The following is a 57,671-nucleotide window of genomic DNA, read 5'->3' on the forward strand; positions in this document are numbered from 1 at the left end:
AACGGTCGTCTCGGTCGGACCATAATTATTAACTAACTTGGCCCCTGAAACGAATTGACCAACATCGTTAGTCAGGCGATCACCGCCAACCAGAACATATTCGAGATCGCTATCGGACTGCACTTGATCTTTGGCGGCATTAAATAGCGCGGTCGCCATAAATTTTACGCTTGCCTTTTCATTGACAAGCCAGTGAACCGTCTTAACGACATCATTGGTGGCACTTTTTGATAATAGAATTGCCATAGATCCGCTGGCAATTGCAGGCCACAACTCCCAACCGCTAGCATCAAAAGATAGATTGGCCGCTACAGTACATCTACACCCAAGAACAAGATCAAATCTATCGACATGCCAACAGATAAGATTATTCAATCCCCGATGTTCGACCATGACGCCTTTTGGCGTTCCGGTGGATCCGGAGGTGTAGATGACGTAGGCGAGGTGGCCGGCGGTGAGGCCGAGCTCGGCCGGATCGGGATCGCCCTCGGGCAGCCCGGCCTCGCCGGGCAGCGGCCGGTCGAGCGCCAGCACCGTGTGCCCGGAACAGGCCTCGCCCAGAACCGCGCGCCCGACGCCGTCCGTCAGCAGTAGCCGCGGACCCGCATCCGCCAGGATCCGGCCCAGGCGCTCCGACGGGTAGGCCGGATCGAGCGGCACGTAGGCCCCGCCCGCCTTCAGGATCGCCAGAAGCCCGACCACCATCGCCGGGCTGCGCTCCAGGCAGATCGCCACCCGTTCGTCGGGTCGGACCCCCAGGCCGATCAGGTGATGCGCCAGGCGGTTCGCACGCCGGTTCAACTCGCCGTAGCTGAGGCTGACCTCGTCCTGCACCAGGGCGGTCGCGTCCGGGCTGCGGCGCACCTGCTCCTCGAACAGCTGGTGGACGCACAGCTCCGAGGGATAGGCCGCCTCGGTGCGGTTCCAGGTCTCGAGCAGAAGCTCGCGCTCCGCCCGGGGCAGCACGTCGAGCCGACGGACCGGCGTGGTGGGGGCGTGCTCCAGCGCCTCGACGAGGCTCTCCAGCGATCGCCGCATGAGCGCGCAGACCCGGTCGGGGGAGAGCGGCTGAACGACCTGTGCCGTCAGGCCGAGGGCGTGGCCGTAATCCTCGACCGACAAGATAAAGGGGTAGTTCGTGCGCTCCTCGCCGCCGAGCCACTCGATCCCCGCCAGGGCGTGGGATCGGTCCTCGACGGCAGGCGCGGCGACGTTGTGCCGGTAGTTGAGCAGGGCGCTGAACAGCGGGGTCGGCGCGGCCACGGCGCTGCAGCGCTGGGCCAGGGCGAGCGAGCCGTGCTCGTGGCGCAGCAGGTCGGCGAGCCGGGCATGGGTCTGGCGCACGCTTGTCTCGACATCGACGTCACCGAGATCAAGCCGCAACGGCAGCGTGTTGATGAACAGGCCCATGGCCTGATCGGCGCCGTCGCCGGCCCGCATGCGCCCGAACAGGACCGTGCCGAACACGACCTGCTCACGGCCGCTGGTTCGAGCGATCACCTGTCCCCAGGCGAGGTGACACAGGCTGGCCAGGCTGACGCCGAGCCGCCGGGCCTGGGCGCGGAGCTGGTCGTTGAGCCCTGGAGGCAGGTCCCACCGCGCCTCCTGCACGGCGGTGCCGTCGCGGCGCACATCCAGCAGGCCGAACGGGGCGGTCGGCTCATCGATGTCGGCCAGCATGCTGCGGAAGAAGCGCTCGTGCTCCTCCTGCGGGATGCCCAGGCGCGCTTGCGCGATCAGGTCGCGATAGGGACGGGGCGGGGCCAACTCCGCGCCGCGGCCGGAGAGAAACGCCTCGACCTCCAAACGAAAGATAAACATTGATGATGCGTCATCGACTAAGTGATGCTGCAGTTCATGCAGCAGCCAGCGCTCAGTGCCGGGCTCGCGCGCGATGGCATAGCGCAGCAGGGGGGCCTGGGTCAGATCGATCCGGAAGTGGCGCGGATCGAAGCGGCGCGCCATCTGCTCGGGGCCGGGACCGCCATGGGGATCGAGCTCGACCTCCGTGACGACGAGCGGCGCCTTGCGCCAGACCACCTGAGCCGGAACGGACAGCTGATCCCACACGAAGGCGGTGCGCAGGATGTCGTGGCGATCGACCACCCGTTGCACGGCCGCAAGATACCGATCGAGAAGCGCGCGATCGGGGAAGGCCATCTGGCTGGCCTGGAGATAGGGATCGCCGTCGCTGGCCAGCAGGTGATGGAACAGTATCCCGTCCTGCAGAGGGGACAGGCTGTAGATGTCCTGGACGTTCCCCACGCCCCCGGGAACACCCGCGACGATGCGCTCGATATCCGCCTGCGTCAGCTCGATCAGCGGCAGCATGCCCGGCGTGATCACTCGGGCATGATGCGGTACTGCTAAAGTCTCTCTGTCTGCGACTTCATCTCTATAATCGTCTTCTTTGAGTGAATTATTGCTTTTCAAATAATCAATGATTTCATTTTTATTCGAAGAAATAAACAAAATATCATTTTTAGAAATTGCTCTTGATTTACCCGAGATTAAAATCTTATCATCTCTCACCGAAATACTATTGCCTGCGGAGGTGATATAGTTGATAAAATCTCTTATATTCATATTTCCACCGTGATAATTTCATCCAATGTTTGCGAAAACTCAAAGAGTTTTGGGCAAACAAACAGATCCCGGACTTCTGCGGCGTAGCCGAGCTGACGCAGGCGGCTGAGCAGGCGAACGGCCAGGAGGGAGTGGCCGCCGAGTTCGAAGAAGCTGTCGTGGCGGCCGACCCGCTCGACCCCGAGCAGTTCCTGCCAGAGGCCGGCCAGGACGGCCTCGATCCCCTCCCGCGGCGGCTCGTAGGCCTGGCGGGCGTAGGCGTCGACGTCCGGATCCGGCAGCGCGCGGCGGTCCAGCTTGCCGTTGGGGGTGAGCGGCAGGGCGTCGAGGCGCACGAAGGCGGCCGGGACCATGTAGTCGGGCAGGCGGGCGCTCAGATGGGCGCGCAGCGATCCGGCGAGATCCTCCTCCGGCGCGGCCACCACGTAGGCGACCAGGCGCTGGGCCGAGCCCTCGCCCCGGGCGACGACGGCGGCCTCGCGCACGGCGGCGTGTTCGGCCAGGCGCGCCTCGATCTCGCCCGGCTCGATGCGGAAGCCGCGGATCTTGACCTGATCGTCGTTGCGACCGAGGAACTCGATGTTGCCGTCGGGCAGGTAGCGGGCCAGATCGCCGGTCCGGTACATCCGCGCGCCCGGTGCGGGGCTGAACGGGTCCTTCAGGAAGCGCTCGGCGGTCAGGTCGGGGCGGTTGAGGTAGCCCCGGGCCACGCCCGCGCCGCCGATGTACAACTCGCCCACGGCGCCCAGCGGCACCGGCGCGCCAGACCCGTCCAAAAGATAGAGACGAAGATCCGGTAATTTCTTGCCGATCGGACTTGCATTAAGATAAGTATCTTTTCTATTTATTAATCGACATGTTACATGTACAGTCGTCTCAGTTATTCCATACATATTATATATTTCAGGACCACATTCCGGATGTGCCTTATACCATTCCCTAAGATTGGACGTTTCAAAAGCCTCTCCCCCAAATATTATTTTCTTCAGGCTTGTCTGACATTTATTTGCGAGGTGCTCTGCCAAAAATACTTTAAAATAAGTCGGTGTTTGATTTAGTACCGTTATATTCTGGTCGCACACTAATCGATAGAATATACTAGGCGAACGAATGGCGTCAGCAGAAGCAATTACTAATTTTCCACCATAACGCAGCGCCCCCCAAATCTCCCACACAGAAAAATCAAAACTGAAAGAGTGAAATAAACACCAAACATCATTTGATCCGAATGAATAAATATCATCAGTAGAAGAAAACAATCGCTCAACTTGAGCATGTTCGATCATGACACCTTTTGGCGTTCCGGTGGATCCGGAGGTGTAGATGACGTAGGCGAGATGGCCGGCGGTGAGGCCGAGCTCGGCCGGATCGGGATCGCCCTCGGGCAGCCCGGCCTCGCCGGGCAGCGGCCGGTCGAGCGCCAGCACCGTGTGCCCGGAACAGGCCTCGCCCAGAACCGCGCGCCCGACGCCGTCCGTCAGCAGTAGCCGCGGACCCGCATCCGCCAGGATCCGGCCCAGGCGCTCCGACGGGTAGGCCGGATCGAGCGGCACGTAGGCCCCGCCCGCCTTCAGGATCGCCAGAAGCCCGACCACCATCGCCGGGCTGCGCTCCAGGCAGATCGCCACCCGTTCGTCGGGTCGGACCCCCAGGCCGATCAGGTGATGCGCCAGGCGGTTCGCACGCCGGTTCAACTCGCCGTAGCTGAGGCTGACCTCGTCCTGCACCAGGGCGGTCGCGTCCGGGCTGCGGCGCACCTGCTCCTCGAACAGCTGGTGGACGCACAGCTCCGAGGGATAGGCCGCCTCGGTGCGGTTCCAGGTCTCGAGCAGAAGCTCGCGCTCCGCCCGGGGCAGCACGTCGAGCCGACGGACCGGAAGGGCCGGCTCGGCGACCATGGCTTCGAGCACGGTGAGCAGATAGCCCAGATGCCGCTCGACCGTTGCGGCATCGAACAGCGCCGTCGCGTAGCCAAGGGCGCCGCCGATGCCGTCCTCGCTCTCGGACAGAGACAACTCGAGGTCGAACTTGGCCACATCGTACGGAAGCCCAGCCGGCTCGGCCTCCAGCCCCGGCAGGACCAGCCTGGCCTCCTCGGTGTTCTGCCAAGCGAACATGACCTGGAACAGCGGCGTGTGATCCAGACGCCGCGGCGGCTGGACGATCTCGACCACCTGCTCGAAGGGCAGATCCTGGTTGTCCTGCGCGTCCAGGGCGGCCCGACGCACCCGAGCCAGCACTTCGCCCACAGCCGGCTCACCCGACAGGTCGAGCCGCAGGGCCAGCGTGTTCACGAAGAAGCCGATCAGCCCCTCCGTCTCCGTCCGGCCACGGTTGGCCGTCGGCGTGCCGATGACGAGGTCGTCCTGACCGGACAGCCGAGCGAGCACCGCGGCCCAAGCCGCGAGCACGGTCATGAACAAGGTCACGCCGTGTTGCCGGCTCAGATCCTTGAGCGCCCGGGACAGGCTGGCCTCGATGCGCACCGGGAGCGAGCCGCCGGCGAAGGATTGCTGGGCCGGACGCGGACGGTCGGTCGGCAGGGCGAGCAGGACCGGCGCATCCGCCAGAACCCGGCGCCAGTATCCAGCCTGGGCCTCGAGGCGCTCGCCGCTGAGCCAGCGGCGCTGCCAAGCCGCGTAGTCCGGGTACTGAAGCGCCAGAGGTGCCAGAGGGTCCGGGCGCCCCTGGCTGAAGGCGGCGTACAGAGACCCGAGTTCCCTGAGCAGCACGGCGGCAGACCAGCCGTCGGAGACGATGTGGTGCTGGGTCAGCACGAAGACATGGTCGGCCTCTCCCAGACGGATCAGGCAGCCGCGGATCAAGGGCCCTCGGGCCAGATCGAACGGGGATTGGACCTCCTGGGCACACAGCCGCTCAAGCTGCACCTCTGCATCGGCGGCACCGTACAGGTCGTGCCGGGCGAGGGGCAGGCCGGTTCCGGACGGAAGCAGTTCGACCCGAGGCAGGCCCTCGGGGGCGCTGAACAGACTGCGCAGGGCCTCGTGACGGTCCAGGATCCGATCCAGGCTTCGTTGCAGAGCCGGGACGTCGAGCTCTCCGCGCAGGCGCAGGGCCAGAGGCACGTGGTAGGTCGCGCTCACGCCATCGAGCTGCGCCAGGAACCACAGGCGCTGCTGGGCGAAGGACGGCGCCAGAGGCGCGTCACGGGAGACCGGCTCGATCGACGGCAGCGCCTGGGGCCCTGAACGGACAAGGGCGCCGTCGATGGTCGCCGCCAAGCCGGCCAGATCCGGGCTGCCGAACAGGGCCGCCAGAGGCAGCTGCACGCCCAGGGCCTGCGGCAGGCGGCTGAGCAGGCGAACGGCCAGGAGGGAGTGGCCGCCGAGTTCGAAGAAGCTGTCGTGGCGGCCGACCCGCTCGACCCCGAGCAGTTCCTGCCAGAGGCCGGCCAGGACGGCCTCGATCCCCTCCCGCGGCGGCTCGTAGGCCTGGCGGGCGTAGGCGTCGACGTCCGGATCCGGCAGCGCGCGGCGGTCCAGCTTGCCGTTGGGGGTGAGCGGCAGGGCGTCGAGGCGCACGAAGGCGGCCGGGACCATGTAGTCGGGCAGGCGGGCGCTCAGATGGGCGCGCAGCGATCCGGCGAGATCCTCCTCCGGCGCGGCCACCACGTAGGCGACCAGGCGCTGGGCCGAGCCCTCGCCCCGGGCGACGACGGCGGCCTCGCGCACGGCGGCGTGTTCGGCCAGGCGCGCCTCGATCTCGCCCGGCTCGATGCGGAAGCCGCGGATCTTGACCTGATCGTCGTTGCGACCGAGGAACTCGATGTTGCCGTCGGGCAGGTAGCGGGCCAGATCGCCGGTCCGGTACATCCGCGCGCCCGGTGCGGGGCTGAACGGGTCCTTCAGGAAGCGCTCGGCGGTCAGGTCGGGGCGGTTGAGGTAGCCCCGGGCCACGCCCGCGCCGCCGATGTACAACTCGCCCACGGCGCCCAGCGGCACCGGCGCGCCGGACCCGTCCAGGATGTAGATCCGCGTGTTGGCGATCGGACGACCGATCGGCACAACATCATCAAGCAGAGATATTTCATGAGCAATATCATAAATGACACAACCAACCACCGTTTCGGTTGGCCCGTATTCGTTAACTATTCTGCTTCTTTTAAAAGACCGACGAATTAGTTCTATTGTACTTTTTGTTAATCTCTCGCCACCAATGACAAATAGAGTGTGATAAGATATTCCGTTTTTTTGAAAATTCTCAGCTAGAGACGCGTCTATGAAAGAAGGCGTCAGTTTCAGCATCACATCGTTTGCATTTAAATTGCATCTTATACTGTATGCTTGATTTTGATCAGATACCAATCGAATGAAGCCGCCAGAGAGTAGAGGACAAAATAGACTTGTTATAGTACCATCAAATGAAATAGATGACGAAACCACGGAATTCCTTGGTTCGTATGCATATACTGCCCACGTTAAATAATTATTCAATCCCCGATGTTCGATCATGACACCTTTTGGCGTTCCGGTGGATCCGGAGGTGTAGATGACGTAGGCGAGATGGCCGGCGGTGAGGCCGAGCTCGGCCGGATCGGGATCGCCCTCGGGCAGCCCGGCCTCGCCGGGCAGCGGCCGGTCGAGCGCCAGCACCGTGTGCCCGGAACAGGCCTCGCCCAGAACCGCGCGCCCGACGCCGTCCGTCAGCAGTAGCCGCGGACCCGCATCCGCCAGGATCCGGCCCAGGCGCTCCGACGGGTAGGCCGGATCGAGCGGCACGTAGGCCCCGCCCGCCTTCAGGATCGCCAGAAGCCCGACCACCATCGCCGGGCTGCGCTCCAGGCAGATCGCCACCCGTTCGTCGGGTCGGACCCCCAGGCCGATCAGGTGATGCGCCAGGCGGTTCGCACGCCGGTTCAACTCGCCGTAGCTGAGGCTGACCTCGTCCTGCACCAGGGCGGTCGCGTCCGGGCTGCGGCGCACCTGCTCCTCGAACAGCTGGTGGACGCACAGCTCCGAGGGATAGGCCGCCTCGGTGCGGTTCCAGGTCTCGAGCAGAAGCTCGCGCTCCGCCCGGGGCAGCACGTCGAGCCGACGGACCGGAAGGGCCGGCTCGGCGACCATGGCTTCGAGCACGGTGAGCAGATAGCCCAGATGCCGCTCGACCGTTGCGGCATCGAACAGCGCCGTCGCGTAGCCAAGGGCGCCGCCGATGCCGTCCTCGCTCTCGGACAGAGACAACTCGAGGTCGAACTTGGCCACATCGTACGGAAGCCCAGCCGGCTCGGCCTCCAGCCCCGGCAGGACCAGCCTGGCCTCCTCGGTGTTCTGCCAAGCGAACATGACCTGGAACAGCGGCGTGTGATCCAGACGCCGCGGCGGCTGGACGATCTCGACCACCTGCTCGAAGGGCAGATCCTGGTTGTCCTGCGCGTCCAGGGCGGCCCGACGCACCCGAGCCAGCACTTCGCCCACAGCCGGCTCACCCGACAGGTCGAGCCGCAGGGCCAGCGTGTTCACGAAGAAGCCGATCAGCCCCTCCGTCTCCGTCCGGCCACGGTTGGCCGTCGGCGTGCCGATGACGAGGTCGTCCTGACCGGACAGCCGAGCGAGCACCGCGGCCCAAGCCGCGAGCACGGTCATGAACAAGGTCACGCCGTGTTGCCGGCTCAGATCCTTGAGCGCCCGGGACAGGCTGGCCTCGATGCGCACCGGGAGCGAGCCGCCGGCGAAGGATTGCTGGGCCGGACGCGGACGGTCGGTCGGCAGGGCGAGCAGGACCGGCGCATCCGCCAGAACCCGGCGCCAGTATCCAGCCTGGGCCTCGAGGCGCTCGCCGCTGAGCCAGCGGCGCTGCCAAGCCGCGTAGTCCGGGTACTGAAGCGCCAGAGGTGCCAGAGGGTCCGGGCGCCCCTGGCTGAAGGCGGCGTACAGAGACCCGAGTTCCCTGAGCAGCACGGCGGCAGACCAGCCGTCGGAGACGATGTGGTGCTGGGTCAGCACGAAGACATGGTCGGCCTCTCCCAGACGGATCAGGCAGCCGCGGATCAAGGGCCCTCGGGCCAGATCGAACGGGGATTGGACCTCCTGGGCACACAGCCGCTCAAGCTGCACCTCTGCATCGGCGGCACCGTACAGGTCGTGCCGGGCGAGGGGCAGGCCGGTTCCGGACGGAAGCAGTTCGACCCGAGGCAGGCCCTCGGGGGCGCTGAACAGACTGCGCAGGGCCTCGTGACGGTCCAGGATCCGATCCAGGCTTCGTTGCAGAGCCGGGACGTCGAGCTCTCCGCGCAGGCGCAGGGCCAGAGGCACGTGGTAGGTCGCGCTCACGCCATCGAGCTGCGCCAGGAACCACAGGCGCTGCTGGGCGAAGGACGGCGCCAGAGGCGCGTCACGGGAGACCGGCTCGATCGACGGCAGCGCCTGGGGCCCTGAACGGACAAGGGCGCCGTCGATGGTCGCCGCCAAGCCGGCCAGATCCGGGCTGCCGAACAGGGCCGCCAGAGGCAGCTGCACGCCCAGGGCCTGCGGCAGGCGGCTGAGCAGGCGAACGGCCAGGAGGGAGTGGCCGCCGAGTTCGAAGAAGCTGTCGTGGCGGCCGACCCGCTCGACCCCGAGCAGTTCCTGCCAGAGGCCGGCCAGGACGGCCTCGATCCCCTCCCGCGGCGGCTCGTAGGCCTGGCGGGCGTAGGCGTCGACGTCCGGATCCGGCAGCGCGCGGCGGTCCAGCTTGCCGTTGGGGGTGAGCGGCAGGGCGTCGAGGCGCACGAAGGCGGCCGGGACCATGTAGTCGGGCAGGCGGGCGCTCAGATGGGCGCGCAGCGATCCGGCGAGATCCTCCTCCGGCGCGGCCACCACGTAGGCGACCAGGCGCTGGGCCGAGCCCTCGCCCCGGGCGACGACGGCGGCCTCGCGCACGGCGGCGTGTTCGGCCAGGCGCGCCTCGATCTCGCCCGGCTCGATGCGGAAGCCGCGGATCTTGACCTGATCGTCGTTGCGACCGAGGAACTCGATGTTGCCGTCGGGCAGGTAGCGGGCCAGATCGCCGGTCCGGTACATCCGCGCGCCCGGTGCGGGGCTGAACGGGTCCTTCAGGAAGCGCTCGGCGGTCAGGTCGGGGCGGTTGAGGTAGCCCCGGGCCACGCCCGCGCCGCCGATGTACAGCTCGCCCACGGCGCCCAGCGGCACCGGCGCGCCGGACCCGTCCAGGATGTAGATCCGCGTGTTGGCGATCGGACGACCGATCGGCACAATTCCATTCTGATTGTCGGCAGAATAAATACCATCGACGGCAACGTCAGTGATCTCGGTCGGACCGTAGCTGTTTACGATAGAAACTTCCTTGCCGATCCCGGCCCATACAGGAAGCTGATCGATCTTGATCTGTTCACCACCGAGAACAACGAAACGCAACTTCCGCGGAGGCGTCGGGGCTTCGCCTGATGCGACGTAAAACTGCGAGGGTGCGCAGTTTAGAACTGCAGAGTGCGTATCGTGTACAAGATTGATGAGTGAGCTTCCCGCAAACGAGCTTGGAGGCGCCAGCACCACGACGGCGCTTGAGATCAAAGGAGAAAATATGTTCTTCAAGGTCAAATCAAAGGAAAACGACGAAACTAAGAGAACTCTATCCCCGGGCCGGAGAAAAACACGGGCATAATGCAGATACAGATTTGTACAGCCTGTGTGATGCGCCATGACACCTTTTGGCGTTCCGGTGGATCCGGAGGTGTAGATGACGTAGGCGAGATGGCCGGCGGTGAGGCCGAGCTCGGCCGGATCGGGATCGCCCTCGGGCAGCCCGGCCTCGCCGGGCAGCGGCCGGTCGAGCGCCAGCACCGTGTGCCCGGAACAGGCCTCGCCCAGAACCGCGCGCCCGACGCCGTCCGTCAGCAGTAGCCGCGGACCCGCATCCGCCAGGATCCGGCCCAGGCGCTCCGACGGGTAGGCCGGATCGAGCGGCACGTAGGCCCCGCCCGCCTTCAGGATCGCCAGAAGCCCGACCACCATCGCCGGGCTGCGCTCCAGGCAGATCGCCACCCGTTCGTCGGGTCGGACCCCCAGGCCGATCAGGTGATGCGCCAGGCGGTTCGCACGCCGGTTCAACTCGCCGTAGCTGAGGCTGACCTCGTCCTGCACCAGGGCGGTCGCGTCCGGGTTGCGGCGCACCTGCTCCTCGAACAGCTGGTGGACGCACAGCTCCGAGGGATAGGCCGCCTCGGTGCGGTTCCAGGTCTCGAGCAGAAGCTCGCGCTCCGCCCGGGGCAGCACGTCGAGCCGACGGACCGGCGTGGTGGGGGCGTGCTCCAGCGCCTCGACGAGGCTCTCCAGCGATCGCCGCATGAGCGCGCAGACCCGGTCGGGGGAGAGCGGCTGAACGACCTGTGCCGTCAGGCCGAGGGCGTGGCCGTAATCCTCGACCGACAAGATAAAGGGGTAGTTCGTGCGCTCCTCGCCGCCGAGCCACTCGATCCCCGCCAGGGCGTGGGATCGGTCCTCGACGGCAGGCGCGGCGACGTTGTGCCGGTAGTTGAGCAGGGCGCTGAACAGCGGGGTCGGCGCGGCCACGGCGCTGCAGCGCTGGGCCAGGGCGAGCGAGCCGTGCTCGTGGCGCAGCAGGTCGGCGAGCCGGGCATGGGTCTGGCGCACGCTTGTCTCGACATCGACGTCACCGAGATCAAGCCGCAACGGCAGCGTGTTGATGAACAGGCCCATGGCCTGATCGGCGCCGTCGCCGGCCCGCATGCGCCCGAACAGGACCGTGCCGAACACGACCTGCTCACGGCCGCTGGTTCGAGCGATCACCTGTCCCCAGGCGAGGTGACACAGGCTGGCCAGGCTGACGCCGAGCCGCCGGGCCTGGGCGCGGAGCTGGTCGTTGAGCCCTGGAGGCAGGTCCCACCGCGCCTCCTGCACGGCGGTGCCGTCGCGGCGCACATCCAGCAGGCCGAACGGGGCGGTCGGCTCATCGATGTCGGCCAGCATGCTGCGGAAGAAGCGCTCGTGCTCCTCCTGCGGGATGCCCAGGCGCGCTTGCGCGATCAGGTCGCGATAGGGACGGGGCGGGGCCAACTCCGCGCCGCGGCCGGAGAGAAACGCCTCGACCTCCGCCCGGCTCACCTCCAAGGTGGAGTGATCGACAATGAGGTGATGCTGAAGTTCGTGCACCAGCCAGCGCTCAGTGCCGGGCTCGCGCGCGATGGCATAGCGCAGCAGGGGGGCCTGGGTCAGATCGATCCGGAAGTGGCGCGGATCGAAGCGGCGCGCCATCTGCTCGGGGCCGGGACCGCCATGGGGATCGAGCTCGACCTCCGTGACGACGAGCGGCGCCTTGCGCCAGACCACCTGAGCCGGAACGGACAGCTGATCCCACACGAAGGCGGTGCGCAGGATGTCGTGGCGATCGACCACCCGTTGCATGGCCGCAAGATACCGATCGAGAAGCGCGCGATCGGGGAAGGCCATCTGGCTGGCCTGGAGATAGGGATCGCCGTCGCTGGCCAGCAGGTGATGGAACAGTATCCCGTCCTGCAGAGGGGACAGGCTGTAGATGTCCTGGACGTTCCCCACGCCCCCGGGAACACCCGCGACGATGCGCTCGATATCCGCCTGCGTCAGCTCGATCAGCGGCAGCATGCCCGGCGTGATCACACGGGTTCCTGCCGCGATCACGTAATCTGGGAGTGCGACCTTCCCGTCCTGATACTGAACGGCGGCAAAGGCCTCCAGGGTAGGGCTGGCGAACAGATCCCGGACTTCTGCGGCGTAGCCGAGCTGACGCAGGCGGCTGAGCAGGCGAACGGCCAGGAGGGAGTGGCCGCCGAGTTCGAAGAAGCTGTCGTGGCGGCCGACCCGCTCGACCCCGAGCAGTTCCTGCCAGAGGCCGGCCAGGACGGCCTCGATCCCCTCCCGCGGCGGCTCGTAGGCCTGGCGGGCGTAGGCGTCGACGTCCGGATCCGGCAGCGCGCGGCGGTCCAGCTTGCCGTTGGGGGTGAGCGGCAGGGCGTCGAGGCGCACGAAGGCGGCCGGGACCATGTAGTCGGGCAGGCGGGCGCTCAGATGGGCGCGCAGCGATCCGGCGAGATCCTCCTCCGGCGCGGCCACCACGTAGGCGACCAGGCGCTGGGCCGAGCCCTCGCCCCGGGCGACGACGGCGGCCTCGCGCACGGCGGCGTGTTCGGCCAGGCGCGCCTCGATCTCGCCCGGCTCGATGCGGAAGCCGCGGATCTTGACCTGATCGTCGTTGCGACCGAGGAACTCGATGTTGCCGTCGGGCAGGTAGCGGGCCAGATCGCCGGTCCGGTACATCCGCGCGCCCGGTGCGGGGCTGAACGGGTCCTTCAGGAAGCGCTCGGCGGTCAGGTCGGGGCGGTTGAGGTAGCCCCGGGCCACGCCCGCGCCGCCGATGTACAACTCGCCCACGGCGCCCAGCGGCACCGGCGCGCCGGACCCGTCCAGGATGTAGATCCGCGTGTTGGCGATCGGACGACCGATCGGCACAACATCGCCCGCATAACCAGCCGGACATTGCCACGACGTGACATCGATCGCCGCCTCGGTCGGACCATAGAGGTTGTGCAACTCGGCCCGCGGCAACAAATGGCAGAACTTGCGAAGGCTGGCAGCCTGCAGCGCCTCACCGCTGCAGATGACCCGCAACAACGACGCACAGCTGGCCGCCCCCTCTGTCTCGAGGAAGACCGATAGCATCGAGGGCACGAAGTGGATTGTCGTCACCCCCCGCCGGTTGATCGATCTGATGAGCGCGGCAGGATCTTTATGCTCTTCTGGGAGAGCGAGTACGAGCGTCGCCCCCGCAAGAAGCGTCCAGAAGAATTCCCAGGCAGAGACGTCGAAGCTGAAGGGCGTCTTCTGCAACACCACGTCCTGCTGGCTGAGACGGTAGGTTTGCTGCATCCAAGTTAGACGGTTGACGATGGCTCTATGCTCGTTGAGCGCACCTTTTGGCGTTCCGGTGGACCCGGAGGTGTAGATGACGTAGGCGAGATGGCCGGCGGTGAGGCCGAGCTCGGCCGGATCGGGATCGCCCTCGGGCAGCCCGGCCTCGCCGGGCAGCGGCCGGTCGAGCGCCAGCACCGTGTGCCCGGAACAGGCCTCGCCCAGAACCGCGCGCCCGACGCCGTCCGTCAGCAGTAGCCGCGGACCCGCATCCGCCAGGATCCGGCCCAGGCGCTCCGACGGGTAGGCCGGATCGAGCGGCACGTAGGCCCCGCCCGCCTTCAGGATCGCCAGAAGCCCGACCACCATCGCCGGGCTGCGCTCCAGGTAGATCGCCACCCGTTCGTCGGGTCGGACCCCCAGGCCGATCAGGTGATGCGCCAGGCGGTTCGCACGCCGGTTCAACTCGCCGTAGCTGAGGCTGACCTCGTCCTGCACCAGGGCGGTCGCGTCCGGGTTGCGGCGCACCTGCTCCTCGAACAGCTGGTGGACGCACAGCTCCGAGGGATAGGCCGCCTCGGTGCGGTTCCAGGTCTCGAGCAGAAGCTCGCGCTCCGCCCGGGGCAGCACGTCGAGCCGACGGACCGGCGTGGTGGGGGCGTGCTCCAGCGCCTCGACGAGGCTCTCCAGCGATCGCCGCATGAGCGCGCAGACCCGGTCGGGGGAGAGCGGCTGAACGACCTGTGCCGTCAGGCCGAGGGCGTGGCCGTAATCCTCGACCGACAAGATAAAGGGGTAGTTCGTGCGCTCCTCGCCGCCGAGCCACTCGATCCCCGCCAGGGCGTGGGATCGGTCCTCGACGGCAGGCGCGGCGACGTTGTGCCGGTAGTTGAGCAGGGCGCTGAACAGCGGGGTCGGCGCGGCCACGGCGCTGCAGCGCTGGGCCAGGGCGAGCGAGCCGTGCTCGTGGCGCAGCAGGTCGGCGAGCCGGGCATGGGTCTGGCGCACGCTTGTCTCGACATCGACGTCACCGAGATCAAGCCGCAACGGCAGCGTGTTGATGAACAGGCCCATGGCCTGATCGGCGCCGTCGCCGGCCCGCATGCGCCCGAACAGGACCGTGCCGAACACGACCTGCTCACGGCCGCTGGTTCGAGCGATCACCTGTCCCCAGGCGAGGTGACACAGGCTGGCCAGGCTGACGCCGAGCCGCCGGGCCTGGGCGCGGAGCTGGTCGTTGAGCCCTGGAGGCAGGTCCCACCGCGCCTCCTGCACGGCGGTGCCGTCGCGGCGCACATCCAGCAGGCCGAACGGGGCGGTCGGCTCATCGATGTCGGCCAGCATGCTGCGGAAGAAGCGCTCGTGCTCCTCCTGCGGGATGCCCAGGCGCGCTTGCGCGATCAGGTCGCGATAGGGACGGGGCGGGGCCAACTCCGCGCCGCGGCCGGAGAGAAACGCCTCGACCTCCGCCCGGCTCACCTCCAAGGTGGAGTGATCGACAATGAGGTGATGCTGAAGTTCGTGCACCAGCCAGCGCTCAGTGCCGGGCTCGCGCGCGATGGCATAGCGCAGCAGGGGGGCCTGGGTCAGATCGATCCGGAAGTGGCGCGGATCGAAGCGGCGCGCCATCTGCTCGGGGCCGGGACCGCCATGGGGATCGAGCTCGACCTCCGTGACGACGAGCGGCGCCTTGCGCCAGACCACCTGAGCCGGAACGGACAGCTGATCCCACACGAAGGCGGTGCGCAGGATGTCGTGGCGATCGACCACCCGTTGCATGGCCGCAAGATACCGATCGAGAAGCGCGCGATCGGGGAAGGCCATCTGGCTGGCCTGGAGATAGGGATCGCCGTCGCTGGCCAGCAGGTGATGGAACAGTATCCCGTCCTGCAGAGGGGACAGGCTGTAGATGTCCTGGACGTTCCCCACGCCCCCGGGAACACCCGCGACGATGCGCTCGATATCCGCCTGCGTCAGCTCGATCAGCGGCAGCATGCCCGGCGTGATCACACGGGTTCCTGCCGCGATCACGTAATCTGGGAGTGCGACCTTCCCGTCCTGATACTGAACGGCGGCAAAGGCCTCCAGGGTAGGGCTGGCGAACAGATCCCGGACTTCTGCGGCGTAGCCGAGCTGACGCAGGCGGCTGAGCAGGCGAACGGCCAGGAGGGAGTGGCCGCCGAGTTCGAAGAAGCTGTCGTGGCGGCCGACCCGCTCGACCCCGAGCAGTTCCTGCCAGAGGCCGGCCAGGACGGCCTCGATCCCCTCCCGCGGCGGCTCGTAGGCCTGGCGGGCGTAGGCGTCGACGTCCGGATCCGGCAGCGCGCGGCGGTCCAGCTTGCCGTTGGGGGTGAGCGGCAGGGCGTCGAGGCGCACGAAGGCGGCCGGGACCATGTAGTCGGGCAGGCGGGCGCTCAGATGGGCGCGCAGCGATCCGGCGAGATCCTCCTCCGGCGCGGCCACCACGTAGGCGACCAGGCGCTGGGCCGAGCCCTCGCCCCGGGCGACGACGGCGGCCTCGCGCACGGCGGCGTGTTCGGCCAGGCGCGCCTCGATCTCGCCCGGCTCGATGCGGAAGCCGCGGATCTTGACCTGATCGTCGTTGCGACCGAGGAACTCGATGTTGCCGTCGGGCAGGTAGCGGGCCAGATCGCCGGTCCGGTACATCCGCGCGCCCGGTGCGGGGCTGAACGGGTCCTTCAGGAAGCGCTCGGCGGTCAGGTCGGGGCGGTTGAGGTAGCCCCGGGCCACGCCCGCGCCGCCGATGTACAACTCGCCCACGGCGCCCAGCGGCACCGGCGCGCCGGACCCATCCAGGATGTAGATCCGCGTGTTGGCGATCGGACGACCGATCGGCACAACATCGCCCGCATAACCAGCCGGGCGCGGCCAGACCGAAGCGCAAACGGTCGATTCCGTCGGGCCATACGCGTTGAAGACCGATACGCTGCGCGGCAGTCTGTCGATCAGGTCGCGAGCGAGTGCCTCTCCTGCGATAACCAGAGCGTGCAGCGCCTCGAGCTTGCCTGCCGTGTCCACGGATCTCAAAGTGGCCGGCGTCAACGTCGCGTGCGTAATCCCTTCAGATATTACGTAATCCGACAATCCAGTCGTTCGCTCGATCTCGACCGGCACATGTAGAGATGCCCCGGACAGCAGGGCCATCACGATCTCAGATATGCTCGCGTCGAAGTTGAACGATGCAAAAAGCATCACCCGACTGGAAGCCTGAACATCGAATATCGAGATCTGCGACCGCGCGAGGTTATTCAATCCCCGATGTTCGACCATGACGCCTTTTGGCGTTCCGGTGGATCCGGAGGTGTAGATGACGTAGGCGAGATGGCCGGCGGTGAGGCCGAGCTCGGCCGGATCGGGATCGCCCTCGGGCAGCCCGGCCTCGCCGGGCAGCGGCCGGTCGAGCGCCAGCACCGTGTGCCCGGAACAGGCCTCGCCCAGAACCGCGCGCCCGACGCCGTCCGTCAGCAGTAGCCGCGGACCCGCATCCGCCAGGATCCGGCCCAGGCGCTCCGACGGGTAGGCCGGATCGAGCGGCACGTAGGCCCCGCCCGCCTTCAGGATCGCCAGAAGCCCGACCACCATCGCCGGGCTGCGCTCCAGGCAGATCGCCACCCGTTCGTCGGGTCGGACCCCCAGGCCGATCAGGTGATGCGCCAGGCGGTTCGCACGCCGGTTCAACTCGCCGTAGCTGAGGCTGACCTCGTCCTGCACCAGGGCGGTCGCGTCCGGGCTGCGGCGCACCTGCTCCTCGAACAGCTGGTGGACGCACAGCTCCGAGGGATAGGCCGCCTCGGTGCGGTTCCAGGTCTCGAGCAGAAGCTCGCGCTCCGCCCGGGGCAGCACGTCGAGCCGACGGACCGGCGTGGTGGGGGCGTGCTCCAGCGCCTCGACGAGGCTCTCCAGCGATCGCCGCATGAGCGCGCAGACCCGGTCGGGGGAGAGCGGCTGAACGACCTGTGCCGTCAGGCCGAGGGCGTGGCCGTAATCCTCGACCGCCAGGATAAAGGGGTAGTTCGTGCGCTCCTCGCCGCCGAGCCACTCGATCCCCGCCAGGGCGTGGGATCGGTCCTCGACGGCAGGCGCGGCGACGTTGTGCCGGTAGTTGAGCAGGGCGCTGAACAGCGGGGTCGGCGCGGCCACGGCGCTGCAGCGCTGGGCCAGGGCGAGCGAGCCGTGCTCGTGGCGCAGCAGGTCGGCGAGCCGGGCATGGGTCTGGCGCACGCTTGTCTCGACATCGACGTCACCGAGATCAAGCCGCAACGGCAGCGTGTTGATGAACAGGCCCATGGCCTGATCGGCGCCGTCGCCGGCCCGCATGCGCCCGAACAGGACCGTGCCGAACACGACCTGCTCACGGCCGCTGGTTCGAGCGATCACCTGTCCCCAGGCGAGGTGACACAGGCTGGCCAGGCTGACGCCGAGCCGCCGGGCCTGGGCGCGGAGCTGGTCGTTGAGCCCTGGAGGCAGGTCCCACCGCGCCTCCTGCACGGCGGTGCCGTCGCGGCGCACATCCAGCAGGCCGAACGGGGCGGTCGGCTCATCGATGTCGGCCAGCATGCTGCGGAAGAAGCGCTCGTGCTCCTCCTGCGGGATGCCCAGGCGCGCTTGCGCGATCAGGTCGCGATAGGGACGGGGCGGGGCCAACTCCGCGCCGCGGCCGGAGAGAAACGCCTCGACCTCCGCCCGGCTCACCTCCAAGGTGGAGTGATCGACAATGAGGTGATGCTGAAGTTCGTGCACCAGCCAGCGCTCAGTGCCGGGCTCGCGCGCGATGGCATAGCGCAGCAGGGGGGCCTGGGTCAGATCGATCCGGAAGTGGCGCGGATCGAAGCGGCGCGCCATCTGCTCGGGGCCGGGACCGCCATGGGGATCGAGCTCGACCTCCGTGACGACGAGCGGCGCCTTGCGCCAGACCACCTGAGCCGGAACGGACAGCTGATCCCACACGAAGGCGGTGCGCAGGATGTCGTGGCGATCGACCACCCGTTGCATGGCCGCAAGATACCGATCGAGAAGCGCGCGATCGGGGAAGGCCATCTGGCTGGCCTGGAGATAGGGATCGCCGTCGCTGGCCAGCAGGTGATGGAACAGTATCCCGTCCTGCAGAGGGGACAGGCTGTAGATGTCCTGGACGTTCCCCACGCCCCCGGGAACACCCGCGACGATGCGCTCGATATCCGCCTGCGTCAGCTCGATCAGCGGCAGCATGCCCGGCGTGATCACACGGGTTCCTGCCGCGATCACGTAATCTGGGAGTGCGACCTTCCCGTCCTGATACTGAACGGCGGCAAAGGCCTCCAGGGTAGGGCTGGCGAACAGATCCCGGACTTCTGCGGCGTAGCCGAGCTGACGCAGGCGGCTGAGCAGGCGAACGGCCAGGAGGGAGTGGCCGCCGAGTTCGAAGAAGCTGTCGTGGCGGCCGACCCGCTCGACCCCGAGCAGTTCCTGCCAGAGGCCGGCCAGGACGGCCTCGATCCCCTCCCGCGGCGGCTCGTAGGCCTGGCGGGCGTAGGCGTCGACGTCCGGATCCGGCAGCGCGCGGCGGTCCAGCTTGCCGTTGGGGGTGAGCGGCAGGGCGTCGAGGCGCACGAAGGCGGCCGGGACCATGTAGTCGGGCAGGCGGGCGCTCAGATGGGCGCGCAGCGATCCGGCGAGATCCTCCTCCGGCGCGGCCACCACGTAGGCGACCAGGCGCTGGGCCGAGCCCTCGCCCCGGGCGACGACGGCGGCCTCGCGCACGGCGGCGTGTTCGGCCAGGCGCGCCTCGATCTCGCCCGGCTCGATGCGGAAGCCGCGGATCTTGACCTGATCGTCGTTGCGACCGAGGAACTCGATGTTGCCGTCGGGCAGGTAGCGGGCCAGATCGCCGGTCCGGTACATCCGCGCGCCCGGTGCGGGGCTGAACGGGTCCTTCAGGAAGCGCTCGGCGGTCAGGTCGGGGCGGTTGAGGTAGCCCCGGGCCACGCCCGCGCCGCCGATGTACAACTCGCCCACGGCGCCCAGCGGCACCGGCGCGCCGGACCCATCCAGGATGTAGATCCGCGTGTTGGCGATCGGACGACCGATCGGCACAACATCGCCCGCATAACCAGCCGGGCGCGGCCAGACCGAAGCGCAAACGGTCGATTCCGTCGGGCCATACGCGTTGAAGACCGATACGCTGCGCGGCAGTCTGTCGATCAGGTCGCGAGCGAGTGCCTCTCCTGCGATAACCAGAGCGTGCAGCGCCTCGAGCTTGCCTGCCGTGTCCACGGATCTCAAAGTGGCCGGCGTCAACGTCGCGTGCGTAATCCCTTCAGATATTACGTAATCCGACAATCCAGTCGTTCGCTCGATCTCGACCGGCACATGTAGAGATGCCCCGGACAGCAGGGCCATCACGATCTCAGATATGCTCGCGTCGAAGTTGAACGATGCAAAAAGCATCACCCGACTGGAAGCCTGAACATCGAATATCGAGATCTGCGACCGCGCGAGGTTATTCAATCCCCGATGTTCGACCATGACGCCTTTTGGCGTTCCGGTGGATCCGGAGGTGTAGATGACGTAGGCGAGATGGCCGGCGGTGAGGCCGAGCTCGGCCGGATCGGGATCGCCCTCGGGCAGCCCGGCCTCGCCGGGCAGCGGCCGGTCGAGCGCCAGCACCGTGTGCCCGGAACAGGCCTCGCCCAGAACCGCGCGCCCGACGCCGTCCGTCAGCAGTAGCCGCGGACCCGCATCCGCCAGGATCCGGCCCAGGCGCTCCGACGGGTAGGCCGGATCGAGCGGCACGTAGGCCCCGCCCGCCTTCAGGATCGCCAGAAGCCCGACCACCATCGCCGGGCTGCGCTCCAGGCAGATCGCCACCCGTTCGTCGGGTCGGACCCCCAGGCCGATCAGGTGATGCGCCAGGCGGTTCGCACGCCGGTTCAACTCGCCGTAGCTGAGGCTGACCTCGTCCTGCACCAGGGCGGTCGCGTCCGGGCTGCGGCGCACCTGCTCCTCGAACAGCTGGTGGACGCACAGCTCCGAGGGATAGGCCGCCTCGGTGCGGTTCCAGGTCTCGAGCAGAAGCTCGCGCTCCGCCCGGGGCAGCACGTCGAGCCGACGGACCGGAAGGGCCGGCTCGGCGACCATGGCTTCGAGCACGGTGAGCAGATAGCCCAGATGCCGCTCGACCGTTGCGGCATCGAACAGCGCCGTCGCGTAGCCAAGGGCGCCGCCGATGCCGTCCTCGCTCTCGGACAGAGACAACTCGAGGTCGAACTTGGCCACATCGTACGGAAGCCCAGCCGGCTCGGCCTCCAGCCCCGGCAGGACCAGCCTGGCCTCCTCGGTGTTCTGCCAAGCGAACATGACCTGGAACAGCGGCGTGTGATCCAGACGCCGCGGCGGCTGGACGATCTCGACCACCTGCTCGAAGGGCAGATCCTGGTTGTCCTGCGCGTCCAGGGCGGCCCGACGCACCCGAGCCAGCACTTCGCCCACAGCCGGCTCACCCGACAGGTCGAGCCGCAGGGCCAGCGTGTTCACGAAGAAGCCGATCAGCCCCTCCGTCTCCGTCCGGCCACGGTTGGCCGTCGGCGTGCCGATGACGAGGTCGTCCTGACCGGACAGCCGAGCGAGCACCGCGGCCCAAGCCGCGAGCACGGTCATGAACAAGGTCACGCCGTGTTGCCGGCTCAGATCCTTGAGCGCCCGGGACAGGCTGGCCTCGATGCGCACCGGGAGCGAGCCGCCGGCGAAGGATTGCTGGGCCGGACGCGGACGGTCGGTCGGCAGGGCGAGCAGGACCGGCGCATCCGCCAGAACCCGGCGCCAGTATCCAGCCTGGGCCTCGAGGCGCTCGCCGCTGAGCCAGCGGCGCTGCCAAGCCGCGTAGTCCGGGTACTGAAGCGCCAGAGGTGCCAGAGGGTCCGGGCGCCCCTGGCTGAAGGCGGCGTACAGAGACCCGAGTTCCCTGAGCAGCACGGCGGCAGACCAGCCGTCGGAGACGATGTGGTGCTGGGTCAGCACGAAGACATGGTCGGCCTCTCCCAGACGGATCAGGCAGCCGCGGATCAAGGGCCCTCGGGCCAGATCGAACGGGGATTGGACCTCCTGGGCACACAGCCGCTCAAGCTGCACCTCTGCATCGGCGGCACCGTACAGGTCGTGCCGGGCGAGGGGCAGGCCGGTTCCGGACGGAAGCAGTTCGACCCGAGGCAGGCCCTCGGGGGCGCTGAACAGACTGCGCAGGGCCTCGTGACGGTCCAGGATCCGATCCAGGCTTCGTTGCAGAGCCGGGACGTCGAGCTCTCCGCGCAGGCGCAGGGCCAGAGGCACGTGGTAGGTCGCGCTCACGCCATCGAGCTGCGCCAGGAACCACAGGCGCTGCTGGGCGAAGGACGGCGCCAGAGGCGCGTCACGGGAGACCGGCTCGATCGACGGCAGCGCCTGGGGCCCTGAACGGACAAGGGCGCCGTCGATGGTCGCCGCCAAGCCGGCCAGATCCGGGCTGCCGAACAGGGCCGCCAGAGGCAGCTGCACGCCCAGGGCCTGCGGCAGGCGGCTGAGCAGGCGAACGGCCAGGAGGGAGTGGCCGCCGAGTTCGAAGAAGCTGTCGTGGCGGCCGACCCGCTCGACCCCGAGCAGTTCCTGCCAGAGGCCGGCCAGGACGGCCTCGATCCCCTCCCGCGGCGGCTCGTAGGCCTGGCGGGCGTAGGCGTCGACGTCCGGATCCGGCAGCGCGCGGCGGTCCAGCTTGCCGTTGGGGGTGAGCGGCAGGGCGTCGAGGCGCACGAAGGCGGCCGGGACCATGTAGTCGGGCAGGCGGGCGCTCAGATGGGCGCGCAGCGATCCGGCGAGATCCTCCTCCGGCGCGGCCACCACGTAGGCGACCAGGCGCTGGGCCGAGCCCTCGCCCCGGGCGACGACGGCGGCCTCGCGCACGGCGGCGTGTTCGGCCAGGCGCGCCTCGATCTCGCCCGGCTCGATGCGGAAGCCGCGGATCTTGACCTGATCGTCGTTGCGACCGAGGAACTCGATGTTGCCGTCGGGCAGGTAGCGGGCCAGATCGCCGGTCCGGTACATCCGCGCGCCCGGTGCGGGGCTGAACGGGTCCTTCAGGAAGCGCTCGGCGGTCAGGTCGGGGCGGTTGAGGTAGCCCCGGGCCACGCCCGCGCCGCCGATGTACAGCTCGCCCACGGCGCCCAGCGGCACCGGCGCGCCGGACCCGTCCAGGATGTAGATCCGCGTGTTGGCGATCGGACGACCGATCGGCACAACATCGCCCGCATAACCAGCCGGGCGCGGCCAGACCGAAGCGCAAACGGTCGATTCCGTCGGGCCATACGCGTTGAAGACCGATACGCTGCGCGGCAGTCTGTCGATCAGGTCGCGAGCGAGTGCCTCTCCTGCGATAACCAGAGCGTGCAGCGCCTCGAGCTTGCCTGCCGTGTCCACGGATCTCAAAGTGGCCGGCGTCAACGTCGCGTGCGTAATCCCTTCAGATATTACGTAATCCGACAATCCAGTCGTTCGCTCGATCTCGACCGGCACATGTAGAGATGCCCCGGACAGCAGGGCCATCACGATCTCAGATATGCTCGCGTCGAAGTTGAACGATGCAAAAAGCATCACCCGACTGGAAGCCTGAACATCGAATATCGAGATCTGCGACCGCGCGAGGTTATTCAATCCCCGATGTTCGACCATGACGCCTTTTGGCGTTCCGGTGGATCCGGAGGTGTAGATGACGTAGGCGAGATGGCCGGCGGTGAGGCCGAGCTCGGCCGGATCGGGATCGCCCTCGGGCAGCCCGGCCTCGCCGGGCAGCGGCCGGTCGAGCGCCAGCACCGTGTGCCCGGAACAGGCCTCGCCCAGAACCGCGCGCCCGACGCCGTCCGTCAGCAGTAGCCGCGGACCCGCATCCGCCAGGATCCGGCCCAGGCGCTCCGACGGGTAGGCCGGATCGAGCGGCACGTAGGCCCCGCCCGCCTTCAGGATCGCCAGAAGCCCGACCACCATCGCCGGGCTGCGCTCCAGGCAGATCGCCACCCGTTCGTCGGGTCGGACCCCCAGGCCGATCAGGTGATGCGCCAGGCGGTTCGCACGCCGGTTCAACTCGCCGTAGCTGAGGCTGACCTCGTCCTGCACCAGGGCGGTCGCGTCCGGGCTGCGGCGCACCTGCTCCTCGAACAGCTGGTGGACGCACAGCTCCGAGGGATAGGCCGCCTCGGTGCGGTTCCAGGTCTCGAGCAGAAGCTCGCGCTCCGCCCGGGGCAGCACGTCGAGCCGACGGACCGGAAGGGCCGGCTCGGCGACCATGGCTTCGAGCACGGTGAGCAGATAGCCCAGATGCCGCTCGACCGTTGCGGCATCGAACAGCGCCGTCGCGTAGCCAAGGGCGCCGCCGATGCCGTCCTCGCTCTCGGACAGAGACAACTCGAGGTCGAACTTGGCCACATCGTACGGAAGCCCAGCCGGCTCGGCCTCCAGCCCCGGCAGGACCAGCCTGGCCTCCTCGGTGTTCTGCCAAGCGAACATGACCTGGAACAGCGGCGTGTGATCCAGACGCCGCGGCGGCTGGACGATCTCGACCACCTGCTCGAAGGGCAGATCCTGGTTGTCCTGCGCGTCCAGGGCGGCCCGACGCACCCGAGCCAGCACTTCGCCCACAGCCGGCTCACCCGACAGGTCGAGCCGCAGGGCCAGCGTGTTCACGAAGAAGCCGATCAGCCCCTCCGTCTCCGTCCGGCCACGGTTGGCCGTCGGCGTGCCGATGACGAGGTCGTCCTGACCGGACAGCCGAGCGAGCACCGCGGCCCAAGCCGCGAGCACGGTCATGAACAAGGTCACGCCGTGTTGCCGGCTCAGATCCTTGAGCGCCCGGGACAGGCTGGCCTCGATGCGCACCGGGAGCGAGCCGCCGGCGAAGGATTGCTGGGCCGGACGCGGACGGTCGGTCGGCAGGGCGAGCAGGACCGGCGCATCCGCCAGAACCCGGCGCCAGTATCCAGCCTGGGCCTCGAGGCGCTCGCCGCTGAGCCAGCGGCGCTGCCAAGCCGCGTAGTCCGGGTACTGAAGCGCCAGAGGTGCCAGAGGGTCCGGGCGCCCCTGGCTGAAGGCGGCGTACAGAGACCCGAGTTCCCTGAGCAGCACGGCGGCAGACCAGCCGTCGGAGACGATGTGGTGCTGGGTCAGCACGAAGACATGGTCGGCCTCTCCCAGACGGATCAGGCAGCCGCGGATCAAGGGCCCTCGGGCCAGATCGAACGGGGATTGGACCTCCTGGGCACACAGCCGCTCAAGCTGCACCTCTGCATCGGCGGCACCGTACAGGTCGTGCCGGGCGAGGGGCAGGCCGGTTCCGGACGGAAGCAGTTCGACCCGAGGCAGGCCCTCGGGGGCGCTGAACAGACTGCGCAGGGCCTCGTGACGGTCCAGGATCCGATCCAGGCTTCGTTGCAGAGCCGGGACGTCGAGCTCTCCGCGCAGGCGCAGGGCCAGAGGCACGTGGTAGGTCGCGCTCACGCCATCGAGCTGCGCCAGGAACCACAGGCGCTGCTGGGCGAAGGACGGCGCCAGAGGCGCGTCACGGGAGACCGGCTCGATCGACGGCAGCGCCTGGGGCCCTGAACGGACAAGGGCGCCGTCGATGGTCGCCGCCAAGCCGGCCAGATCCGGGCTGCCGAACAGGGCCGCCAGAGGCAGCTGCACGCCCAGGGCCTGCGGCAGGCGGCTGAGCAGGCGAACGGCCAGGAGGGAGTGGCCGCCGAGTTCGAAGAAGCTGTCGTGGCGGCCGACCCGCTCGACCCCGAGCAGTTCCTGCCAGAGGCCGGCCAGGACGGCCTCGATCCCCTCCCGCGGCGGCTCGTAGGCCTGGCGGGCGTAGGCGTCGACGTCCGGATCCGGCAGCGCGCGGCGGTCCAGCTTGCCGTTGGGGGTGAGCGGCAGGGCGTCGAGGCGCACGAAGGCGGCCGGGACCATGTAGTCGGGCAGGCGGGCGCTCAGATGGGCGCGCAGCGATCCGGCGAGATCCTCCTCCGGCGCGGCCACCACGTAGGCGACCAGGCGCTGGGCCGAGCCCTCGCCCCGGGCGACGACGGCGGCCTCGCGCACGGCGGCGTGTTCGGCCAGGCGCGCCTCGATCTCGCCCGGCTCGATGCGGAAGCCGCGGATCTTGACCTGATCGTCGTTGCGACCGAGGAACTCGATGTTGCCGTCGGGCAGGTAGCGGGCCAGATCGCCGGTCCGGTACATCCGCGCGCCCGGTGCGGGGCTGAACGGGTCCTTCAGGAAGCGCTCGGCGGTCAGGTCGGGGCGGTTGAGGTAGCCCCGGGCCACGCCCGCGCCGCCGATGTACAACTCGCCCACGGCGCCCAGCGGCACCGGCGCGCCGGACCCATCCAGGATGTAGATCCGCGTGTTGGCGATCGGACGACCGATCGGCACAACATCGCCCGCATAACCAGCCGGGCGCGGCCAGACCGAAGCGCAAACGGTCGATTCCGTCGGGCCATACGCGTTGAAGACCGATACGCTGCGCGGCAGTCTGTCGATCAGGTCGCGAGCGAGTGCCTCTCCTGCGATAACCAGAGCGTGCAGCGCCTCGAGCTTGCCTGCCGTGTCCACGGATCTCAAAGTGGCCGGCGTCAACGTCGCGTGCGTAATCCCTTCAGATATTACGTAATCCGACAATCCAGTCGTTCGCTCGATCTCGACCGGCACATGTAGAGATGCCCCGGACAGCAGGGCCATCACGATCTCAGATATGCTCGCGTCGAAGTTGAACGATGCAAAAAGCATCACCCGACTGGAAGCCTGAACATCGAATATCGAGATCTGCGACCGCGCGAGGTTATTCAATCCCCGATGTTCGACCATGACGCCTTTTGGCGTTCCGGTGGATCCGGAGGTGTAGATGACGTAGGCGAGATGGCCGGCGGTGAGGCCGAGCTCGGCCGGATCGGGATCGCCCTCGGGCAGCCCGGCCTCGCCGGGCAGCGGCCGGTCGAGCGCCAGCACCGTGTGCCCGGAACAGGCCTCGCCCAGAACCGCGCGCCCGACGCCGTCCGTCAGCAGTAGCCGCGGACCCGCATCCGCCAGGATCCGGCCCAGGCGCTCCGACGGGTAGGCCGGATCGAGCGGCACGTAGGCCCCGCCCGCCTTCAGGATCGCCAGAAGCCCGACCACCATCGCCGGGCTGCGCTCCAGGCAGATCGCCACCCGTTCGTCGGGTCGGACCCCCAGGCCGATCAGGTGATGCGCCAGGCGGTTCGCACGCCGGTTCAACTCGCCGTAGCTGAGGCTGACCTCGTCCTGCACCAGGGCGGTCGCGTCCGGGCTGCGGCGCACCTGCTCCTCGAACAGCTGGTGGACGCACAGCTCCGAGGGATAGGCCGCCTCGGTGCGGTTCCAGGTCTCGAGCAGAAGCTCGCGCTCCGCCCGGGGCAGCACGTCGAGCCGACGGACCGGCGTGGTGGGGGCGTGCTCCAGCGCCTCGACGAGGCTCTCCAGCGATCGCCGCATGAGCGCGCAGACCCGGTCGGGGGAGAGCGGCTGAACGACCTGTGCCGTCAGGCCGAGGGCGTGGCCGTAATCCTCGACCGCCAGGATGAAGGGGTAGTTCGTGCGCTCCTCATCTCCGAGCCACTCGATCCCCGCCAGGGCGTGGGATCGGTCCTCGACGGCAGGCGCGGCGACGTTGTGCCGGTAGTTGAGCAGGGCGCTGAACAGCGGGGTCGGCGCGGCCACGGCGCTGCAGCGCTGGGCCAGGGCGAGCGAGCCGTGCTCGTGGCGCAGCAGGTCGGCGAGCCGGGCATGGGTCTGGCGCACGCTTGTCTCGACATCGACGTCACCGAGATCAAGCCGCAACGGCAGCGTGTTGATGAACAGGCCCATGGCCTGATCGGCGCCGTCGCCGGCCCGCATGCGCCCGAACAGGACCGTGCCGAACACGACCTGCTCACGGCCGCTGGTTCGAGCGATCACCTGTCCCCAGGCGAGGTGACACAGGCTGGCCAGGCTGACGCCGAGCCGCCGGGCCTGGGCGCGGAGCTGGTCGTTGAGCCCTGGAGGCAGGTCCCACCGCGCCTCCTGCACGGCGGTGCCGTCGCGGCGCACATCCAGCAGGCCGAACGGGGCGGTCGGCTCATCGATGTCGGCCAGCATGCTGCGGAAGAAGCGCTCGTGCTCCTCCTGCGGGATGCCCAGGCGCGCTTGCGCGATCAGGTCGCGATAGGGACGGGGCGGGGCCAACTCCGCGCCGCGGCCGGAGAGAAACGCCTCGACCTCCGCCCGGCTCACCTCCAAGGTGGAGTGATCGACAATGAGGTGATGCTGAAGTTCGTGCACCAGCCAGCGCTCAGTGCCGGGCTCGCGCGCGATGGCATAGCGCAGCAGGGGGGCCTGGGTCAGATCGATCCGGAAGTGGCGCGGATCGAAGCGGCGCGCCATCTGCTCGGGGCCGGGACCGCCATGGGGATCGAGCTCGACCTCCGTGACGACGAGCGGCGCCTTGCGCCAGACCACCTGAGCCGGAACGGACAGCTGATCCCACACGAAGGCGGTGCGCAGGATGTCGTGGCGATCGACCACCCGTTGCATGGCCGCAAGATACCGATCGAGAAGCGCGCGATCGGGGAAGGCCATCTGGCTGGCCTGGAGATAGGGATCGCCGTCGCTGGCCAGCAGGTGATGGAACAGTATCCCGTCCTGCAGAGGGGACAGGCTGTAGATGTCCTGGACGTTCCCCACGCCCCCGGGAACACCCGCGACGATGCGCTCGATATCCGCCTGCGTCAGCTCGATCAGCGGCAGCATGCCCGGCGTGATCACACGGGTTCCTGCCGCGATCACGTAATCTGGGAGTGCGACCTTCCCGTCCTGATACTGAACGGCGGCAAAGGCCTCCAGGGTAGGGCTGGCGAACAGATCCCGGACTTCTGCGGCGTAGCCGAGCTGACGCAGGCGGCTGAGCAGGCGAACGGCCAGGAGGGAGTGGCCGCCGAGTTCGAAGAAGCTGTCGTGGCGGCCGACCCGCTCGACCCCGAGCAGTTCCTGCCAGAGGCCGGCCAGGACGGCCTCGATCCCCTCCCGCGGCGGCTCGTAGGCCTGGCGGGCGTAGGCGTCGACGTCCGGATCCGGCAGCGCGCGGCGGTCCAGCTTGCCGTTGGGGGTGAGCGGCAGGGCGTCGAGGCGCACGAAGGCGGCCGGGACCATGTAGTCGGGCAGGCGGGCGCTCAGATGGGCGCGCAGCGATCCGGCGAGATCCTCCTCCGGCGCGGCCACCACGTAGGCGACCAGGCGCTGGGCCGAGCCCTCGCCCCGGGCGACGACGGCGGCCTCGCGCACGGCGGCGTGTTCGGCCAGGCGCGCCTCGATCTCGCCCGGCTCGATGCGGAAGCCGCGGATCTTGACCTGATCGTCGTTGCGACCGAGGAACTCGATGTTGCCGTCGGGCAGGTAGCGGGCCAGATCGCCGGTCCGGTACATCCGCGCGCCCGGTGCGGGGCTGAACGGGTCCTTCAGGAAGCGCTCGGCGGTCAGGTCGGGGCGGTTGAGGTAGCCCCGGGCCACGCCCGCGCCGCCGATGTACAGCTCGCCCACGGCGCCCAGCGGCACCGGCGCGCCGGACCCGTCCAGGATGTAGATCCGCGTGTTGGCGATCGGACGACCGATCGGCACAACATCGCCCGCATAACCAGCCGGACATTGCCACGACGTTGCAACAACGGTCGTCTCGGTCGGACCATAATTATTAACTAACTTGGCCCCTGAAACGAATTGACCAACATCGTTAGTCAGGCGATCACCGCCAACCAGAACATATTCGAGATCGCTATCGGACTGCACTTGATCTTTGGCGGCATTAAATAGCGCGGTCGCCATAAATTTTACGCTTGCCTTTTCATTGACAAGCCAGTGAACCGTCTTAACGACATCATTGGTGGCACTTTTTGATAATAGAATTGCCATAGATCCGCTGGCAATTGCAGGCCACAACTCCCAACCGCTAGCATCAAAAGATAGATTGGCCGCTACAGTACATCTACACCCAAGAACAAGATCAAATCTATCGACATGCCAACAGATAAGATTATTCAATCCCCGATGTTCGACCATGACGCCTTTTGGCGTTCCGGTGGATCCGGAGGTGTAGATGACGTAGGCGAGATGGCCGGCGGTGAGGCCGAGCTCGGCCGGATCGGGATCGCCCTCGGGCAGCCCGGCCTCGCCGGGCAGCGGCCGGTCGAGCGCCAGCACCGTGTGCCCGGAACAGGCCTCGCCCAGAACCGCGCGCCCGACGCCGTCCGTCAGCAGTAGCCGCGGACCCGCATCCGCCAGGATCCGGCCCAGGCGCTCCGACGGGTAGGCCGGATCGAGCGGCACGTAGGCCCCGCCCGCCTTCAGGATCGCCAGAAGCCCGACCACCATCGCCGGGCTGCGCTCCAGGCAGATCGCCACCCGTTCGTCGGGTCGGACCCCCAGGCCGATCAGGTGATGCGCCAGGCGGTTCGCACGCCGGTTCAACTCGCCGTAGCTGAGGCTGACCTCGTCCTGCACCAGGGCGGTCGCGTCCGGGCTGCGGCGCACCTGCTCCTCGAACAGCTGGTGGACGCACAGCTCCGAGGGATAGGCCGCCTCGGTGCGGTTCCAGGTCTCGAGCAGAAGCTCGCGCTCCGCCCGGGGCAGCACGTCGAGCCGACGGACCGGAAGGGCCGGCTCGGCGACCATGGCTTCGAGCACGGTGAGCAGATAGCCCAGATGCCGCTCGACCGTTGCGGCATCGAACAGCGCCGTCGCGTAGCCAAGGGCGCCGCCGATGCCGTCCTCGCTCTCGGACAGAGACAACTCGAGGTCGAACTTGGCCACATCGTACGGAAGCCCAGCCGGCTCGGCCTCCAGCCCCGGCAGGACCAGCCTGGCCTCCTCGGTGTTCTGCCAAGCGAACATGACCTGGAACAGCGGCGTGTGATCCAGACGCCGCGGCGGCTGGACGATCTCGACCACCTGCTCGAAGGGCAGATCCTGGTTGTCCTGCGCGTCCAGGGCGGCCCGACGCACCCGAGCCAGCACTTCGCCCACAGCCGGCTCACCCGACAGGTCGAGCCGCAGGGCCAGCGTGTTCACGAAGAAGCCGATCAGCCCCTCCGTCTCCGTCCGGCCACGGTTGGCCGTCGGCGTGCCGATGACGAGGTCGTCCTGACCGGACAGCCGAGCGAGCACCGCGGCCCAAGCCGCGAGCACGGTCATGAACAAGGTCACGCCGTGTTGCCGGCTCAGATCCTTGAGCGCCCGGGACAGGCTGGCCTCGATGCGCACCGGGAGCGAGCCGCCGGCGAAGGATTGCTGGGCCGGACGCGGACGGTCGGTCGGCAGGGCGAGCAGGACCGGCGCATCCGCCAGAACCCGGCGCCAGTATCCAGCCTGGGCCTCGAGGCGCTCGCCGCTGAGCCAGCGGCGCTGCCAAGCCGCGTAGTCCGGGTACTGAAGCGCCAGAGGTGCCAGAGGGTCCGGGCGCCCCTGGCTGAAGGCGGCGTACAGAGACCCGAGTTCCCTGAGCAGCACGGCGGCAGACCAGCCGTCGGAGACGATGTGGTGCTGGGTCAGCACGAAGACATGGTCGGCCTCTCCCAGACGGATCAGGCAGCCGCGGATCAAGGGCCCTCGGGCCAGATCGAACGGGGATTGGACCTCCTGGGCACACAGCCGCTCAAGCTGCACCTCTGCATCGGCGGCACCGTACAGGTCGTGCCGGGCGAGGGGCAGGCCGGTTCCGGACGGAAGCAGTTCGACCCGAGGCAGGCCCTCGGGGGCGCTGAACAGACTGCGCAGGGCCTCGTGACGGTCCAGGATCCGATCCAGGCTTCGTTGCAGAGCCGGGACGTCGAGCTCTCCGCGCAGGCGCAGGGCCAGAGGCACGTGGTAGGTCGCGCTCACGCCATCGAGCTGCGCCAGGAACCACAGGCGCTGCTGGGCGAAGGACGGCGCCAGAGGCGCGTCACGGGAGACCGGCTCGATCGACGGCAGCGCCTGGGGCCCTGAACGGACAAGGGCGCCGTCGATGGTCGCCGCCAAGCCGGCCAGATCCGGGCTGCCGAACAGGGCCGCCAGAGGCAGCTGCACGCCCAGGGCCTGCGGCAGGCGGCTGAGCAGGCGAACGGCCAGGAGGGAGTGGCCGCCGAGTTCGAAGAAGCTGTCGTGGCGGCCGACCCGCTCGACCCCGAGCAGTTCCTGCCAGAGGCCGGCCAGGACGGCCTCGATCCCCTCCCGCGGCGGCTCGTAGGCCTGGCGGGCGTAGGCGTCGACGTCCGGATCCGGCAGCGCGCGGCGGTCCAGCTTGCCGTTGGGGGTGAGCGGCAGGGCGTCGAGGCGCACGAAGGCGGCCGGGACCATGTAGTCGGGCAGGCGGGCGCTCAGATGGGCGCGCAGCGATCCGGCGAGATCCTCCTCCGGCGCGGCCACCACGTAGGCGACCAGGCGCTGGGCCGAGCCCTCGCCCCGGGCGACGACGGCGGCCTCGCGCACGGCGGCGTGTTCGGCCAGGCGCGCCTCGATCTCGCCCGGCTCGATGCGGAAGCCGCGGATCTTGACCTGATCGTCGTTGCGACCGAGGAACTCGATGTTGCCGTCGGGCAGGTAGCGGGCCAGATCGCCGGTCCGGTACATCCGCGCGCCCGGTGCGGGGCTGAACGGGTCCTTCAGGAAGCGCTCGGCGGTCAGGTCGGGGCGGTTGAGGTAGCCCCGGGCCACGCCCGCGCCGCCGATGTACAGCTCGCCCACGGCGCCCAGCGGCACCGGCGCGCCGGACCCGTCCAGGATGTAGATCCGCGTGTTGGCGATCGGACGACCGATCGGCACAACATCGCCCGCATAACCAGCCGGACATCGCCACGACGTGACATCGATCGCCGCCTCGGTCGGACCATAGAGGTTGTGCAACTCGGCCCGCGGCAACAAATGGCAGAACTTGCGAAGGCTGGCAGCCTGCAGCGCCTCACCGCTGCAGATGACCCGCAACAACGACGCACAGCTGGCCGCCCCCTCTGTCTCGAGGAAGACCGATAGCATCGAGGGCACGAAGTGGATTGTCGTCACCCCCCGCCGGTTGATCGATCTGATGAGCGCGGCAGGATCTTTATGCTCTTCTGGGAGAGCGAGTACGAGCGTCGCCCCCGCAAGAAGCGTCCAGAAGAATTCCCAGGCAGAGACGTCGAAGCTGAAGGGCGTCTTCTGCAACACCACGTCCTGCTGGCTGAGACGGTAGGTTTGCTGCATCCAAATTAGACGGTTGACGATGGCTCTATGCTCGTTGAGCGCACCTTTTGGCGTTCCGGTGGACCCGGAGGTGTAGATGACGTAGGCGAGATGGCCGGCGGTGAGGCCGAGCTCGGCCGGATCGGGATCGCCCTCGGGCAGCCCGGCCTCGCCGGGCAGCGGCCGGTCGAGCGCCAGCACCGTGTGCCCGGAACAGGCCTCGCCCAGAACCGCGCGCCCGACGCCGTCCGTCAGCAGTAGCCGCGGACCCGCATCCGCCAGGATCCGGCCCAGGCGCTCCGACGGGTAGGCCGGATCGAGCGGCACGTAGGCCCCGCCCGCCTTCAGGATCGCCAGAAGCCCGACCACCATCGCCGGGCTGCGCTCCAGGCAGATCGCCACCCGTTCGTCGGGTCGGACCCCCAGGCCGATCAGGTGATGCGCCAGGCGGTTCGCACGCCGGTTCAACTCGCCGTAGCTGAGGCTGACCTCGTCCTGCACCAGGGCGGTCGCGTCCGGGCTGCGGCGCACCTGCTCCTCGAACAGCTGGTGGACGCACAGCTCCGAGGGATAGGCCGCCTCGGTGCGGTTCCAGGTCTCGAGCAGAAGCTCGCGCTCCGCCCGAGGCAGCACGTCGAGCCGACGGACCGGAAGATCGCGTGCCGAAGGTAAGGATTGGACATTGCGAACTATATCATTGAACCGATCTGTGACATAACCAAACTCCTGTTCACTAACCAATTCATCATTGTAGCACAATCTATATTTTGCACTTGAAACACATAACTGCAATCCAAATTTTCCAGCGCCATTGCAATCAAATTCCACCGCCTGATTATCGTCAAAATTCGAACAATAGACAAAGCCATGATATGGCACGCCGCCATAATTCTTCCATTGTTGCCTAAGTGTTGGATCTCTGAATATTAAATCAACTGGGAAAGGCAGCCTGCAATCGAATTCTTCTGCAATAACTTTAATGTAATTGCTAAGATCGCCAAATGTCTTGTGTTCCTCCAAATTGAGTGCAACAGGAAAGAGCCGCGAATAAATCTTATCAGCATACGGCCGCTTAAAAAACTCATGCCTACTTACCCAACCAAGCAAAATGTCATTTTTACCAGAATACACCCAAAGCATTAGAGCAAAAGACGACAACAAAACTGAACATAGTTCCGCAGTCGGAAGTTCGGTTGGCGATTTAACATTTTTCCACGCACCAAAGCGCCACCGATCTGCAGTACCGAAATTTTTGTGGGACACTGACGAGAATGCCTTACCAATCAATTGCCTCCAAAAAGGCTCATGGCGACAAGAATTTTCATAGCATCCCGTTATAGAATCACGAGCCTCCTGCGATAGGATTGGCAATTGATATCCGACATGAACAGAACATATTCCGGCGATCTGTCTTGAGTTAGCATTTAAATCGGCTGGGCAGATCAACCCACCGATTATTACATCGTAATCATTGGTGGCAATACGCCAACCTTCAGAATAAATTGCGACAACGGCTCCAGCAGGGGCAGTTGATTTAATGTGCGACCTCATGATCGATGAGATCAAAATCAATCCATTCTTCAAGATCAACTTTGGAATGGCCAATGGATTGAAATGCAACTTGCCAAAATCAAGTGCATTAGCCAGACAAACAAGTTTTGACGCATGGCAATCGAATGAAACAACTCCGCCCGCCGTCGGCCGCTTATTGAGGGCGAAGTAAGTCCGAGCGTTTAAATTTTGTCGTTTAAAAACCAAATTTTGACTTGACAGACCACTTACCAACGCCTCGAAACTCTTGATAGCATCGTTAAAACACTTAAGATTCAAAGATAAGGCTGTTTCCTCTGCTGAAATAAGAAATTCCGACTGAATAGCTATATCCCCGGAATCTACGAGCCGATCAATTTTATGCCAAGTGACGCCGTAACGTCTTTGTCCCTCAATGATCGCCCAAGACGTAGCATGGCTTCCGGCGAATAAAGGAAGTGGAGCATCGTGATAATTGTAGGCGCCGCCGCAAGCTCTATTTACAATCTCATCTGGTAATATAGTCGGATTTGCTATAGAAAATATCCAATCTATTGTTGCCAGAGATCCGGCGGTCGAAATTTCTCCGATATTCTTATACAAGAACACATCATTAGATACCGCCCAGTTCTCGAATGACTCATCAAAAGCAACCACGCCTACAATACGATGCCTCAATGCAATCAAAATTTCTGCGCAGGCTACAGCAATGTTGCCGGCGCCAAAAATGAAAACATTCTTATGAATGATAGTATTGCGGCATGCCATCTGCTCATCAGACTGCATAGAGACAAATTCGGGCAAACGACTTTCGCGACGCGACTCGTCCGTCATGACCCGTCTCCCTGTAAAATTTTTTGATTGTAGCTTGTGAATTAGTCTGGACAGAATCTGCTGGCGAATTAGATATTTTGACGCAACTGGCTGCTTAATTCAGTGGAACCGAGCTCGACTCGAAGAGCCTACGAGTTCTCAAAGACCGTAAAACATTAGATAAGCAGCAAACGATTCTACACTACGTATAGAAAAACTGTAGCATCGAAATTTGCTGCATCACAGCGCCCAGCGAGCCTCGAATCTACCTTGAGTTATCTTAGGCCGATTGGTGTGGTGCAAGCAACCCCAAAAGGTAAAATAATGCCACCGAAGGAGCAGGCCTTTTGGCGCTCCTAATCGCTTGATATCGTGTCACTTTTCCAGCTTTTGGAAGCCTTCCTGGCAATGAGAGGGCGTGCATGCATCCATCGGACACTGGCCGCCACCTCCCTACCTATATTGTTGGGGCATAGGCTATGTCACCCAAACTGCTCCTCCCTCGGCATCGCATTTCTCCCGCAGTTTGCGTGGAACCGTCGCGGTGACGGGGAGGGCACGGTCTGATTCGCCAGGCGGGTCATCCTGTCCTCATTCCTGCCGGGCTGCGCCATTGAGCGCGTCATCCGGAGCGAAGGTCGTCTTGTTGTCTTCGTCCATGCGTTGCGTGTGCATGGTCGTTGCCTAACCTGTGGCACGAACAGCCCTGCCGTTCACAGCCGCTATGGACGCCGTCCGGCCGACCTGCCGAGCATCGGTCAGCCCATGACGCTGCGCCTGCGCGTCCGACCTTCTACTGCCATGATAGTGCCTACTCCCGTCGCACCTCCTCCGCCCCACGGTTGCTTGAGATACCCCGTTAGCGGACGGTCTCCGCCTCAGGGGTGAGAACGATGACGACGACTACAGGAGCGGTTGCCGGTGCGGCCGGACCTGGCCGGGGTGGGCGCATGTCCCGGCAGCGCAAGCGGGACGCGGTGTTGCGGCTTCTGCGTGGTGAGGACCTGGAGAGCGTCTCGCGCGGCCTGGGCGTGACGGCGGCGACCTTGTCGGGCTGGCGCGATGCTTTCCTGGCGGCGGCCGAGGCCAGCCTGTCCACCCGGCCCCTCGATGCGGAGGCGCTGGAGAGCGGGCGTCTCAAGGCCAAGCTCGGCGAGATGCTGCTGGAGCGCGAGCTGCTGGAGGCCAAGGTCGCCACCCTGGAGGCGCGTGGCGCCGGCCCTTTGGCCCGGGGGCGGTCGCGGCCATGAGCCGGACCGTCTCGCCAGCCAGCGGCAGCGTCTACGGGCTGGCTCGGGTTTGCCGGATCTGGCGCGTCTCGCGCGCCACCGTCCACCGGCATCTCTCACCGCCCCGCTTAAGGCTCGGATCGGAGGCCGGGTCCGATCCCGCGCGGCGGCCCGGCCCGTTCGGGGCGATGCCGGATGCCGCACTGCTCCTGCGGATCCTCGCCATCCTGATCGACAGCCCCTTCCACGGCGAAGGCCATCGCAAGGTCTGGGCACGGCTGCGCATGAAGGGCGTGCGCACCTCCAAGCGCCGGGTGCTGCGCCTGATGCGCGCCCACGACCTGTTGGCCCCCACGCGGGTCGGCACGCCGCGCGGTCCGCGCAACCACGACGGCACCATCATCCCGGACCGGGTCGACACGATGTGGGGCACCGACCTGACCACCACCTGGACGGCCGAGGGGCAGGTCGCGGTGTTCGTGGCCATCGATCACCGCTCGGCCGAGTGCGTGGGCATCCATGCGGCCCGCCGGGCTACGCGCTTCGAGGCGCTGGAGCCGATCCGCCAAGGGTTGCGGCAGCGCTTCGGTGGCTTTTCGGCCGAGATCGCCTCCGGCCCGAGCGTCCGGCACGATCACGGTAGCCAGTCCATGGCGGACGCCTTCCAGACCGAGCTCGCGTTCCTAGGCATCGCGAGCTCGCCCGCCTTCGTGCGCGCCCCGGAGGGGAATGGCTGCGCCGAGCGCTTCATCCGCACCCTCAAGGAAAACCTGTTATGGGTCGAGCACTTCGATACGGTCGAGGATCTGCGCCACGGCCTGCTGGCGTTCCGGGATCTCTACAATGAGACGTGGCTGATCGAGCGACACGGGTTCCGGCCACCGGCCGATATCCGCGCCGCGCAGCTTCCACCCGCGGCCATCGCCGCGTAGGCTTCAGGTCGGTGTCTCACAATCCGCAGGCGGTACACACCTTCGCTGAGCCACTCCCCTAGCTGATGCCGTCGCGCGCACGCAGGACGCGCCGCATTGCACAGGCCTCGGACCAGCATCGAGCTTGCAGTCGGTGGCGAGGCCGGTGCGCGCCTGACCGGCCATCTGAGAATGCAGACCAGCCCCAATACGATCCTGTGTCTCGTGCGCCGCCTACCGCTGCCTAGCGTGGATCGGCTGCGAGCCGTAAGCATCGACGATTGGGCCGTCCGCAAAAGACGAATCTACGGCACGCTGCTCGTCGAGTTCGATCGTCGATGCCCGATCAACCGGCTGCCCGACCGAACTGGGGCGACCGTCACCGACTGGCTGGGGCGCCGTCCCAGCATCCAGATCGTCGCTCGCGACCCCTCGACCGAGTACGCCCGAGCGGCGGCGGCAGGCGCTTCCGCTGCTCTCCGAGTCGCCGACCGATGGCATCACATTCTCAACATGCGCCAAGCGCTCGAACGCTGGCTCGGCCGCGTCCATGGCCGGCTGCGCCAGCTACTCACTCTGGACTTGCACCGCACCTTCGCCGAGGTCGTGGCGTGGGAAGACGGCCGGCTCCGGCATGCCGGCCGGGTCGACATGACCCGCGGCGGTCTTGAGAGCTTTGCGCGCACGCTGCGCGCCGACGACGAGGTGGTGATCGAGGTGACCGGCAACGCGATGGTCGTCTCACACCTGCTGAGGCAACACGCGGCGCGCGTCGTGATCGCCAACCCGCTGCAGGTCAAGGCGATCGCCCATGCGCACGTGAAGACCGACAAGATCGCCGCTGGCGTGCTCGCCAACCTCTATGCGGCCGGGTTCCTGCCGTAGGTCTGGACGCCGGATGCGGCGACCGAGCGGTTGCGCCGGCTCGTGGCGCGGCGCAACCAGGTGGTCCGCCATCGCACCCGGCTCAAGAACGAAACCCACGCGATCCTGCACGCTCACCTCGTGCCGCCGTGTCCGCATGCCGACCTGTTCAGCCGGGTCGGCCGAGCTTGGCTGGAACGGCAGGCTTTGCCCGATGACGAGCAGGCGGCGATAAGGCGTCACCTGCGCGAACTCGATACCCTGGGCGAGGATCTCGCCGTCCTCGACCGGGCGATCGGCGAGGCGACGCTCGACAGCCCGGTGGTGCGCCGCCTGCTCACCGTCACCGGCATAAACGTGACGGTGGCCGCCGGGCTCGCCGCCGCGATCGGCGACGTGCGTCGCTTCTCCAGCCCGCAGACGCTGGTGAGCTACTTCGGGCTCAATCCGCGTGTGCGTCAGTCCGGTCTCGGGCTCGGCCATCACGGGCGCATCAGCAAGGCGGGCGGCAGCCACGCTCGGGCGATGCTGGTCGAGGCCGCCTGGTCCGCCGCCAAGGCGCCGAGGCCGCTGCACGCCTTCTTCGTGCGGGTGCGTGCCCGGCGCGGTCACCAGATCGCCGCGGTGGCCACGGCGCGCAAACTCGCCGTGCTCTGCTGGCACCTGCTGACCAAGGAGGCCGACTACCTTTCGGGCTGCCCGGGCCTCGTGGCCAACGAGATCTGCGGGCTCGAACTGCAGGCAAGCCAACCACAGAAGGGCAACCAGCGCGGTCCGGCCTACGCCTACAACATCAAGGCGCTGCGCGATCAGGAGATGGAGATCGATCGACGGGCGGAGACAGCCTACGAGCGCGTCGTGGCGCACTGGACACCCCGCCCATCAAAAGCGGTGCGCGGACGCCTCAAATCGGCAAGGCTTGAATAAAGGCGGCCCGGCGGGGCTTGCAGCCGAGGCCCCGCGCTTCGCCACGAGGTCGTCCGCACCTGAGAAAACTACCACGGAAGGCGCGATAGGTCTTGTCCATCTCATCCATAAAGGCGATGGCGATCTTGATTCGAGCCGAATCACGAAATAGGCCCAACTTGGTCTTGAACAGCTCTGTGAAAGGGTAGACCATAGGTTCGCGCGAGTTAACCATAGCCAAAAATGATTCATCGCATTCTAAACAATGCCTTAACTCGGACAATGGATAGCAAAGTCAAATCAAAGCAAGTCTTAAATATTTATGTTATCCATTGCTTGCAATACGTTGATCTAATAGTTTACAATAAAATTCTCGGTGTAGAGATTTACTATTCGGATTCTTAGATCAGGTTGTCTGACCAAAAACACAAAATAAAATGTAATTCATGATCAGTATGTAATACAATATCTGCTCAATGCGACGCGATTATGAGAAAATCCATGCCTTCATCAATTGAAGTCCGTAAATCAATTCTAATACATTTACTAAAGTTGAATTATCGCATTATATCATTTTCTGCAATCATATCACTAATTGGAGGAATCAGCACTTCGGCTCTGCTGGTAGTAATAAACGAATGCATTAGATCAGGCGTAAATACGGATTATAATCTTTTGATTTATTTCGTTTTCCTTTGTGTGATAGCTTCAGTTTCTTCAGTATGCGCGGACATTAGCGTTAATTTGACTGGCCAACGCATTATTGCATCAGCACGCAGAGTGCTCGCCGCCCGGATCCTTGTTGCGCCAATTGATGCGCTGGAACGATATCGCACCTACCGGTTAATACCTGTGCTCACTCATGATATTGAAACAGTCAGCAATTCAGCTGTTGCGATATCATCCTTTGCGGTGTCGGCTACAATCTGTATTTGCGGACTGGCCTACCTATTATTTATTTCTCCTACTCTTATGATAATTGTAGTTTTTTTTCTGTTCTTTAGTGCGGCAGCGCAAATTATAGCACAATCTCGCGCCGTTGTAGAATTCAACCAAGCCAGATCGCATGAAGATCAAATTCAGAAATGTTATCGCGCCATAGCGGAAGGGGCGAAAGAGTTGCGCCTTCACCGCAAGCGCCGCTATAATATATACAACCTGAAGCTTAAACCAATTATACAAGAAATTTACGGCAAACAAATCCGTGCTGTAAACCTGTACGTGTCCGCCCGCGCGTTCAATACCATTACATATTTTTCCGTTGTTGGAATTGTGTTATTGGCGCGAGATTCGTCATGGCTAAACATAGACTTAGCAACCTCTGCTGGGTTTATAATTATATTGCTTTATTTGAGAGGGCAATTTGAACAAATAATAGGCGTCCTCCCGGTGATAGGTCGCGCTATAGTATCACTCCGACGCATTGATGATTTAGCAGAACAGTTTTCCAATCCTGAAATTGGCATTTCACATACACTAGAAAATGTTGAACCCGGCCAAAAGATGACACTTAAAAAAGACTTCGCGGTGATCGAATTACAGAAGATAAAATTTAGTTATAGTTCGGGTGAGACCAGACAACAATTTGCGGTGGGGCCGATTGATCTTGTAATCAGATCGGGGGAAATAATTTTTATAGTTGGAGAAAACGGGTCGGGCAAAACAACGTTGATTAAATTACTTCTTGCTCTTTATGCCCCAGCAGCAGGTGTCCTTTTATTGGACGGCCAAGAAGTGACAGCAGAAAGCCGAGATGATTATCGCCAAATGTTCACGACTGTCTTCTCCGACTATTACTTATTTGATGATATTGTTTCTGAAACTGTTTGCCTGCCGGAAGTAGCAACACAGTATTTACGCAGATTCGAGATTGATCACAAAATAGGCGCGGACACTCGATCGGCTTCAGAAATTGATCTGTCAACTGGCCAGAGGAAGAGACTGGCGTTATTGAAGGCATGGCTTGAAGATCGCCCAATTCTAATTTTTGATGAATGGGCGGCAGATCAAGATCCTATGTTCAGACGCGTATTTTATCAAGATTTACTTCCAGAGCTTAAGAATTCGGGGAAAACAGTTATTGCAATCTCCCATGATGATCGATATTTTGAAATTGCAGACCAAATACTGTGCCTAAAAGATGGTGTCCTCACCAATTATATATCGGTCAATGCACTTGGCTCGAATGAGCTAGTGCAGACGTCGGACTGTGAGATCGAACCGAACGGCTCGTCCAAGGGAGGGTAGATAAGCGGTGTGACGTTGATAGGAGCCGTGACTGGCGGTGCTCGGCGTGCCGCAACCCGGACATCGTCCTGCGCAGCGGCGACCGCGAGCACGTATCACAACGCCCGCCCCATGCCCGTTTTCGACGGAGAGTACCCGGCGGCCGGGAACCTCGTGCAGCCCAGCATTAAAGTCGCGTTTTAGAACCTTTTTGCTTGCTATTAGTTGTGCGGTGCTTACCCCGCCGACGTCCTCTGTCGACTGATGCGCCCGTGCCCAAAGCGACCATGCGATGACGTGGGCGGGCTGGATGCGCCCCTGCCCCAGCCGCAACGCGATGCAGCGGATCTCCTGGACTGCAATCTGAACCGCGCAGGTTCCACACGCGACCATCGCGGCGTAGGCTTCAGATCGGTGCCTCACAAGCCGCGGGCGGTAGAGCCGTTAAGGACACGACGCAACCTGTTGGATGAAGACAATGGTTCGAGTTGCCTGTAAATTCTGACTGACCATTCCATGACCGATCCAGGGCGCTCGCAGCAGTTCGGACGTGGCCAGCCCCTTGAGGCGTTGGCAGGCACGATCGAGCGTGTCACCTTCCACAGCCCCGAAACCGGCTTCTGCGTTCTTAAGGTCCAGGCGCGGGGCAAGCGCGACCTCGTACCGGTGATCGGCCACGCACCCGCGATCAGCGCTGGCGAGTCGATCACCGCGACCGGCATCTGGCGCACGGACCGCCAGCACGGCCTGCAGTTCAAGGCTGATACCCTCAAGGTCACGCCGCCTACCGGAACAGAGGGCATCGAAAAGTACCTCGCCTCGGGCCACATGCGCGGTATCGGCCCCGCCATGGCCAAGCGCATCGTCGCGGCCTTTGGGGAAGGCACGTTCGAAATCATCGAGGCCGAGCCGGGCCGCCTCACCGAAGTAGAGGGCATCGGACCCAAGCGCGCCGCCCGCATCGTCGCCGGATGGGCCGAGCAGAAGGCCGTGCGCGAGATCATGCTGTTCCTGCACGCCCACGGTGTGGGGACGGCCAGGGCAGTGCGGATCTTTAAGACCTACGGCCATGAGGCCATCGCGGTCATGACCGAGGATCCCTACCGTCTTGCCAGGGACATCCGGGGCATCGGCTTCAAGACTGCCGACGCCATCGCGATGAAGCTCGGCCTAACTAAAGAGGCGCCGCAGCGGCTGCGGGCAGGGATCTCGTTCGCCCTGCAGACTGCCACCGATGCGGGCCACTGCGCCCTGCCCGTGGCTGAGCTCGTGGCGCTGGCGGTCGAGCTTCTCGGCGTGGAGGCGCCTCTGATACGCTCGGCACTCCTCGACGTGTTGGAGACCGGCGAGGTCGTCCAGGACGTCGTCGGCGACAAGGCCTGCATCTTCCTTGCCGGCCTGCACGCCGCCGAGCGCGCCATCGCCGAGCGGCTCAGGCGCCGCGCACCGGGTATGCCGCCTTGGCCGGAGATCGACCTCACCCGGGCGCTGCCTTGGGTGGCGGAGAAGACGGGCAAGACGCTCTCGCCCTCGCAGGAGGCCGCCGTGCGTCTCGTGCTCGGTGCGAAGCTCGCGGTGGTCACTGGTGGCCCTGGCGTGGGCAAGACCTCGACACTCGATACGATCCTGCGGATCCTGCGAGCCAAGGGCGTGCGGATCCTGCTCGCCGCTCCCACGGGCCGGGCCGCCAAGCGGATGAGCGAGCAGACCGGGCTCGAGGCCAAGACCCTGCATCGCCTTCTCGAGATCGACCCTAAGCACGGTGGCTTCTCGCGCAACGAGGAGAATCCCCTCGCTTGTGACCTGCTCGTCATCGACGAGACTTCGATGGTCGACGTGCCGCTCATGAACGCGCTGACCAAGGCGGTGCCCGACCACGCGGCGTTGCTCCTCGTCGGCGATGTCGACCAGCTGCCCTCGGTTGGGCCCGGTCAGGTGCTGGCCGACGTGATCGCCTCCGGCGCTGTGCCGGTGGCCCGGCTCACAGAGGTGTTCCGACAGGCGGCGGAGAGCCGGATCGTGGTCAATGCCCACCGGATCAACGCGGGCAAGATGCCCGAGGCGGCACCGCGCGGCACCGAGAGCGACTTCCACTGGATCGAGATCAACGAACCCGAGCCGGCCGTGCAGACGCTGATCGAGGTGGTGACGCGTCGGATTCCTGCCCGGTACGGCCTCGATCCGGTCCGAGACGTACAGGTGCTCACCCCGATGCAGCGCGGAGTGCTGGGCGCGCGCAACCTCAATCACGAACTCCAGACAGTGCTGAATCCGAACCCGCCGGTCTCGGTAGAGCGGTTTGGATGGCGCTTCTCGCCCGGCGACCGGGTGATGGAGAGCCAGAACGACTACGATCGGGAGGTGTTCAACGGCGACCTAGGAACCGTGGCGCACATCGATAACGACGAGGGCGCCGTGATCGTCGAGTTTGAGGGGCGGGAAGTGATCTACCCCTACGGCGAGCTGGACACGTTGGTGCCGGCCTACGCCACCACGATCCACAAATCGCAAGGGTCGGAATACCCGGCAGTGGTAATCCCGCTGGCCATGCAACATTGGACGATGCTGGCACGCAACCTCCTCTATACGGGCGTGACCCGCGGCAAGCGTCTGGTGGTGGTGCTTGGCCAGCGCAAGGCGGTAGCCATCGCGGTCCGGGGCGGCACGATGAAGCCTCGCTGGACGAAGCTTCGAGAGTGGCTGGCGCAGCGCTCTTGAAGTTCAGACCCGTCGAACCGGGATAGCGGCTCCCCAACCCAGGCCGGTCCCGATTCGGAATGCACGGTGTAACGGCAGCGCATGCACGGACGTCGCAGTGCGTCAGGTCGCGCCGCCTCAATGACCGGAACAGCCGCCACGCCCGCGCGTCATTCAACTTCCCAAGCGTAAGCCAACCTTGAACCGCCTAGCTCCAACCGCGGCGGTTTTCGTGATCGGCGTCCCTGATCTCGTAGGGCAGAGGCGGCTGCGGCCCGTCATTGCACCTTGGCCGACTCATCGCTATTGCGTGCGGCGACGCCTACCGCTGTCCGGGCACCGATTTGGAAGGTGTGTAGGATAAAGAAGTAAGACATTCGCTATCGCCGTCGCGATCCGCGGACTAATTGACGAGGCCAACGCGATTCACGACGGCCCGACGCCCGGTCTCGCTCGCATCGCGAGGCTGAAGGCATCGCGCTTTCCGATCCAAAGCCTCTAAGATAGGAGCCTCAGCCTGCAACTGCAATGCTAGCGTTGGGTCCAATCTGCTCGCCTTGATGGGTCTAGACGTTCCTTAGGACGCTTATCGAACCGAAGCACCTCAATCCACGTCCACTGGCCACCGCGCAGATCTTCAATCCCCCGAGCATTCAAGACAGCAGCGATTTCTTTGGGGTCCGAGATACCCGACAGCCGGATCTCTTGCATCACGAAAGAAATCTTAGCGGCTCGTTCGATCCGATCTCGCCAGTACTTTTCCATGTGATAGATCCGACGCTTCGAACTGGAAACGGCCCACACTGTCTCCAATGCGGGCCGCCTCTTCGGTGCTACGATTTGTAGATCAGTACTTGCGGACCAGGGCGGCCGGGACCGGCGAGGCGGCCGGGGCCGGCGAGTACAGCGGCACGATGAACCGGATCCAGCCGTCGGTGGAGTAGTTCGCTTTGGTAGTACCGAACGCCGTCGGACGGTAGTCGCCGGTCACGACGTCGCGGGCGACGTAGGCCTGGACGGTGAAGATCTTGAAGTCGTAGCCGATCAGGCCACCGATGGCGAAGCGACCACGGTTGCCGGCTGCCAAGCTGGCCTGGCTGATGTCGAAGTTGTAGGTGCCGTAGGCGACCGGACCGATCTCGAAGTTGCCGAACTTCTTGGTCGCCGTGAGGTCGAAGTTCAGGGCGTTCGAGATATTGATTGGGCCGATGGCGGCGCCGACCGGACCGCCGAAACGGCCGGGCGAGTCGTAGATGTTGGCGGTCAGGTTGGCGGTGATGTTCCAGCCGTCACCGGTGTAGCTGCCAGCGACGCCGAAGCGGTAGGTGTTGGAGGAGAGCTGACCCAGAACCGGCGTGCCAACCACCCGACCGTTGACGACACCGCCACCGATCGAGCCGCGGTCACCGTTGAGGTCGTTCAGGTACGCGCCGCCGAGCAAGCTGACGCCAAAGTTGCTGCCGAGGTCGAACGCCCAGATGCCGCCGACGAAGGTGCCGACGTTGATCGAAATGCTCTTGTTGGGCTGGCCCGCCGGAGAGCGAGTCCAAGCGAACACGGTCGGGGGCGCCACGAGCAGCTCGACGCGGCCGCCGAACGGCACGAACGGGGTCGACCACACCAGGACCGGGATGTTGACGGCCGTGTCTGCCGTGTTCTGCACGTCGGTGCGGCGGAACGTGAACGTGTTGATCGCGTAGAGGCCTTCAGGCAGCGGCGCGCCGACCGCGAGGCCGACCTGCTCGCCGGGAACCGTGGTGGTCTGCGCCTGCGCGATCGTCGAGGTCATGCCGACCGTGAGCGCGACCGCGCCGGCCGCGAGCCAGTTCTTCATCATTGTTTCATTCCTTCCCAAGGTCTGAAGGCATCCGTCCCGCTTTCGGCACTAACCTGCCGGTCTGCTCGCCCTTGGCGGCTGCCGACTTCCATCGTGCCGAGCGCCCCCACGGAGCCCGCCCGTCTCAACGCAGGAACTATCCTACGGTTAGCGATTGATTGGTAGTCGAAACGTCGGGAGGAAGTAGCAACCTGTCGCTCCAGTGGCAGAAATGCACCAATTTTGGCGCGCTGCAACATGCCCTGATGGAATCCGGCGAGACCGACGCATCGCAGACTATAGACGCGACGCGGAAGCCGCTCCGATTGGTTACCATATTCCTAAAGAATTCGAATCTCTCGATCATCTCAGGTGATAGGGCGTTGACCTATAGGAGCCGAAGCCTGAACGTCGGGCGTGCAGCCAAGAGCTTCGGAGTGAGGCTTGGTTCGTACGCATCCGGCGAAGGCCGCTTCGGCCTCTCGCCGAGCGTCTCATGGATCACGACAGAGAGCTTCCGCCTCCCGCATGTGACTCGCACCGTCGTACCCGGGGCAACCGGTGAGTGCGCCATCCCAGATTTCCCGCGCAATGTGCAGCAGCAGAACGCAGATGAGCAGCGTCAGCAGAGCGTACGTGCCGAGCCTCGACCAGAAGTCGCCCCGCGGCAGCTGGGCCACGACACGGCTCAGCCACCGCGCGCGGAGTCGCTCGCGTTCGATATCGTGGTCGCTCTCAGGCATGGCCCGTGTCTGCGAGGGGGTAATCCGGCGCGGATTAGCCGAGCCAGCCGGTGATCGAGGCGAACAGGTAGAGGATCAGGACTAGGGCCACGCAGACGGCCACGCCTTCCGGCGGAACACCCGGCCTCATCGCAGCGCCTGGGGACGGGCGCCGAGCGAGCCGCGTCGGTCATCACCATCCGTAACGAAGTGATATCCAACGCGGGGCCGCGAGCACGCGTCCAATGAACCGAGACTGGACGCCGCGTCGGACATCACGCGGCGCCAGATCCGGCATGCCGGGCAATGGCTTCGACGAGATTGGTCATCATCGCCGGATCGGGCGTCGGGCTATATTCTCGCCGCTATTCAAAGTCGATCTCTGTATCGAATCGCGTGCGGCGACACACATGGCGCTTTACGAACCCTCGTATCGGCGATACACAAGCATCACGGCATCGAACAGAATTGCCAATTCTGTCATCTGTTGATCTTTCTCATATTTTTGGCTTGCACACCCCGTTCGGGTCGCGGTATAACCGTGACCGTTACCTCCTGCCGCAGAGCGTGAGACACGCTCCCGCAGGCGGCGCCGAACACAATTGGCAATTCTGGTCACAGCTGCACCGGCCCCGCCGCGTGCGAGGACGCGCCGCCATGACCCTCAATCCAGCCTCGACTGGACGACCCGCCGACTGCCGATCCGGACATCTCCCGCGCTCCGCGGGCTCATCCGGCATGTCGCTCCACACCGCCCAGGGCCGGCGCAAGTACCTCACCCCCGACGAACGCGCCCGCTTCATCGCCGTAGCTGGCCGTCAGCCCCCGGAAATCCTCACCCTCTGCCTCGTGCTGGCCTGGACCGGCTGTCGCGTCTCCGAGGCGCTGGCGCTTACCCACGCCGACCTCGACCGTGCCGGCGGCATCGTCAGCCTTCACAGCCTCAAGAAGCGCCGCACCGGCATCGTGCGCGACGTACCGGTGCCAGACGGCGTCATGGCCATCCTCGACCTCGTCCACGACCTCGAGCCGTCCGAGCGCAGGCTGTGGCCGATCGTGCGCAGCACCGCCTGGCAGCAGGTCAAGGCCGTGATGCGCGAGGCCGGCGTCGGCGCGTCCGCCGCCTCACCCAAGGGCTTGCGCCACGGCTTCGGCGTCCACGCCCTGCGCTCGGGCGTGCCGCTGACCCTGCTGCAGCGCTGGCTCGGCCATGCCAGCCTGTCCACCACCGCCATCTACGCCGACGTGCTCGGCGCCGAGGAACGCGAGATCGCCGCCCGCATGTGGTAGTCCCGCCCCGAGGCTGGCTGGAATGCCCGCCTCGTGAGCGATCCGGCGCGAAGCCGCAGCTGGGTGCTGCGGAATGAGGGTCCTGGAGCACCGCTTCGCGCACATCCCGCAGGAGGCCAGACGCGGCCGCGCTTGGCTCGCCGGGCTACAGCCCCTGTTCGACGGCGCGCTTCCCGCCGACGCGGTCGTGCCGGAGGACGCGCTGCTGAGCTACCATCACCTCGGCGCGATCGTCCTCGCCGTTGAGCGGGGATCGGCCCGGATCGTCGCGCGCACGCCGCAGCGCGTCGTGGCCCAGATGCTCGACCATGTCGTGCTGCGGGTCCATTCCCCCGGACCGGTTCAGGTCGAGGCGGCAGACTGGGCGGATCGAGCCGGTAGCGGCGACCTCGTGCTGTTCGACCTTGCCCAACCGGTGCGGCTCGCGATTCCGGCCGGGACCAGCGTCACCGTCGTCGTAGCCCGGCGTCGCCTCGTCGATGCGATCGCGGATGGAAGCGTGCCACGAGGGCAGGTTCTGCGCGGCCGTCGGGAGCCGTTGGTGCGGCTGCTGTCCGGCCATCTTCGCGATCTCGCCGACACGCTCGGAGCAGCCACGCCCGCACAACTCACCGAGCTGGTGCCGGCCACCCTGGCGCTGTGCCGGATCGCGGTCGCCGCAGCGGCGGGGCACGACCGGGATCAGAAATCCGATGATGGGTCCGCAGTAGCGCGAGATGGGCCCAATCCCCTGGGGTTGGCGGTGCGACGCTACATCGAGGCGCACGTGGCCACGGTCGACGTACCGGCGCTGAGAGGCCAGTTCGGCTTGTCGCGGAGCGCACTATACCATCTGTTCACCGACGCTGGCGGCGTGCACGCGTACATCCGCCGACGCCGCCTCGCCCGCGCCGCGCGTGAACTCGCCGAGCCGGGTCTCGGGCGCCGACCGAAGCTGGCCCGGCTCGCCCACGAGTGCGGCTTCTCCGGTCCGCAGGTCTTCAGCCGGGCCTTCCGGCGGCAGTTCGGCATCTCACCGATGCAGGTCGAGCCGCGGCGGGTGTCGAGCGCGGCCGGATCGTCCGAGCGTGCCTTGCTCGCTTGGTTGCGCGAGCTGTAGGGGCGACTGAGACGTCCTCGCCACGGTGGCGGGGAGCGCCGAGCCGACACCGACATGGGCGCCCACCCGATCGATGGCCGCCGCTTTCAGGCTGTCCGTGCGCCAGCGGCCTACGACTGGGTCGGGTGGCGTGGAGAGCTCCGCTTCTGCCGCTCAACACGGCAGAAGCGGACATCAGGCTGCGTGGCGTCGAGGTCCGAACCGTGACCCCCTATCGGGCGACGGTAGCTTCAACACGCCGGAGTTTTGTCTCCGTCGCGACCTCAACGAAGTAACCACCTTTTGCCTTGAAGTAGAACGTCCAGGCATCGTGATAGTCGCGCGGCGCCGGCACGTCCCAACCGTCAGCCTTGAGGCGCGCGTTCAACGCATCGACCTGCTCGCGACTTTCCTGAATGAAGCCGATATGATGGACGTCACTATCTTCAGGGTAAGTGAAGGCACCCCGCTTTTTCGCAAAATCGTTGAGGACGAGCACCATCCCACCGTCGTCCTGTAACACGGCGAGTGCTTTCCCGCGCATGACCAGCGGGCGCAGCCCAAAATAGGTCTCGAACATCGCGACGTCACCGGCGACGTCGACGCTCATGAGATTGATATGGTTGAGCTTCATGGACACACCTTTCCTGTTCATCGGAAAGGACGCACTGGTAGTCGGCCGCTGACGGCGGCCGCCATGCACGAGCGCTAGGCCACCCGGACTACCGACCGGGCCGTGGCTTCTACACGTCCGAGACTGAGCTAAGCAGAGCGCGGAAGCCCGTCAAGATCGCGTTCGATCATGGGGTTCAAACGATCGTGCGCGCTCGCTTCGGGATTGCAGGCAACGCGATCCGGGCGGCTGACTTGGCTCTCGGACGGAAATTCGGCTTCCTGACTAGCCACCTGAATAGGCGTCGGCGCCTGGCGTATGTTTTCGGACGTCCGCTGCGGAGGCCTCTATCGGCCTGTATCGGGCAAAGGCGATGCATCGGTCTGTGGACAGGCATGACCGAGTCTGGCCTCGGTGCCCGGCCCGAAGCTAGGCTCGAGCCGATCCGCCGCGGCAACCGAGAAGGTGCGCGGCCACGACGAACTGGACCGGGACCGCACAGGACGTGAGCCAGCCCCTCGAAAGCATCGCTGCCGTGCTCGAAGGCACGGGTGACTACCGCGTGCTGCGCCGGCTGCAGCCGCTGGCCGACCACCCGGGCACCCCAGACGAGCCGACGTTCATCGGTCTGGTGGTCGATGTGGAGACCACCGGCACGGACTTCGCCGCCGACGAGGTGATCGAACTCGGGATCCTGAAATTCGAGTACGGCGCCAGCGGCCGCATCTACCGGGTGCTCGAGACCCTCAACCAGCTACACGAGCCGCGGAAGCCGATCCCTGCGGAGATCACCCGGCTCACCGGCATCACCGATGCCGATGTGGCTGGCCGGCGGATCGACGACGCGGCCGTGGCACGGATCACGGCCGACGCCGCGGTGGTGATCGCGCACAACGCCAGCTTCGACCGGCAGATGTGCGAGCCGCGCTGGCCGGTGTTCCGCGATAAGAACTGGGGCTGTTCCTGCCATCAGATCCCGTGGCGGGCCGAGGGTCACGAGGGCCTGAAGCTCGGCTACCTGCTGGCCGATTGCGGGCTCTTCCACCGCGGCCACCGGGCGATCGACGATTGCCACGCCCTGCTGGCACTGCTCGCCCGGCCGCTGCAGGTCTCCGGCCAGCTGGCGCTGGCGGCGTTGCTGGCGACTGCGCGCAAGCCGACGGTGCGGCTATGGGCGCAGGGGTCTCCGATCGAGACCAAGGAACTGCTGAAGGCGCGGCGCTACCGCTGGAGCGGCCGCCGCCGCTGCTGGTACATCGACTTGGACGAGGATCAGATCGAGATCGAGCGGTCGTTCCTGATCGAGGCGATCTACCGCCGGCCGATCAGCGACCTTCCAGCCGACCGGTTCACGGCGCGGGACCGCTACTCCGCCCGGACCAATCCCGAGCAGGGCGCCTGAACGACAGAGGTCCCGCTCGGCCGATCGCCATTCGCATGAGGCCAATCCTACGGAGCGGCAGGGCGTCCCGCGGGCTCCTGAACCTCACTGCGCGCCACGAGAATGCCCGCCTCTCGACCGGCAAGAAGGTCAACTCCGCCCTCGACAACCCGGTGAACTACTTCACCGCGGCAAACCTGACCGACCGCTCGACCGCCCTGTCGGGACTGCTCGACGGTATCTCCAACGGCATCCAGACGATCCAGGCGGCATCAAAAGGCATCGACAGCATCACCAGCATCGTCAAGCAGATGCAGTCGGTGGTCGCACAGGCGCAGTCGAACGCCACGACCAACCTGCCGAAGCTCCAGGGCACCGTCGCACTCGGCACGGCCGCCGATGCGACCGCCACTGGCAAGAGCCAGCACGACGCCGCGCTGGCCAAGACGCTCGCTGGCACGGCTGCCCCCGCGAGCTCGACCGCGGGGGTATCGTCGGCATCGACACCACCAAGGCCGACACCCTGCAGCTCGCCGCCGGCAACACCGTCTACAACGTCAGCCTGACCTCCGGCACGGTCAACGACCTCGTGAACAACATCAACAAGTCCGGCATCGCCACGGCGGCGATCGACAGCCAGGGTCAGTTGCAGATCACCGGCACCGGCTCGGACACGCTGGCGGTCAACGCCGGCCTGTTGAACACGACCACCGGCGCACTCACGGCCGGTCCGACCGAATTGGCCAAGCTCACCGGCGGCGCGACGCCCTCGGCCGCCGGCGGCACCTCGGCGCAGCGCTCGGCCCTGGTCAGCCAGTTCAATGCCCTGCGTGACCAGTTCAACCAGACGGCCAAGGACGCCGGCTACAACGGCACCAACCTGCTCACCGGCGACAACCTGACCATCGCCTTCAACGAGAAGACCGGCACCGCACAGTCCAAGCTCACGGTTCAGGGCAACACGCTCACGGCCGACAGCCTCGGCCTGGGATCGTTCGTGGACTCGTCGGCGACCCAGGCCGGCGGCAACGTCGGCATCCAGAACAACGCCGATCTCGGCAAGGCCTCCGACGCGCTCACGAACGCGCTCACCTCCCTGAAGTCGCTCTCCTCGAACCTCGGCTCGAACCTCTCGACGGTGCAGAATCGTCAGGACTTCACCAAGAACATCATCGACGTGCTGAGCACGGGATCGGCCAACCTGACCAACGCCGACATGAACGAGGAGGCGGCGAACTCGCAGGCGCTGTCGACCCGGCAGTCGCTGGGCATCTCCGCCCTGTCACTAGCCAACACCGCCAACCAGGGCATCCTGCAGCTCCTACGCTAAGGCAGCCTCGGTGCGCGGCGGCCTGGCGGCCGCCGCCTCACCCATCCTGTCTCGCGTCTTGGGCGCCCGTCCTCGCCATTCGGGCCGATCAGCGTCGACTTTTGCCGAGCGTAGGACGCCACCCAGGACCCGCGCTCGTGCCCGGACCGGATGCCGGCCATCTTACCTCGAGGCGAGGGATCACAGCGGAGGGACATCGCCGGTCGGCGCCCGCGAGGAGCGACGGCGCCATCACCAGCCCACGTTTTGCTCACCGTAGAGGTGTTCGGCCATTCCGGGATTTGGATCGGTACCCGTGCCTCTGCTGAGGCGGCTTCCGCGACGAGCGTCGCGGACACATTTCCGTGGTGGTCACCGCTGACGCGATGGCATCGGCGGTGACGCAGATGGTCGCGCTATGCCGCCCGGCGGCGCAGGTCAGTGATCCGGGCATTCAGCACGGCGCGTAGCTCCTGCACCTCGACATAGGCGGCCTCGGCCTTCTCGAAGGCGGCCAGGCCGTCCTTCTGGATCTCCTGAGTGAGCGCCTCGATGCGCCGGACCGCAGTAAGGAAGCTCGGCGTCTCTGGTGAGTGGGTCTTGGTCATGGTGTGGTTCCTCGGTGTGTGATCAGTTGTATGTGACGAAGGTCGGCACGACCCGGACGAAGATCGTCCCGTCGTGGAAGTGCAGGAACAGCGGCATGTTGGACTTGAGCTCGCGATAGCGCTCGATGACGAGGCCGGTGTCGGCCGCGGTCACCAGCGCCCAGCCTGGTTCCCAAGGTGGATCGTCGCCGTCATCCCCGTCGCCGAAGTCGAGCACCTCGACGGGAGCGGCGTACGGCACGATTTCGGCCGTCGCGTTGGTCGCCACGCCCGTCGCTGCGGCGAGGTTGGCGAGCAGGCTGCGCTCGACGCCTCGATCCAGCTGCCGCAGCCGCCGTTCGGCCAGGTCGGCGAGATCGCGCAGGCCCGCGGCGAAGCCCTGCGTGGCCCACGCCAGGGCGATGCGCCCGGCCGCCTCCAGCTCTGCGAGGGCGCCGTCGAAGGCCGCGAGCGCGCGCTCGGCCCGGACGCCGGTGGCCTCGACGAGCCGGCGCACCAGCGTCGCGGCGGCCGTCGGGGTCGGTTCCGATCGGACCGCGACCGCGTCCAGGGCTGTGAGCGGCGTGCCGGCATGACCGAGCCCGGCGATCAGGTTCGGGGCCTCGGCGGCCGCGCGCACTGTCGCGTAGGCGTTGAGGGCCTGGAAGCCCTCGGCCGGACCGCCGCCTCGGCACACCAGGGTCGCCGACAGGCCGTGCTCGCGGTGCAGCTCGCCCGCTCGGGCGAACGCCTCGCCCAGCGCGCGCTCCGCCGACGGCCCCTCGAACGTCGTCCAGATCCTGTGGATCCGGATCAGGCCGATCTCCTCGAGCGGGTGCAGGACGTGCTCGACGTCGCGGCGGGCATCGCCGAACTCGGCCGCGACCAGCGCGATGCGGTGCGGATCCTCCGGCTCCGCCCAGGTCCCGGGGCCGAAGCGGCGCCCCTCGAGCCGTAGGCGCTGCAGCGTCCGCTCGCGCTCGATCTCGCCCTCGACTGGCACCGCGCCGACCGAGATCACGGCGGTGACCCTGGCCTGCACCCCGGCCCCACGCCCGTAGCGCTGGCGCAGGCTGGTCTGAAGCCTGACCACGACGGTCCTGTTCACCAGGGCCGCCGGATCGAGGCCATCGCCGATCGCATCCCGGCAGGCGGCGAAGTCGGCCGCGGCGAGCCGGACCTTGAGCCGTGGCGGCTCGGCGCTGCCGCTGGCATCGGCCTCGCCGAGCAGGAGCAGGTGGCCGTCGGACCCGAGGGGCTCGACGGTCAGGACGCTGGCCCGCACCGTGTACTCGCCGCGCAGGCGCTGGCGCAGCCAGCCGAGCAGGTCGCGCAGCTCGCGGATCTCGTCGGCGGGCCGGGCCGCCTCAGTGCCGTCCGAGCGGACGGGGGGAGGGCGGACATCGGCGGAGACCGCCGCCGGAGGGGGCGCCCCTGGTGTGGCGTTGAAGAATCTGTGGTGTCGCATGGTGTCGTTCGCTCAGGTCGGGATGGGGCGGTGGACCCGGCGGCCGTCGTGCCGGCGGCCGGATCGACGAGGGTGGCGTCAGTCGATCAGCGGCCCCTGCTTGCAGCGCGGCGACTTCGCCTTGCGCTTGGGCTTGGGGATCGCCTCGATCAGCTCGGCGATCGCGTCGAGCCGCGCCCGGTCGGCCAGCCGCAGTTCCTGCCGGAGGATGCCGGCCAGGAAGGCCAGGATCTCATCCGGGTGATCGAAACAGCGGTGGGCCAAGCCGTCGAGCAGCGTCGGCGACGACGCGCGGCGGGTGACCACCGGCACCGGTAGGACGGCGACCTGGCGCATCAGCCCGTCGTCCGACAGCTCGCGGAACGCGAATCCCAAACCCGGATCCACGACCACCATATCCAGGGAGCCCCACTCGTACTGGTCGATGGCGCAATCGAACGCGTGCCGGAGCGCGGCGACCGAGCCCAGCTGCTCGAACGCGATCGGGTGTCGGATCAGCTCGATGGCGCCCTGATCCCACCAGTGGGCGAGGGCGTCGACGAGCGGATGCTGTGCGCCGTCATCCGGCTCGATCAGGAACACCCGCCGGAGCCGGCGCGGGATCGGCAGGTCGTGCTGCCGGACCCAGAGATAGTCGGCTTCCAGGCCATCCCGGACCGCAGCGTCCTGCTCGGCCCATCCCGACAGGAAAGCGTCTCGCACGAAGCCGGCGACCCCCGCGGTGAGGTTCCCCAGCGGCTCGGCCATGACGGTGACCTTCAGCTCGTGTTCGCCGAAGATGGCACTGGGATCGAGCAGGATACCGGTCGCGTCCTGGATCTGGCGGATGAGGTCGCCGGAGAGGAAGGCGTGAAGCCGCCCGGTGCGGTCGGGATCGACGGGGTGGAGTTCTAGGACGAGGCCGTCCTTGTTCCGGCGCGGGCGCTCGACCCGTGCGCGCACGTGCAAGCCCGCCGGCTCGTGCGGGCGGTCGTGCTCGTTCGCGCCGGTGGGCGCGTCGTGATCTGTCATTTTCTGTGTCCATCATCAGGGGAAGGGGCGAAGGCGCCTCACCGACCGTCCCGCGAGCGCTGTCCGAGCGCCGCGTTCTGCCGTCCCCGTCCTCCTTGGGCTTTTGGGGCGAAGGGCCTTCGCCTGATCCAGTTTGCTTGACCCCCATCCCTCCGCTCCCGCGGCCGCAGAGGCCCGGGAGCGCGTCGTCTTCCTCTCTCTCGTCATGTCTACCGGCTGCCTGAGTCGCCGCTCATCTGAGTGATCGCTCAGCTTCGGTTGCCTCGGCCGGCGGCATGCCCCACCCGTTTGATGAGTGATCACTCATGATATCGAGGTGGCGATGGCGCGCGGACGCTCCTGGGGCTTCGATCGGGAGCAGGCCCTGGAACAGGCGATGCTGCTGTTCTGGGAGCGCGGCTATGGCGGCGCCTCGTACAAGACGCTGCTGTCGGCGATGGCCGTCCCTCATCCCCAGAGCCTGATCGCGGCGTTCGGACCGAAGGCAAAACTGTTCGAGGCCGTGCTCACCCGGTACTGGGAGCACAGTCTCAGACCCGTCCTGGTGTCTCTCGAGACCGAAGAGCCCATCGCGGCACTTGACGCCCTGCTCGATCGAACCGCCCGGTTGTTCACGGTCGCATCCTGGCTTCCCAGAGCGTTCGCGTATCGGAAGCCACAGACGCCATGGCGGACCCAGCAAGGCCCCGCGGCTCATTGGAACGGCATCGCGCGTCGCAGCGCATCAAGCCGTTCGGCTGAGGACTGGATGTCGGCGCGCTCCAGCCCGAGGTCGCGCAGCAGCCAGTCCCCTTGCTCGTTGATGCGGCTCAACGGACGGCTGTGGGCAGCCGCAAAGCCTCTGGCCCAGCGGGCAATCCGCCTAAGCAGTCCAGCCGCATGATCGCCGAATACGGAGCGTCGGACTGCCGTGACCTCAATCTCGACGAACGCGTCTGCGCGGGCGAGCGCGGCGGCAACGAGGACAGTCACTGCGGCCGGCGCGTTCGAAGCCCAGCGAGTCTGCCGAACCTGCTCGAGGGTGCAGAGATCGTCGGTTCGCGTCAGGATGAACGTCGCCTTCCTCACGTCGGCCAGCACCATCCCGGCAGCGGCCAGCAGCGCCTCCACGTTGGCCATCGCCTGTCCAAGCTGCTCGGCGAACTCGGCGCGCATCCCCCCGTCGGGAGCGACTCCGATCTGGCCAGATACGAACAGGGTTCGCCCAAAAGGGGCTTCGCGGGCGTGGGCGTAGATGGTGCGGGCTTGATCCGACACCGCCCAAACGGTCGGGGGATTGAGGGTCGTCACGGCTGTTCGCCTTTGTTGCACCCCGTGCCCCGAAGATCGGGCTCCACTGCGCGGGGCAGGTAAAGCCCCGGGCGCGCTCACGGCCGCGAGGCTCGGAGACGCGATCTTGTGTGGGTGCAAGCGAGCGGCGAAGACCGCTCAAGCTGGCCGGAGGCTACAGGCCCCCGTCACGCCGACCGCATCGGGCGGGGCGTTTCCATCGGACGACCATGGTCGGACGGAGGCTGTACATAAGGTCACGCTAGCGTAGAGCGTGAAACAAGGCAATCGTCAGTCACGATCCCCGGGGAGGGCTGGATCCCTCATCGGCTCGAAGAAGACATCGGGCAAGTCCGCCGCTGATCCACGCGAGCTCGCCGCTGTGACGCGGGTCCAGAGGCAAGGGCCGCGGGGCCTGTCGCGAACCCAAACGGCTCTTCGTTCGCGGGTCGTTAGCCATGCCCGCTCAGCTTGCCGCTCCGTCCCCGGAGCCGGCCCATGATCCTGTCCGCTATCGCCGCCACGCTCAAGCGGCGCGCCAGGACCAACTTCCGGGGCCGGCACTACGAGGCTGCGCTCATCGTCCAGGCGGTCTCCTGGTACCTGCGCTACCCGCTGAGCTACCGCGACATAGAGGAGTTGTTCCTGGAACGCGGCATGGAGGTGGACCACTCCACCTTGAACCGCTGTGTTCTGGCTTACGCACCGCTGGTGGAAAAGCGGCTGCGCCAGTTCCGTCGGCCACATTGCGGATCGGTCCGGGTCGACGAGACTTACATCCGGATCCGCGGCCAGTGGCGCTACCTCTATCGCACCGTCGACAAGCATGGGCAGACGGTCGACTTCCTGCTCGCCGCCAACCGGGATCTCGATGCGGCCAAGCGGTTCTTCCGCAAGATGCTGAAGGATCAGCCGCTACTCGCCCCAGATCGGATCGGCACGGATGGGGCTGGTCCGTACCCGCCGGCCATCGCCGAGAGCCGCGAAACGGGCCTGCTACCCCGCATGCCGATCCACTACGTGACCAAGCACCTGCAGCAGGGCATCGAGAGCGACCACTTCCGAGTGAAACGGGCGATGCCAAGGATCGGCGGGTTCCGGTCCTTCAACACGGCACGGCGGACGGTCTGCGGCTTTGAGGTCATGCTGTGGCTGCGCAAAGGCTTCGGCTTTGCCGGCGCGTGAACCGTCCGGGAGCAGAACCAGTTGCTGGCCCACTGCTTTGGCCTTCCCATCGCGAACAAAGCGTGAAAGCGGGACGGTA

General features: G+C 66.1%; 17 protein-coding genes and 5 pseudogenes (1 of these 22 running past the window's edge). 11 read left to right on the top strand and 11 right to left on the bottom strand.

Annotated features, from left to right (window positions below; genetic code table 11):
- The 3 genes and pseudogenes from MCBMB27_RS04060 to MCBMB27_RS31075 all read right to left on the bottom strand — a co-directional run.
- Positions 1 to 2,346: pseudogene (locus MCBMB27_RS04060) on the bottom strand (non-ribosomal peptide synthetase) (its annotated part extends 7,260 nt beyond the left edge of the window); the annotation flags it as partial.
- A 236-nt stretch (positions 2,347 to 2,582) separates the two neighbouring features.
- The gene (locus MCBMB27_RS04065) at positions 2,583 to 34,238 is read right to left on the bottom strand and encodes a non-ribosomal peptide synthase/polyketide synthase (RefSeq protein WP_472436455.1); all 31,656 of its coding nucleotides are present in this window, start codon (positions 34,236 to 34,238) and stop codon (positions 2,583 to 2,585) included.
- A gap of 282 nt (positions 34,239 to 34,520) precedes the next feature.
- Positions 34,521 to 35,051, bottom strand: a pseudogene (locus MCBMB27_RS31075) (formyltransferase family protein); the annotation flags it as partial.
- Between the two features lie 872 nt (positions 35,052 to 35,923).
- Between MCBMB27_RS31075 and MCBMB27_RS04075 the strand changes: the two are divergent.
- The 4 genes and pseudogenes from MCBMB27_RS04075 (at position 35,924) to MCBMB27_RS04085 (ending at position 41,187) form a co-directional block, all read left to right on the top strand.
- A protein-coding gene (locus MCBMB27_RS04075; protein WP_091955467.1) for an IS3 family transposase occupies positions 35,924 to 37,191 on the top strand; the annotation gives its coding sequence in 2 pieces (ribosomal slippage) (positions 35,924 to 36,248 and positions 36,248 to 37,191; 1,269 coding nt in all).
- Between the two features lie 35 nt (positions 37,192 to 37,226).
- A pseudogene (locus MCBMB27_RS29050) lies at positions 37,227 to 37,740 on the top strand (transposase); the annotation flags it as partial.
- A 12-nt stretch (positions 37,741 to 37,752) separates the two neighbouring features.
- Positions 37,753 to 38,961, top strand: a pseudogene (locus MCBMB27_RS04080) (IS110 family RNA-guided transposase).
- 480 nt (positions 38,962 to 39,441) lie between these two features.
- Positions 39,442 to 41,187 carry a cyclic peptide export ABC transporter gene (locus tag MCBMB27_RS04085; RefSeq protein ID WP_158498443.1) on the top strand — a complete coding sequence of 582 codons (1,746 nt, stop codon included), beginning with the start codon at positions 39,442 to 39,444 and terminating at the stop codon, positions 41,185 to 41,187.
- Here the strand turns inward: MCBMB27_RS04085 and MCBMB27_RS31080 are convergent.
- Entirely contained in the window at positions 41,131 to 41,559 is a 429-nt protein-coding gene (locus MCBMB27_RS31080; RefSeq protein ID WP_083683373.1) for a transposase family protein, read from the bottom strand. The genes MCBMB27_RS04085 and MCBMB27_RS31080 overlap by 57 nt on opposite strands.
- Positions 41,560 to 41,682: 123 nt before the next feature.
- Between MCBMB27_RS31080 and recD2 the strand changes: the two genes are divergently transcribed.
- Positions 41,683 to 43,884 carry an SF1B family DNA helicase RecD2 gene (recD2, locus tag MCBMB27_RS04090; protein ID WP_043756370.1) on the top strand — a complete coding sequence of 734 codons (2,202 nt, stop codon included), beginning with the start codon at positions 41,683 to 41,685 and terminating at the stop codon, positions 43,882 to 43,884.
- Positions 43,885 to 44,710: 826 nt separating this feature from the next.
- On the opposite strand, the gene MCBMB27_RS04095 is transcribed toward recD2, so the two are convergent.
- Positions 44,711 to 45,700: a transporter family protein gene (locus MCBMB27_RS04095; protein ID WP_043756372.1), complete on the bottom strand. Its 990-nt coding sequence runs from the start codon at positions 45,698 to 45,700 to the stop codon at positions 44,711 to 44,713.
- A gap of 473 nt (positions 45,701 to 46,173) precedes the next feature.
- On the bottom strand, positions 46,174 to 46,422 hold the full coding sequence (locus tag MCBMB27_RS04100) for a hypothetical protein (protein ID WP_043756374.1): 249 nt from the start codon (positions 46,420 to 46,422) through the stop codon (positions 46,174 to 46,176).
- Between the two features lie 717 nt (positions 46,423 to 47,139).
- On the opposite strand from MCBMB27_RS04100, the gene MCBMB27_RS04105 reads away from it, so the two are divergent.
- Positions 47,140 to 47,691 carry a tyrosine-type recombinase/integrase gene (locus tag MCBMB27_RS04105; protein ID WP_043756376.1) on the top strand — a complete coding sequence of 184 codons (552 nt, stop codon included), beginning with the start codon at positions 47,140 to 47,142 and terminating at the stop codon, positions 47,689 to 47,691.
- A gap of 73 nt (positions 47,692 to 47,764) precedes the next feature.
- Positions 47,765 to 48,790 (top strand): AraC family transcriptional regulator, encoded by a 1,026-nt coding sequence (locus MCBMB27_RS04110; RefSeq protein ID WP_043756378.1) that lies wholly within the window; start codon positions 47,765 to 47,767, stop codon positions 48,788 to 48,790.
- Positions 48,791 to 49,001: 211 nt separating this feature from the next.
- Here MCBMB27_RS04110 and MCBMB27_RS04115 read toward each other — a convergent pair whose 3' ends face one another.
- Positions 49,002 to 49,403: a VOC family protein gene (locus MCBMB27_RS04115; protein ID WP_043756379.1), complete on the bottom strand. Its 402-nt coding sequence runs from the start codon at positions 49,401 to 49,403 to the stop codon at positions 49,002 to 49,004.
- A gap of 484 nt (positions 49,404 to 49,887) precedes the next feature.
- Here MCBMB27_RS04115 and MCBMB27_RS04120 point away from each other — a divergent pair, with 484 nt between their 5' ends.
- Genes MCBMB27_RS04120 through MCBMB27_RS30490 form a run of 3 tightly spaced genes read left to right on the top strand, consistent with a single transcriptional unit; the run spans position 49,888 to position 52,093 of the window.
- Positions 49,888 to 50,784, top strand: a complete 897-nt coding sequence (locus tag MCBMB27_RS04120; protein ID WP_043756381.1) for a 3'-5' exonuclease — start codon at positions 49,888 to 49,890, stop codon at positions 50,782 to 50,784.
- A gap of 35 nt (positions 50,785 to 50,819) precedes the next feature.
- Positions 50,820 to 51,329 (top strand): flagellin N-terminal helical domain-containing protein, encoded by a 510-nt coding sequence (locus MCBMB27_RS30485; protein WP_052083578.1) that lies wholly within the window; start codon positions 50,820 to 50,822, stop codon positions 51,327 to 51,329.
- A gap of 23 nt (positions 51,330 to 51,352) precedes the next feature.
- Positions 51,353 to 52,093 (top strand): flagellin, encoded by a 741-nt coding sequence (locus MCBMB27_RS30490; protein ID WP_052083579.1) that lies wholly within the window; start codon positions 51,353 to 51,355, stop codon positions 52,091 to 52,093.
- 395 nt (positions 52,094 to 52,488) lie between these two features.
- Here the strand turns inward: MCBMB27_RS30490 and MCBMB27_RS04135 are convergent, their stop codons facing one another.
- The 4 genes from MCBMB27_RS04135 to MCBMB27_RS04150 all read right to left on the bottom strand — a co-directional run bounded on the left by MCBMB27_RS04135 (position 52,489) and on the right by MCBMB27_RS04150 (position 56,428).
- Entirely contained in the window at positions 52,489 to 52,680 is a 192-nt protein-coding gene (locus tag MCBMB27_RS04135) for a hypothetical protein (RefSeq protein ID WP_043756382.1), read from the bottom strand.
- Positions 52,681 to 52,702: 22 nt separating this feature from the next.
- Positions 52,703 to 54,127 carry an exodeoxyribonuclease VII large subunit gene (locus tag MCBMB27_RS04140; RefSeq protein ID WP_043756384.1) on the bottom strand — a complete coding sequence of 475 codons (1,425 nt, stop codon included), beginning with the start codon at positions 54,125 to 54,127 and terminating at the stop codon, positions 52,703 to 52,705.
- A 78-nt stretch (positions 54,128 to 54,205) separates the two neighbouring features.
- Positions 54,206 to 55,138 carry a hypothetical protein gene (locus tag MCBMB27_RS04145; protein WP_043756386.1) on the bottom strand — a complete coding sequence of 311 codons (933 nt, stop codon included), beginning with the start codon at positions 55,136 to 55,138 and terminating at the stop codon, positions 54,206 to 54,208.
- Positions 55,139 to 55,831: 693 nt separating this feature from the next.
- Positions 55,832 to 56,428: a RidA family protein gene (locus MCBMB27_RS04150; RefSeq protein WP_075379929.1), complete on the bottom strand. Its 597-nt coding sequence runs from the start codon at positions 56,426 to 56,428 to the stop codon at positions 55,832 to 55,834.
- Positions 56,429 to 56,905: 477 nt separating this feature from the next.
- Here MCBMB27_RS04150 and MCBMB27_RS04155 point away from each other — a divergent pair.
- Positions 56,906 to 57,658 (top strand): annotated as a pseudogene (locus tag MCBMB27_RS04155) (IS6 family transposase).
- Positions 57,659 to 57,671 lie beyond the last annotated feature (13 nt).

It is taken from the genome of Methylobacterium phyllosphaerae, assembly GCF_001936175.1.
In the GTDB taxonomy this organism is placed as follows: domain Bacteria; phylum Pseudomonadota; class Alphaproteobacteria; order Rhizobiales; family Beijerinckiaceae; genus Methylobacterium; species Methylobacterium fujisawaense.

What these genes read in the sequence shown, in the direction of transcription:
- MCBMB27_RS04085 (WP_158498443.1), top strand. Translation starts at nt 39,442, where the DNA reads ATGCCTTCATCAATTGAAGTCCGTAAATCAATTCTAATACATTTACTA.
- MCBMB27_RS04095 (WP_043756372.1), bottom strand. Translation starts at nt 45,700, where the DNA reads ATGATGAAGAACTGGCTCGCGGCCGGCGCGGTCGCGCTCACGGTCGGC.
- MCBMB27_RS04140 (WP_043756384.1), bottom strand. Translation starts at nt 54,127, where the DNA reads ATGCGACACCACAGATTCTTCAACGCCACACCAGGGGCGCCCCCTCCG.
- MCBMB27_RS04135 (WP_043756382.1), bottom strand. Translation starts at nt 52,680, where the DNA reads ATGACCAAGACCCACTCACCAGAGACGCCGAGCTTCCTTACTGCGGTC.
- MCBMB27_RS04100 (WP_043756374.1), bottom strand. Translation starts at nt 46,422, where the DNA reads ATGCCTGAGAGCGACCACGATATCGAACGCGAGCGACTCCGCGCGCGG.
- MCBMB27_RS04145 (WP_043756386.1), bottom strand. Translation starts at nt 55,138, where the DNA reads ATGACAGATCACGACGCGCCCACCGGCGCGAACGAGCACGACCGCCCG.
- MCBMB27_RS04065 (WP_472436455.1), bottom strand. Translation starts at nt 34,238, where the DNA reads ATGAGGTCGCACATTAAATCAACTGCCCCTGCTGGAGCCGTTGTCGCA.
- MCBMB27_RS31080 (WP_083683373.1), bottom strand. Translation starts at nt 41,559, where the DNA reads ATGGTCGCGTGTGGAACCTGCGCGGTTCAGATTGCAGTCCAGGAGATC.
- MCBMB27_RS04110 (WP_043756378.1), top strand. Translation starts at nt 47,765, where the DNA reads ATGAGGGTCCTGGAGCACCGCTTCGCGCACATCCCGCAGGAGGCCAGA.
- MCBMB27_RS04115 (WP_043756379.1), bottom strand. Translation starts at nt 49,403, where the DNA reads ATGAAGCTCAACCATATCAATCTCATGAGCGTCGACGTCGCCGGTGAC.
- MCBMB27_RS30485 (WP_052083578.1), top strand. Translation starts at nt 50,820, where the DNA reads ATGAGGCCAATCCTACGGAGCGGCAGGGCGTCCCGCGGGCTCCTGAAC.
- MCBMB27_RS04105 (WP_043756376.1), top strand. Translation starts at nt 47,140, where the DNA reads ATGTCGCTCCACACCGCCCAGGGCCGGCGCAAGTACCTCACCCCCGAC.
- recD2 (WP_043756370.1), top strand. Translation starts at nt 41,683, where the DNA reads ATGACCGATCCAGGGCGCTCGCAGCAGTTCGGACGTGGCCAGCCCCTT.